Genomic DNA, 57,538 nt, shown 5'->3' on the forward strand with positions numbered 1-57,538 from the left:
GAGGTTGATAGGTTCGAGGTGGAAGTGCAGCAATGTATGGAGCTGACGAATACTAATCGGTCGAGGGCTTAACCTAATAGAGGGATCTTTGAACGAAGTTCAAAGTCTCTCAGATTTGCTTCTTACTCAAAGAAGCAACACACTTTACGTAAGTTTCGTATCTAGTTTTCAGGGTGCAAGACGCTCTGAATAAGTACAGATGTTTCCTGGCAGAAGCATCACGTTTGGTGATGATGGCGGAGGGGACCCACGCGTTCCCATCTCGAACACGACCGTTAAGCCCTCCAGCGTCGATGGTACTTGAACCGAAGGGTTCTGGGAGAGTAGAACGTTGCCAAGCACAGAACAAAGCCTTTTTGAGAGAAATCTCAGAAAGGCTTTTTTGTATTAAAAACAGGAAATGCCCTGTATCCGCTATGAACCGGAAAGGCAGGGCGACTTATTATTGCAAATAGCAAGACGTATCTTTGCCTGTTATTTTGATTAGGCCATTTTTACGATAAGGGCGGAAGCGAAACAGCATCCATAACCGCGGCATCATCATCCAAAGATGAAAGACAATTAAGCATCGGAACCAAGTGCCAGGAATCCATGGATATAGAAGAAGAAGACTGGTAAAGCCGATCCAAAACAGTTGAAGCTGCACTTTGCTAACCAGCTTAATGGAGGCGTTGCCCTCGGGCAAAATCCCGCACCAGAAAACGCCCCATTTGAAAGCCCAGCCCCGCATCGCACGGCCAACCGTGAACTGAAAGTAAATGCGAACAAGCAGGAAATGAGCGATAATAAGTACAGGATAACTGCAGACTACTGGTATCCAATCCATGTATTTTACCTGATAGAGCAGCACGAGAACAAGAAATATCATATAAATTACTATTTTATATATCGTATGATGGATTCTTTTTAGCAGGGTGTAGCTGTAAATGGTAGAGTCTTTGGATAGCGATGCATCTGGAATCGACATAATAACCTCCGAATGGCGGGAAAGCCATAATCTCAAGCTTTTATATCGGCAAATTGATTCCAAAATATGAGTGTTTAGCTAGTTTAGGAGAAATGGGCTTCGGGCATACTAAACGATAAAGGAGTTGATGATGCTGTATGGAGGAGAACCGGATAGGGATATGTATGATCTGTGAGCAGCAAAAAATCGGCGGAATTCGAATTCTTATGTCATTCATATGTGATGCATGCAGTCGTGATCTGGTCAAGACGGATGTGGAAGACCAGAAGTACACTTATTATGTGAAGCAAATGAGGAAAATATTTTATACAAGCCCGAAAAAAACATATATGAATTAAAATAAAAGCTTCGTTTGGAAGCTTTTTTGTTTTTTGGGCAGTGATATTTTACTATAGGGGTATAAAATCATGGGTTGAAGGAGTAAATACATGACGATGCCGGATAAATCGAAGGCACCCCTATTTGAAGCAATGTTAGCGCATCATCGAAGCGGAGCCGCCAGCTTTCATGTGCCCGGCCATAAGTCGGGGAATGGGGTTATGAAGGAAGCGGAGCCGTTCTTACAGTCGGTTATGTCAATCGACTATACAGAGATTACGGGATTAGATGACTTGCACCATGCGGAAGGAGCGATTTGGGAAGCCGAGCAGCTGGCGGCGGATTGTTTTGGCGCGGAGGAGACTTATTTCTTAGTAGGTGGCAGCACTGTTGGCAATTTGGCGATGATTTCGTCGGTCTGTGATCCTGATGATCTCATTCTCGTACAGAGAAACGTACATAAATCTGTAATCCACGGATTGATGCTGGCGGGGGCAAGGGCGATTTTTATATCGCCTGGTGTAGATCCGGCGAGCGGAATTGCAACGGGCGTAGTGCTCGAAGACGTAGGACAAGCGTTAAGCCAATTTCCTGAGGCGAAGGCGCTGTTTCTGACGAATCCCAACTATTATGGGATGGGGATAGATTTGCAGCCTTTTGCCGCGTTGATGCATGAGCACGGCAAGCTGCTGCTTGTTGATGAAGCGCATGGCGCCCACTTCGGCTTCCATGATGAATTGCCGCAATCCGCGTTGGCGAGCGGAGCGGATGCCGTGGTGCAGTCCACACATAAAATGTTGACGGCAATGACGATGGGGGCCATGCTGCACGTGCAGGGGCCGAGAATCGATCGGGAGGCGATCAAACAGCGCTTGGCGATGCTGCAGAGCTCAAGCCCCTCCTACCCCATCCTGGCTTCTTTGGACTTGGCGAGAAAGAGAATGCATACGGAAGGCAGAGATTGGGTCGAGCAGGGGTTGCATATCGTTAAAGCGTTTAGAACGCGGCTTAGGGGATTACAAGCGATTGGAGTTCATTCCGAGCGGTTTCCGGATGTGCAAGAAGGCGGTTATACGACTGCGGATCCGTTTAAGATTAGCGTTTATGACAAAACCGGCACGTTAACGGGTTCGATGCTTCAAGCGCAATTAGAGAGCCATGGATGTTTCGTGGAGATGGCAGATTCACGTCATGTCTTGCTTGTTTTTACACCGGCTACGAGCGTAGAAGACGCCAATCGCTTATATGGAGCGTTAACGAACATTAATTTTAACGTACAATTACAAAAGCAGGAACTTCAAGTGCCCATCTCGAATATAAGTATATTACCCCCAAATACACAAATTTCGTCGCCAATCGCCTTTAGTCAGCGGAATTTGCGCAAAATCGGGTTTCAAGAGTGTCATGTAAGTTTAGTTGCCGTCCAAGAAGCTATTGGAAGCAGGTCCGCGGAGATGGTGATTCCTTATCCGCCTGGCATTCCGTACTTGTATCCTGGCGAAATTATCACCTCTTCGGTCGCCGCAGCGCTGCAGCAGTTGGCAGAAGGAGGCATCCGCTTTCAAGGGACAGCTTTTGGACAGACACACAAGCTCAAGATCTACACATAAAAGAACACTTTAACTAGTACATCAAATAGATATACAGCAGTTGCAGGAGGATAGAGTGGACGGAATATTTATCACGTTTGAAGGGCCAGACGGCTCTGGGAAAACGACCCAATTACGGAGACTGGCGGAAACGCTGAAACAAAGTGGACATGATGTCTTGGTAACAAGAGAGCCTGGGGGAACGGCGATTAGCGACAAGGTGCGCAGCATCATTCTCGATCCGGCGCATGAAGAAATGGTTGACCAGGCGGAAGTGCTGCTGTATGCGGCTTCCAGAGCCCAGCACGTGCACGAGCTTATTTTGCCGGCACTGAAGGCAGGCAAGATCGTGCTATGCGATCGGTTTATTGACGCAAGCATAGCCTATCAAGGTTATGGATTAGGCATTGATGTGGAAACGGTTAGAGCGGTGAACCGCTTTGCCAGCTCAGGTCTACAAGCGACAAGAACGTACATCCTGGATGTACCGGTAGAGGTCAGCTTAGCGCGGCTGCATAAGCGTGCTCCTGGACAGGATGCTGCGGGTCAACAGTTGGACCGGATTGAGCAAAAGAGCGCCGAATACCACAACCGGGTCCGTGCGGGCTTTCATCAAATTGCGGCTGAACAACCGGAACGTGTGTTCGTAGTGGACGCAAACCGGAGTGAAGATGAAATTGCCGTGGACATTTTAGCGGAATGCAGCCGTTTATTAAAGGAACATCTTTCCGTCTAAGCAACAAGCCCATTATAGTTTATAATGAAGAGGAGGAATCACCCATGAAACTAGTCGTTGCCATTGTTCAAGACAAAGACAGTAATCGCCTCTCCAATGCTCTGATTAAAGAGGGTTTCCGTGCAACGAAGCTGGCAAGTACCGGCGGATTTTTGCGGGCGGGCAATACAACCTTCATGATCGGGACTGAAGACGAGCGGGTGCAAGAGGTTATGCATGTTATTCGCGCCAATTGTAAAGTCCGGGAACAACTTGTCACACCGGTTTCGCCAATGGGAGGAACGACGGACTCCTACATTCCATTCCCTGTGGAAGTTCAGGTGGGTGGAGCTGCGGTCTTTGTACTGCCGGTCGAACGATTCGAACATTACTAATATACTCGCGGCATAAGTTCAACAAGCAAGGAATATGGGGACAAGGATGGATGTAGTTTGAAAATTAACCCGGGGTGGCAGCCCATTGGAAAAAACGTCAAAGTCAACGATAATATGACTCCACCGCAGCTGGCGCCCCGGAATTTTTCGGACATCATGCAGCAGCAGGACGAGAAGGTTACGCAAGAGCAGCTGACGAGAATGATGCAGCAAATTTCGCTGCAGGGTGATCGTCTGACGCGTTCGATGACGGTGCGGGAACTGCGGCAGTATAAGCTGCTAGTGAAGCAGTTTCTTGAGGAAACCGCGCGGCGCGGTGTACATTTGAGAGATACGAAGGGCTGGGATCGTCGCGGCCGTTCGAAGCGATATAAGCTTTTGGAGGAAATCGATCAGGAACTGCTGGCTATGGCAGATGAATTGCTGGAGTCCGAGCAGGGGCGGATCGAGATTTTGCAGAGAATCGGAGAGATCCGAGGTATGCTGATTAACATGTTATTCTAGGAGTCGACCTATATGTCCTTTCAAGCAATCCCCGGACAGGCAGCAGCCAAGCGGTTGCTGCAAAACGGGCTGCGGCAGGACAAGCTGTCGCATGCTTATATTTTTAGCGGGCCTGTAGGCACAGGCCGTTCCGAGATGGCGTTGGCGCTGGCGAAGGCGATCTACTGTAAAAACGGGATCGACGATGCTTGCGGGGAATGTCTCGAATGCCGCAAAGTCGAGCATCGGAATCATCCCGATCTGCATGTAGTTGAGCCGGAGGGCGCATCCATCAAGATCGAGCAAATCCGCGAGCTGCAAAAAGAGTTTGCGTACCGGGCTACGGCATCCGGAACCAAAATTTACGTGCTGCATCGTGCAGAGAAGATGACCGTGCAAGCGGCGAACAGCCTGCTCAAATTTCTGGAGGAGCCAACGTCAAAGGTTATTGCCATTCTGATTACCGAGAATGGGAATGCGCTGCTGCCAACGATTCAATCACGCGCCCAGTGGATCAGTTTCACGCCGCTGCCGCGTGAGGAGATGGTGCTGGCGCTGCTGCAGGAAGGGCATCCGGCTGCGTTGGTTCAACCGGCGGTGCATTTGACGGCTGGGCTGCAGGCCGCGCGGGAGCTCATTGCTGCAAATTGGTTTGCAGAAATGAGAAGCGTAGTGTTACAATTAGCGAAGGAGACGCTAACACGTTTCCCTTCTTCTATGATTACCATTCAGCATAAGATTGTAAGAACAGAACTGGCGGATCACATGGCAAGCCTCTTTGACTTGTTGATTCTCTGGTTTAAAGATATGGTGCAGCTGCGCTTGGAGCGCAGGGACAAGCTTGTTTATAACGACCAGCTGGATTGGATGAGTTCCCTTGCTTTCAGCCGGGACGTTGCCGATTGGGTTCGCATGATGGAACAAGCAGTAGATCTGCAAAAACGTCTACGCTTTAACGCCAATTCACAGCTAGTTATAGAGAAAATGCTCGTGGAGATGCAGGGGGTGTAAGATGTATTCGGTAGTTGGCGTCCGCTTTAAAAAGGCGGGAAAAATATATTATTTCGATCCCATCGATTTGCCTATAGAGAAAGAAAGTGCCGTAATTGTAGAAACTGCACGCGGAGTAGAGTACGGTAAGGTCGTCGTTGGTAAGAAAAATGTCAGAGAGAACGATGTTGTGCTTCCATTGAAGAAAGTGATACGGATCGCAGATCATGCCGATGCCGATCTGGTGGAAGAGAACAAGAAAGCAGCCAAAGATGCGTTTCAGACGTGCCAGGAGAAGATCAAAGACCACAATCTTAAGATGAAGCTCGTGGACGTTGAGTATACATTTGACCGCAACAAAATCATTTTTTATTTTACCGCCGAAGGACGGGTGGATTTTCGCGAGCTTGTGAAGGATTTGGCCAGCATCTTCCGTACCCGGATTGAGTTAAGACAAATCGGCGTGCGGGATGAAGCGAAGATGCTCGGCGGAATCGGCCCGTGCGGCCGCATTCTGTGCTGCTCATCATTCTTGGGCGATTTCGAGCCGGTGTCCATCAAAATGGCGAAGGATCAGAATCTATCGCTGAATCCAACCAAGATTTCGGGATTATGCGGCCGATTGATGTGCTGCTTGAAATATGAGCACGATAACTATGAAAGTGCCAAGGATTCACTGCCGACCGTAGGCAAACAGGTGATCACTTCATACGGGAACGGAAAAGTGCTCGGTCTGAATCTGGGTGACCGCACGGCGAAAGTTCAGCTATTTGATCTCGGTAAAGTGTTGGATTTACCTTTCGATGATGTAGTAGAGCAAGAGTAGAGGCTTATAATCCGCTAAAAGCGCTGAGGCTTAAGCAGGGACGGCACTAGAGGTGAGATCGTGGAGAAACAGGACATTTTCGAACAGATGGATGGTATCGAAGAACGAATGGGCGCCACTTATGTAGAGCTCGGTGCCTTGAAGAAAAGAGTTATTGCGCTCATCGAAGAAAACAAGCGGCTAAGTATTGAGAATCAGCAGCTGCGGAAGCTCATCCGGCAAGAGGAAGCGCCTGCAGCGCAGCCGGAAGGAGAGGTCAAGGAACCGCCGCCGGCTGTCGGCGCTGGTTACGATAACTTGACACGTTTATATAATGAAGGGTTTCATATTTGCAATGTTTACTACGGCCACCTTCGAACTGAAGGAGATTGTTTGTTTTGCTTGTCTTTTTTAAATAAATAAGGATGACTTGATGACCGTAAGGGTTTATGCCTTACGGTTTTTTTCGATAAAGAGACTCGAAAGGAATGGACACACAACGCGTATGAAGCAAGTTCCCCTATTACCGACAGAACGGATTGACGATCTATTAACACATGATCTGAAAATTATTCAAAGCGAACAAGTGTTCAGCTTCTCGCTGGATGCTGTGCTGCTCGCCCGATTCTGCAGTGTTGCGCCTCGCGGACGAATGATTGACTTATGCACAGGCAATGGAGTCGTGCCTCTATTGCTCACGACAAGGACGCGCGCCGAGATTTGGGGCGTCGAAATTCAGGAAAGATTGGCGGATATGGCGGTCCGGAATGCGCTGCTGAATGGTTTGGAGGAGCGTCTCCATATGATTCAGGGAGACCTCAGAACCATTGCCCAAACGTTGGGACATGGGCAGTTTGATGCCGTGACCGTGAACCCGCCTTACTTGCCTGTACCGAACGGCGAGCAAAATGTGAATGAGCACATAGCCGCGGCGCGGCATGAGATCCATTGCACATTGGAAGATGTGATCGCGGCGAGCGCGAAACTGGTCAAGCCCGGAGGCAAGGTAGCGATGGTGCATCGCGCCACACGTTTGATCGATATCTGCTATCTGATGAGGAAGTATCGGATTGAGCCGAAACGCATTCGTTACGTGCATGCGCGGGCGCAGGAAGAAGCAATGATGGTGCTGATTGAAGGCATGAAGGATGGCAAGCCTGAAGTGCGAACGTTGGCTCCGCTCATCGTTTATGATGAGGATCAAACGTACTGCACGGAGCTGCAGGAAATTTATTACGGAGGCAGAACCTCGCTGAAATAAGCTAACGAGATAAGCGTTATGATAAGTATAGCGCGCAAGAACAAGGAGGATGGTTCGACTGAACGTACCGCATGTACAAAAAAGCTACCGGGATGACTCAGATGGCGTAGGTACGCTGTACCTCGTGGCTACGCCGATCGGCAACCTGGAAGACATGACCTTCCGTGCTATCCGTACGCTGAAGGAAGTGGACCTGATTGCCGCAGAGGATACGCGGCAAACGCGCAAGCTGCTGACGCACTTCGAAGTCGCAACGCGACTCGTCAGCTATCATGAACACAACAAGCAGGCAAGCGGACCAGAGCTCGTCCGCTTGCTGCTTGAAGGACAGAGCATCGCGCTAGTCAGCGATGCGGGTCTGCCGGCCATCTCCGACCCAGGTTATGACCTGGTGCGGATGGCCATAGAGCAGGGGGCGCCGGTCGTCCCGATTCCCGGCGCCAATGCAGCCTTGTCGGCACTGATCGCCTCCGGCCTGCCGACAGAGCGCTTCACCTTCGTAGGTTTTCTCCCCAGGGAGAAAAAGGAGCAGACGAAGGTGCTGGAAGAGCTGCAGCTGGCGCAGGGCACGCTGCTGTTCTATGAATCGCCGCACCGCGTGGACAAAACACTTGCCCGCATGGCGGAAGTTTGGGGGGCGGAGCGCCGGGTGTGCCTCGCCCGCGAGCTGACGAAGCGCTACGAGGAGTTTGCCCGCGGCACAATCGCGGAGTGCCTCGTGTATCTTGAGCAGCACCCGCCGCAGGGCGAGTACTGCTTGATCGCCGAAGGCGTATCGGCGGAGGCGGCCAAAGAGGCCGCGGCCGGCTGGTGGGAGCCGCTGACGCTGAGCGAGCATGTGGCGCATTATGAGCAGCGGGGCAGTGACAAAAAGGATGCGATGAAGCTGGTTGCGGCGGATCGCGGCTTGTCCAAGCGGGATGTATATAACGCGTTGATCGAGCGGTAATGATAGGAAGGCGGGGGGGCTTGGCATCGTGCCATTCTCCTCGGACCTCCTCATGGTCTGGGGGGGGCCTCCAGTTTCAGGTAAGAAAGGGAACAAAAGGGTCCAGACAAAAAAAGATCTCTAATCCGTGGCCGAAGCCAACAAATTAGAGATTAGAGGAGATATGAAAAAGGTTAGAATTACCATAGGGAATAGTGCTACTTCTATTATATACTATTTTTCTTATTTTGTCACAGGTGTTGGCATTTCAGTTAAACAAATATGGCAAACAATTTTTCCTTTGAAGTAAGTAACATTCTCGGCATTGCCGCAGAAGATACATGCAGGCTCATATTTTTTTAGCATGATACGCTCACCATCTACATAAATTTCCAGTGCATCCTTCTCGCCAATACCCAATGTGCGGCGAAGTTCGATTGGAATAACAACGCGTCCCAATTCGTCAACCTTTCTTACAATACCAGTAGATTTCATCATCTATAAAATCCCCTTCCAATTTTATAAAATTTTTATCAATATCGTCATCATTCGACAAAAGTTATTTGTTTTAATGATACCAACCATTCCCAAAATAGTCAACCCAATTTTCTCGATTTTATACATTTGCTAACGAAAAATTTACATTCTTGTAACAATTGTTTAATCGCTGAAAACCCTAGTGGTATAAGGTTTTGTAAGTAATATCTTACAGAGTTCGCAGCAAAAACCTAGAGGCTGAAATAGCTAATTAACAGATTGATTAAGCGTTAGAATTGGAAGTTGGTCGTCGACACGATTCGACATTGAGTGTCGAATCGAAGCGGGTTCATGTCGGAGTGGTGTCGAAATTACAGCGGAAAGGTAGTGAGAATATGAAAGAAGAGAAAGTGTTTAAAGACCCGGTCCATAAGTATATTTATGTGCAGGACAAGACAATCTGGGATTTGATTAATACCAGGGAATTTCAGCGATTGCGGCGCGTTCGGCAATTGGGTACTTCTTATTTGACGTTTCATGGCGCGGAGCACAGCCGCTTTTCCCATTCGTTAGGTGTTTACGAAATTACCCGCAAAATCATCTCCCAGTTCGAGCGCAATCATTATGAAGGATGGCCGCAAGAGGAGCGCTTGCTTTGCTTGTGCGCTGCATTGCTGCATGATTTGGGACATGGTCCATTTTCTCATTCAATTGAAAGTGCATTCGGGACGAGACATGAGGATTGGTCGTGCAAAATTGTGCTTGGCGATACGGAAGTGAACCGGGTGCTGAGCCAAGTCTCTCCTGACTTTCCGAAGAAGGTAGCCGGTGTGATTTGCAAGTCTTATCACGAAGAAATCGTGGTCAGCCTCGTCTCCAGTCAATTGGATGCGGACCGGATGGATTATTTGCTGCGGGATGCTTATTTTACAGGCGTGAATTACGGCACCTTCGATCTTGAGCGGATTTTGCGCGTGATTCGTCCCTACAAAGGGCACATCGTGGTCAAAGAGAGCGGGATGCATGCCGTCGAGGATTACTTGATGTCCAGGTACCAGATGTACTGGCAAGTGTATTTCCATCCGGTTACGCGAAGCGCCGAAATTTTGCTGCATAAAATTTTTGCCCGGGCCAAACATTTATACGAGGACAACTATAATTTCTCATTTATGGTGGACCCGATTCTCCATCTTATTCAAAACAAGTTGTCGCTGGAGGATTATCTTCTGCTCGATGAGTCCGTCATGCAGACGATGTTGACGTTCTGGTGTTCGGAGAACGATTCGATTCTTGTCGACTTGTGCAGACGCTTCCTAGACCGTAAGCTTTACAAATACAGCACCTTCGAGGAGTCCAGCAATAAAAGAGTGATTCAGCGTATGGAGCAGGCGATGCGGGAGGCTGGCTTTGACCCGATTTATTATATGGAAATTGATTTTCCGTCCGATCTTTCCTATGATGTGTATCGTCCGGGAGAAAGCGATGAGAAGCTGCCGATTTTGCTGCTCGATCATCGTGAGCATTTGACGGAGATTACCCACAAGTCCGAGATCGTCCGTTCGATTAGCGGCATCCATATGGGAGCGCATCATATTTACTACCCGGAAGAGCTGAGGGAGAGGTTAAGTACGACTGCGTACGCGGATTTATGGGCCCTGCTAGGGGAACAGGACTAATTTTTATACATAGAAGGAGAAGACCATGCTTACGGATTCACACACACATCTAAATGCGGAGCAATTCAATGAAGACAGAGAAGAAGTGATTCAAAGAGCGCTGGAAGCCGGTGTAACGCGAATCGTTAATGTCGGTTTTAATCGGGAGACGATTCCGAGCTCCATTGCGCTTGCCGAGCAGTATGACTTTATTTATTCGACAGTAGGCTGGCACCCTGTAGATGCAATTGATATGCAGCCAGGAGATTTGGAATGGATCGAGGAGCTTTGCAAGCATAAGAAAGTAGTGGCGATTGGCGAGATCGGGCTGGATTATTATTGGGATAAATCGCCTAAAGATGTCCAGCAGCGCGTCTTTCGCGATCAAATCCGCCTGGCGCGCAAGCTAGGGATGCCGATTGTCATCCATAACCGCGACGCGCATCAGGATGTTATCCAGATATTGAGAGAGGAAAAGGCCGCGGAGGTTGGCGGTATTATGCATTGTTTTTCGGGCAGTTGGGAGACGGCCAAGCTATGTCTGGATATGAATTTCCATATCTCATTCGGGGGGCCAGTGACGTTTAAGAACGCCAAACAGCCCAAAGAGGTGCTGGCCCAGGTTCCGCTGGACCGGCTTCTCATTGAGACTGATGCGCCTTATTTGACTCCGCATCCATTCCGCGGCAAACGTAATGAGACGTCTTATGTGCGCCTCGTAGCCGAGACGGCCGCGGAAATTCGCGGGATGACTTTGGAGGAAATTGCCGAAATTACGACGAATAATGCGATCTGTCTATTGGGACTCGCGTAGTACCGCAGCCTGGAATTTGCGCCGGAGCACAATGCCGCTAATGAAGGATATGAAAGCCAGCCCAGCGATAGGCACAAGCGCATAGACCGGGGTGGAGCGTATCAGCAGCGGGATCGCCAGCACGCAGGTTTGGGCAAGCAGTACGCACCAGATGATGAAGGCCAGCGCGCTGGGTTTGGCGTTCACGTTAAGCGGGTACATCTCCAGCCAGAACGTGTAGCGGTGTGCGCGCGCTAATCCTGAGATTTGGAAAACTGTAATCAGCAGGGCGGCGCCGAAGATGACGGCTCGTACCGGGTCGCTGCTTGATACGAAGATCGCGATGCCGCCAATTAGCGTTACACGAATGACAATGGAGAAAAGCTCCGTGCGCAGCAGCGTTAGTGTATACAAATACAAGTAGGAAGCGTCCTGTTTAAAAGGAATCCAACGTGTGACCCCGCTGATCCATCCTCGGCGGGTTATTCGCGTTCCCAATTGCGGCACATCCGTGAACCAATTAAAGAAAGCGTACAATCGCGCTTGCTGCTGCTTCTCTTTTTGAATCAAATAATCCCAGCCAATGAGGAATTTATCGATCGTTCTGCTCACGGCCAGCCATATGAGAATCAGGAGTATGACCGTACCGCTGGCCCACAGCAGGTTAACTTGGAACTGCAAGTAAACGGCAAGCACAGTGCCCAGTGAGCGGAAGCTGACAGATCCGCGTCTCCAGCGATTGTCGACGAAGCGGCTTTCCTGCCAACTGCCGAGCAGATTGGCGACTTTGACGAGCAGCAGCTGGACGATCATCAGCCAGACGGGCTGGGCGGTGTTGCCGGTGCAATGGTGGTATAGAGGCCAAAGCACAATCCCTGCAAGCAGTGTCCAGCAAGTCTGGAGGGTGAAGCTGTACGTGAACGCTTTGCGAAAGTAGGCGCCCATGTCATGTTCAATGCGCAGCAGAAACATTCGGTCCGCCTGCCGCAGCAAGGTGCGAACAGGACTGGCCGCAAGCGGTGGAACGAGCAGCAGAAGCGCGATCCAGATGTAGGGATAATTTGTCGGAAGACGCTGTAGGACGCTCGCATAATAATAGGAAGAAATAATGACAAGAAACAGCAGGAAACCGAGAAAATTGCTGCGGGCCGCATACTGCCAATAGCCCATGGATTCCTTGATATAACGCTGAAATCTTTGCTGCCATAAGATGGTTGTGTCGAACTGTGCCTGGTTCATGGCTGCCTCACCTGCCCGCATCCTGCACAAGGTGATAAAAAATGTCATCCAGTGACGCTTGCTGGAGTCCGGTTTGCTGACGCAATTCGCCCAAATCTCCTTGCGCAACCATGTGGCCTTTGTGCAAAACGACAAAATTGTCGCAATATTTTTCGATTGTTGACAAGATGTGCGAAGAAATGAGGAAGCTAGCGCCTTTCTGCTTCATGCTTACCATGAGTTCCAGAAGGGAACGGATCGCTAACGGGTCCAAACCAAGGAAAGGCTCGTCAATGATATATAAGGCGGGCTCGATGAGAAAAGCGTTCATGATCATCACTTTCTGCTTCATGCCCTTAGAGAGGTGGCTGGCGAAGCTGTTCAGCTTGTCTTTCATTTGAAATTCCTCCAGAAGAGAAGCGGACCTTGCCAAATATTCGTCGTTGCTCAGTCCGTAAGCCCTCGCCGTTAACTCCAAGTGCTCTTTGATCGTCAGCTCTTCATATAGCTCAGGACTTTCAGGCACATAGGCGTAAGCAGCCCGATAAGGAATCGGTTCTTCAGCCAAAGTGAGGCCGTTTACCCGGATGCTTCCCTTTTGCGGTTGGAGAAGACCGAGTATGTTTTTGATCGTTGTACTTTTACCCGCCCCATTGAGCCCGATTAGCCCGAGCATTTCGCCTCGCTGGATGGCAAAAGAGAGGTCATGGAGAACAGGTTTACCTGGTAAATAACCGCCGAAAAGAGAGTCAATTTGTAAAATCGGTACCACGTCATCGCCTCCCCATTTAGTTATATTTTGGAATTTTTTGAGAGTCGTTAGCCAATTTTATTATAAACAAATTCACATTCTAATCATAATTTTAGTGTACTTATCGCAATAATGAGAGATAATTCAAGCTTTGGAGAGAAAAACGTATAGATGGGCAATATTTGTTGGCAAAAATGTCCGTAATTCCTGAATTTCGTTCTTTTTAACGGGCATCAATCCCTTTACAGGTTAAGATTTACAGCGTAATATACTTTTCATAATAACTTAATAGCCAATTTGCCAAATTTCCATTCGCTGAGTCCCATAACAGGGAACGGGGGAACCGACTGCAAGCTGCGGATACGCAAGTAACCACAGTGATCAGATTGAGTATTAGGGGTGAATCTTGGTGCTTGCTTCAAGCAGGCATCGGGTAGGGCGACTCTCACGTCCGAATCCGTCAGCTAACCTCGTAAGCGTATAAGAGGGTAACGATTGTCGTGCTATTTGTATTTCACATGCAAACTAAGCCACGGGAAGAGTCCTTCTTTCCGCGGCTTTTTCATATTTCTGAGGAATTATACAGCCACGGGCGCAAAGGATGATGAATGAGCAAAGGGGGTGGAACAACCAGAGGAGCCGGAATCTTGCTGTGCTGCTACTGGGCAAACTCCGCTGTATAGCTGGAGTACATCAACTTAAGTTATTAAAAAAACCTTAGTCGCGTCAAACTTAATCATGCGTAACTCTCGACGGCGGGGCTTTGAAGGAGGACCGAAGAAGTGGGCAGTATCTCGATTATGGAGACCCATGTAAAACGATCATCCAGCATGTCCTTCGCATTGCGATGGAAGCATGAAAACATGCGTTTGATATTAAGCTTAGCTGTGATTTCAATCGCGATGACTTTCATGTTTTTGGTGTTGTTGTACGGTACGGCTACCAAGAGCGTATCCGTGGTTGTGAATGGACAAGAAACCGTTGTGCATACGAAGCAATGGGTCCTGCAACGCCTACTGGATGAACAAGCCATTAAAATTGGTGAACACGATCAAATCTCTGCAGCTTTGAACACACAAATCAAGGGTGGAGAAAAAATAGTTATCGATCATGCATCGCCGATTCAACTGACTGCTGATGGAAAGACCACAACTGTTTACACAACTGCAAGAACGGTCGAAAGTGCATTGCAAGATTTAAATATTGCACTTGGGGAGAGTGACCGTGTCACTCCCGAACCGACAGCGTCTCTACAATCAGGCGACGAGATCAAAGTCGTCCGCGTGACCAAAGAGACCGAAGAAATTAAGGAACCGATCGCGTATGCTACGGAGAAGAAATCCGACGCGTCGATTCTCAAAGGCAAGGAACAGATTGTTCAAGAAGGTAAAGAAGGCGTTAAGCTGAAGAAGAAAGAAAAGACTTACGAAGACGGCGTGCTCGTCTCGGAAGCAGTTGTGGGCGAAGAAGTACAAAGTGCAAGTGTAAATAAAGTCGTTGCCGTTGGCACGAAGAACCCGGTCGTCGCACTTTCGGCATCATCTCCGAGTGTGGAGGAGATTTCCAAGAATGGTGTGAAGTTCGGATATAAACAAATCCTGAATAATGTGAAGCTGACCGCTTATTCGGCGGGGGCGGAATCTACAGGAAAAGCAGAAGGCGCTCCTGGGTTTGGTAAGACATACACAGGAACGACGGTCACAGAAGGCAGAACGATCGCCGTAGATCCTAAGGTCATCCCGCTGGGTTGGTGGGTCTATATCGACGGCATCGGCTTCCGGCGCGCTGAAGATATCGGCAGCGGTGTGAAGGGCCAGATGATTGACGTTTACTACGAAGATCAGGGATATGCGAATAGATTTGGTACGAAGCAAGGCTATACGGTCTACGTTGTTGGGCCGAAGAAGCCGACGGAAAACTAACGAGTAAATGACCGACGGATCGGGTAGAATGAAGCTATCAGGTGTGCCGGCCGCAGTGAAAGAAGAGGAACCCCCTCTTCTTTTTCTGCGTTTGGGTAAGCAATTGCGCGTGCTGGCCGTTGAACGGGCAAAGGTTGACAGGGATTAGAGAAAGGGACAGGATATGTTATGATAAAAGAAGTTATCGTCGTCGAAGGCAAAGACGACACAACCGCCATTCGCCGAGCCGTCGAGGCGGATACGATCGAAACCGGCGGATCGGCGATCGGACAGGCGGTACTGAAACGGATCGCGCTTGCGCAGCAGCGCAGAGGCGTTATTATTTTTACGGATCCGGACCACGCCGGGGAGCGGATTCGCAAGATTGTCGCGGCGAAGGTGCCAGGCTGCAAGCATGCCTTCATTACGCAGGAGCAGGCTGCGTATAAGGGCGATATCGGCGTCGAGAATGCGTCGCCGGAGACAATCCGGCAGGCGCTGGCAAGCCTGCGCACGGAATACGACGGCGCGGTCTCGATGCTGACGATGGAAGATTTGATCGCCGCAGGGCTCATTGTGCACCCGGAGGCGGCCTCCCGCCGGCTTCAAGTGGGCAACGCGCTTGGTATCGGGTATTGCAATGGCAAGCAGTTCTTCAAGCGCTGTGCGATGTTTCAAATAACTCGTGAAGAGTTCGAGGCGGCCATCGAGGGGCTTGACCTGCCTACGGCGACCGAACTTTGATTGAAATTTAGGATAAAGAGGATAATGGATATGACGATTTCGAACCGCATCACACCGGAAGACGTGGCGACGCCGAGCAAGACGAAGGAAATCTTGAAACGGCATGACCTTGTGCTGAAAAAAAGCCTGGGTCAGAACTTCCTGATTGACCATAATATTTTGAATAAGATCGTGTCCGCTGCTGAGCTCGGACCGGACAAAGGCGCGCTGGAGATCGGCCCCGGCATCGGGGCGCTCACCCAGCAGCTGGCCAAGCTGGCCGGACGCGTCCTGGCCATCGAGATCGACCAGCGTCTGCTGCCCATTCTGGGCGAGACGCTGGAGCCTTACCCGCATGCATCCGTGGTCCATGGCGATGTGTTAAAACAAGATCTCCCGGCCTTGTTCCGGCAGCACTTCGCAGGCGTAGATGGCGTCAGCGTTGTCGCCAATCTGCCGTACTATATCACGACGCCGATTATCATGAAGCTTCTCGAGGAGAAGCTGCCGCTCGACAATATCGTCGTGATGATTCAAAAAGAGGTGGCCGACCGCATGGCGGCTCGTCCCGGGACTAAAGATTACGGCAGCCTGAGCATCGCCGTACAATTCCACTGCGAGGCCGAGCTTGTCACCATCGTGCCCCGCACCGTCTTTGTGCCGCAGCCGAACGTCGATTCCGCCGTCATCCGGCTGCGGGTACGCAAAGCACCGCCGGTCGATGTGGCGGATGAGGCCTTCTTCTTCGAAGTCGTCCAGGCATCCTTCGTACAGCGGCGCAAAACGATCTACAATAACCTTGCGGCGCGGTTCTTCTCCAAGGAAACCAAGAGCGAGCTGGAAGCGATCCTGCTCGCCTGCGGGATCGAACCTCAGCGTAGAGGCGAGACGCTGAGCATGGAAGAATACGCACGCTTGTCTGCCGCCCTTCAGGCGCACGGCTGCAAATAACCCGCACCAAATGCCCAGTCCCGCCATAGGATATGCCTAGGAGGGGATGTGCGATGAGGCAAGGAGACTTTGTAACCCGTAAATCCTACGGCGGTGACGTCATCTTCAGAATCGAGCGGATCGAGCAGGTTAAAGCCGTGCTGCGCGGTGTGGATTACCGGCTCCTCGCGGACGCGCCTTTGACGGATTTGACGTCAGCCGGACGTGCCGGCGAGCTGGATTACCCGCGGTCGGAACAGCCGCAGTTTCGCGAGTCGCTGCGGCGATTGGCTGTATCTCAGGCAAGTATGCAGGAGAAGAATGAAATCTCCCTTTCTCATAAACAGAAAGTAGGTCCCAGCTATTTTGAAGTGCCTGGCAAAGTGCTTCATTTGGATGGAGATCCGACTTATTTGCGTAAAAGCATGCAGCTTTACGGAGAATTACGTGTGCCGGCCGAGGGCTATTATATTCTTGAATCGCAGATGCCGGAAGCGCTGTATCGACTGCTTCCGCAAGTGAAGCCGGACATCGTTGTCATCACCGGCCATGACGGCATCTTAAAGCACCGCAAGCGAGGGGAGCTTCAAAGCTTAAGCAGCTACAAAAATTCGCAGCATTTTGTCAATGCGGTGCAGATCGCCAGGCAGTATGACCGCAATCGGGATTCCCTGATTATCGTAGCAGGGGCCTGTCAGTCGCATTATGAGGCTTTGCTGCGAGCCGGGGCCAATTATGCGAGTTCGCCTGCGCGCGTCTTGATCCATGCCCTGGATCCGCTGTGCATTGCAGCAAAGCTAAGCTATACGTCTGTGAAGGAAACGATCTCGATGCTCGATATCGTCGATCTCACTGTGACGGGATTAGATGGACTGGGCGGCGTGGAGACACGCGGAAGTTACCGCATGGGGGTACCGGGAATTCAGCACGTGGACAGCTATGAATGAGCATTTATGATGTTATGACACCTACAGAGAGCGTTCGATGGGATCGAGATCGAACGCCCTCTGTAGGTGTTTTTGTTGTTCAAGGAAAGAAAGTGAAAGGCGTGAATAATTTGTGAGGTTCGGTGACAACCTGTAAGATGGGCAACCAAAAAAAATAGGCATTTTTTTCGTTGACAAGATAATTGTCATACTGATATAATATTTGACCCAATTTGACAAATGAGCCAAGATCGGTTACAATTAACAAGGAAAGAGGTGGTAGTTGACAATGGCAAAAAATGCGCTGTTGGAGATCAAACGCAGTTTGGAGCCCCACGTCGGGCAGAAGATCATGTTGAGAGCAAATGGTGGCCGTCGAAAGACCATCGAGCGTTCCGGTGTTTTAGAAGAAACCTACCCTTCTGTATTTATTGTGAAATTGGATCAAGAGGCACACGCCTTCAAACGAGTATCCTATAGCTACGCCGACATCCTTACCGAATCCGTTGAAGTTACCGTTTGTAATGACGACGGGCAAGTGCGAATCACTTACATTCAACACTAGCGTAAAGCGTATTAATATGAGCAGGCCCGATGGGCCTGCTTTTGCTTTGTATGGTATGGAAACATCGGCGCGGCGGCATACTAAGCCCACATCGGCAGATGAAGATGAGGAGGCGAAACAATGGGTCGCAGAAGAAGCGTCATGTCGGAAAGTTTTAAATATGAGCTGGCCAAGGATTTGGGTTTCTATGACGTGGTCCAGCGTGAGGGCTGGGAGGGCATTCGCACGAAGGATGCGGGCAACATGGTCAAGAGAGCGATTCAGATCGCTGAGGAGCACCTAGCTAAGCAGCAGATGGCACAGACGCCTGTAAGTTACACGCAGCCAGGCACTCAGCAAGGCGGCTACGGCCAAAGCCACAACCAAGGGGGGTATACACCGTCCCCGCCGATGACAAACGTGACAAGCGGTTCGCAAGCTGTTTCCCCGTCGGGAGCGTACAATGTCAATGCGTCATTTCCCTATCAAAATCAACCGCCTGCTCCGGGGATGAACGTGGTGCCGGCGAGTTATGAGCAAACATCTCAGAACGGGTCGCGCCCTTCTTACAGCTAAAGCGGAAGCTTTAGCTTTTCTTTTGCGCTTTTGTTATAATATTTTAACGGCAAAACGAGCAAAAGAAGGTGAAACAATGAAGATTTTCGAAAAAGCACCAGCCAAAATCAATTTATCACTGGATGTTCTACATAAAAGAGAAGACGGTTACCATGAAGTAGAGATGGTAATGACAATGGTCGACCTGGCTGACCGCATTGAAATGCAGGAGCTGCCGCGCGATACGATCATCATTTCCAGCCAAGCGGGCTACATCCCGCTAGATGAGAAGAACCTGGCCTTTCAGGCAGCCCGTTTGATCAAGGATCGGTATGATGTGAAGCAGGGCGTCTATATCCATCTGGATAAGAAGATTCCGGTTGCTGCAGGCTTGGCAGGAGGCAGCAGTGACGCAGCAGCGACGCTGCGCGGGTTGAACCGCCTCTGGCAGTTGAACATCCCGATGAAGGAGCTGCAGGAGCTTGGCGCTGAGCTGGGCTCGGACGTGCCCTTCTGTGTGACAGGGGGGACGGCTGTGGCGCGAGGACGTGGAGAGAAGCTGGAGCCGATCGCATCGCCGCCGCAGTGCTGGGTTGTGTTGGCTAAGCCTCCGATCAATGTATCGACATCGGAAATTTACGGGAAGCTGAATGCCCGGGGCATCAAGCATCATCCGTCTACAGCGAATGTGCTGGAGGCGATCCGCGAGAAACAATTCGACCAGCTCTGTGACGAGCTTGGCAATGTTCTTGAGGAAGTGACGCTGGACTTGTACCCCGAGGTTCGCCACTTGAAGGAATGCATGCAGAAGCTCGGCGCCGACGGCGTGTTGATGTCGGGCAGCGGTCCGACCGTGTTTGGGCTTGTTTCCAAAGAGGCGAAGGTCCCGCGTATCTATAATGGACTTCGGGGTTTTTGCAAAGACGTTTACGCGGTGCGCATGCTAACGTAAAAGCTGCTTGGTCAAAAGAGCCCCTGGAGGGCTCTTTTTTTCATGTGAAACTTGGCATGTCAAATTTATGTGAAGTTTGTGTGAGCATAATTTTCATGTGAAGCTTGAAAAAATACGTATAAAAATGGTATATTTTCATTATATTATTCGGATTTAGGGGGTTAGTGCGATGAAAAAGTTGAAAAGGAGCGCTAGGCTGGTGGAAATGACGCAGTATTTGTTGTTTCGCCCCCATTCGTTAATTCCTTTAACGACTTTTGCCGAACGTTACAGCTCTGCTAAATCCTCGATTAGTGAAGATTTGGCCATCATCAAAGAAGTGTTCGAAGAGGAAGGCGTAGGCGAACTGCATACTTTAGCGGGAGCAGCGGGCGGTGTCAAGTTTACACCGAAGATGCCGAAAGAAGCATCGCTTCAGTTTATTCAGAATCTATGCTCACAGCTGGAGCAGCCTGAACGAATTTTGCCAGGCGGCTACTTGTATATGTCCGATATCATGGGGCAGCCTCATTATTTAAATGAAATCGGTAAAACGTTCGCAAGTGCGTTTGCCGGTCAAGATATTGATGTGATTATGACGGTGGAAACGAAAGGGATTCCACTCGCTTATGCGACGGCTACTTACATGAATCTGCCGGTCGTTGTCGTCCGCAGGGATACGAAGGTGACGGAAGGCTCAGCGGTTAGTATTAACTATGTGTCGGGTTCCAACAAGCGGATCCAGACGATGTCGCTGGCTAGACGTGCCCTGAAGGAAGAATCCAAAGTTTTGATTATTGACGATTTCATGCATGTAGGTGGTACAATTCATGGTATGATGGACTTGCTCGCGGAGTTTAAAGCCACTGTTCAAGGCGTAGGTGTGTTTATGGAATCCTGTGAAGTGGAAGAACATCTGATTGAACAATATGTATCGCTGGCTAGACTGCATGGCGTTGATTCGAAGACGAAACAAATTACCGTGCAGCCGGGCAACTATTTTGACAATTAGAAAGGGGATGCGTAAACGATGGAATTCATTTCAACTCAGGCGGCTCCTGCTGCGATTGGTCCCTATTCGCAAGCGGTGAAGCTGGGCAACCTGCTGTTCACTTCCGGGCAAATCCCGCTCGGTCCTGACGGCGTGCTTGTGCAAGGCGGTATTAAGGAGCAGGCGCATCAAGTGTTCGCTAATCTGAAGGGTGTCCTGGAGGCTGCGGGCACTGACTTTGGTCATGTAGTGAAGGCGACCGTATTTTTGAAAGATATGAATCAATTTGCCGAGCTGAACGAGATTTATGCTTCGTATTTTGGTGATCATAAACCGGCCAGATCCACGGTCGAAGTGGCTCGATTGCCTCGCGATGTTTTTGTCGAAATCGAACTAATCGCCGAGATACCTGTCGAAATTTAACAGATTCATAAAGAAAGTTTAAATTTATAGAAATTTTCAAAAAAATAAGAAGGAATTTGCCCTAAAATGTGGAATTATACACCCAAGTCTCAGCGATGGAAAAAGGTGGTGAACACAGAGTGCAAATTACAGATGTTAGACTTCGTCGAGTGAATTCCGAGGGGAGAATGAAGGCGATTGCTTCCATTACCATCGACAACGAGTTTGTTGTTCATGACATTCGCGTCATCGACGGCAACAACGGTATGTTCGTGGCAATGCCAAGCAAGCGGACTCCAGATGGTGAGTTCCGCGATATCGCTCATCCTATTTCTTCGACAACTCGCGAGAAGATTCAAGCTGCAGTATTGGCGGAATATGATCGTGCTGCTGCGGAAGAAGAAGTCATTGAAGAAGGCGCATAATCCTGTTTACCTTTTTTTAAGAAGAGAGCCCTTTGGGCTCTCTTTTCTTTTTACAGGAATTGAGCTATAGTGGGTGAAGCGAACTTCATTTTTTATACATGAGGATTAAAAAAAACAGGGAGTTGGATGTTTAGTGAAACTCATGGCGGTTGTGCTTGCGGCAGGCCAAGGAAAACGTATGAAATCAAAGCTGTACAAGGTGCTCCATCCCGTTGTAGGCAAACCGATGGTAGGTCACGTTGTGGATACATTGAACCATATAAATACAACTAGAACATTAGTCGTCGTTGGGTACGGAGCAGAAGCGGTTCAAGCTTATCTGGGAGACCGCGTGGAATATGCACTGCAAGCTGAGCAGCTCGGTACGGGACATGCTGTTCTGCAAGCCAAGGATGCGCTTGGCAGCGAGGAAGGCATGACCATCGTCATCTGCGGCGATACGCCGCTGATTTCGGAAGAAACGCTGCGCAGCATGATTCAGCTGCATCAGGAGTCGGGCGCGTCGGCGACGATTCTCACAGCGAAGCTGGATAATCCGTTCGGTTACGGCCGCATTATTCGCGGTGTTGACGGACGTGTGGCCCGCATTGTCGAACAGAAGGACTGCACGGCGGAAGAAGCGGCTGTCAAAGAGATGAATACGGGCACGTATATCTTCGACAACAAGACGCTTTTTGAAGCACTGGGGTCGGTGACGAACAATAACAATCAAAATGAATATTACCTGACAGATGTGATTGGCATTCTGACGGCTCAAGGCAAAGTTGTGCAAGGGTATTGCATGGCGGACAGCGCGGAGTCGATCGGCGTCAATGACCGCGTAGGTCTTGCCGAAGCGGAACGTTTGTTCAAGGAGCGCATTAACCGCAGCCATATGATGAATGGCGTGACCATTATAGATCCTGTGAACACGTACATTGAGCCTGAAGTCAAGATTGGAGCCGATACGGTACTGCTGCCGGGAACCATTCTCCGCGGGCGCACGGTCATCGGCGAAAACTGCACCATTGGGCCGCAAACGGAAATTATCGATTCGATCATTCAAGATGACGTAAGCATTAAGCAGTCTGTGCTGCAGGATGCATTTGTAGACAGCGATACGAGCGTAGGGCCTTTTGCATATTTAAGACCAGGTGCTAAGTTGGGCAAACATGTGAAAGTCGGGGATTTTGTAGAGATCAAAAATGCTACGATTGGCGACAGCAGCAAAGTTTCTCACTTGAGCTATGTGGGCGACGCGAAGGTCGGTGCGAATGTCAACATTGGCTGTGGCGCGATTACGGTCAACTACGATGGATTTAATAAGAATTTGACGGAGATCGGCGACGATGCCTTTATCGGCAGCAACGTGAATCTCATTGCGCCTGTGCGGATCGGGAATGGGGCTTACGTTGTAGCCGGCTCCACGATTACGCATGAGGTCGAGGACGGCGATTTGGCGATTGCCCGGGAGCGGCAGTCCAACAAGCCGGGTTATGCGGAGAAAATCAAAGCACGCATGAAGGCGAAGAAGGCTAATCAGAGCTAGGTCGTTTCAGCCGCTTGTTTAAGACGCGAAGAAACAGAGGGTGCCCTTATCGTGAAGGGTATCCTCTGTTTGTCTTTTAATAGCCGGGGCGCGAAATAAAGACATGCATGGCGCGATTATAGAACGTATTATTGATTTTAATAAAATGAGGGGAGTAGACTTCAATGAAGCCTATATCCTTATGCAGGTTTTGGTAGTATACTTGGACGGGAATGTTGGCCTCTATATGATCTTGGAAATGAGGGTCTGATGACAAGGTTTGTCCATTCTGATACATATGTACGAGTTCACCTGCGATTATGAATTTGATGTATACATAATGGTAGACAATAGACACAAGGGCTTAGTTCCACAGAACTTGATATTATTTTAATAAAATAAAAAATAGATAAAGATCAGAGTCATGATGGGAAGGATGAACATACAATGAAATGTTTCATTGGGTTAGGCAATCCAGGCAAGCAGTACGAGATGAACCGTCATAATATCGGCTTTATGGCAATTGACCGTTTTGCCGCCAAATGGGGGATTACCACATTTCAAAATAAATGCAAGGGGCTTCTGGGCGAAGGGGTAGTTGGCGGCACCAAGGTCTATCTGCTCAAGCCCATGACTTATATGAATTTGTCGGGCGAATCGATGCGGGCTTTTTTGGATTTCTATAAAGCAAATCTGGAAGATATCACAATTATTTACGATGATATGGATACGACATATGGTCAGATTCGGCTGCGTTATCAGGGCAGCGCTGGCGGCCATAACGGAATTAAGTCGATCATTCAGCATGCGGGCACACAGAGTTTTAACCGGATCCGCATGGGGATCAATCGCCCGGCACCCGGCTATAATATCGCTGACTATGTGCTGTCCAATTTCTCCAAAGAAGAAATGAAATCGATGGAGTCGCTGCTGGACTTAACTTGTGACGCCATGGAGTTCAGTCTCAAAGAATCTTTCGAGAAGACGATGGCCAAATTTAATAAATAATGTCCCGCAATGCTGCAATACGGCGTATATTGTTGTCTTCATCAGGAGATCCTAAAATGATGCCTGTTCATTGGCTAATTTCCCCCGCGGGTGGCCATACTAGCAGGTGATAGGAAATTTCAAGGAGGCATACATATATGATCAAGTATATTTGCAGGCATTGTCATACCTTTGTCGGGGAGATTAATCAGACGGCGATCACGGAGCAGCAGTTAGGCTTCCATTTCTTGACCCCTGATGAGCGGAGAGATATAATATCGTATAATACGAATGGGGACGTTACGGTCAGAGTTGTATGCGATTATTGCCGGGAAGCGCTTGAAGCCAATCCGGAATTGTCGCTGCTGGCAAGTCCGCTGCAGTAAGTTTTTGATGATCTAGATTCAATAGCCTAGGCAAGTATGCCGAGGCTTCTTTTTGTGAGAGGAGTGTACTTGTTTGCAAGCTTTAATTCAAGCTTTTTCTGCGGATGCCGACTTTCAAACGATTGTTTCCGGTATTCGATCCGAGATGAAAGAGCAGCTCATTGCCGGGTTAACCGGCTCCTCTCGACAAGTGATGATTGCGAGTCTTGTGCGGGAGCTCTCGCGGCCGCTATTCATCGTCACGCACAACATGTTTGCAGCTCAGAAAATCTCAGAGGATCTGCTAGAGTGTTTATCCGAGGATGAGGTGCTTTTATATCCGGCTCAGGAGCTTTTGGCTACGGAGGAGGCTGCTGCGAGCCCTGAAATGCTGGCACAGCGAATCGATGTGCTGACCAAGCTTGCGGGCGGATATCGCGGAGTCGTCATTGCGCCTTATGCGGGCTTACGCCGGTTGCTGCCGGTGAAGCAAGTGTTCGAGGAATCGCGGATTACGATTCAAGTCGGGGACACGGTTCAGCTGGAAGACCTGCTGCTTCAATTGACACACCTCGGCTATGAGCGTGTGGAGCGGGTCGATGCCAAGGGTGAGATGAGTGTGCGCGGCGGTATTCTGGACTTGTATCCACTAACGAGCGAGCATGCGATACGGATTGAATTTTTTGACGTCGAGGTCGACTCTATTCGAACATTCGATGCAGGTGACCAGCGGTCAATTGATAAATTACAGGCGATTACGATTCCGCCATGCCGAGAGATTCAAGCGGATCGAAAGCGATTACAATCAGCTGCCCAGCACGCTTATGAGCTGCTGCAAGCCCAATTGGAGAAAATGACGGACCGGGCCGCCAAGGATAAACTGCTGGAAGGCATCGGCCACGATATTGAACTGCTTCGAGAAGGACAGACATTCCCCGGTATTTATAAATATATCTCGCTTTTGTATACGGAAAGACAGACCCTCTTGGACTATATGCCTAAAGACGCGGTGCTGATTCTCGACGAACCGGCACGGATGCTGGAGACTGCGAAACAGCTTGAGCGTGATGAGGCGGAGTGGATGATGCACGCAATCCAAGAGGGGAAGAGCTTGCCGGCTTTTGTGCTGTCCAAATCTTACGAAACTTTGCTGCATCGCAGGCCATTCCCGACGCTGTACTTGTCGCTGTTCCTTCGTCAGGTGCCAGGCGTGCAGCCGCAAAATATCGTCAACTTTGTATGCCGCGTCATGCAAAACTTCCACGGCCAGATGAATCTGCTCAAAGCGGAGATGGAGCGCTGGAAAAAGAACGGCAGCAAGGTGGTTCTGCTGGCGGGCGGAGAGGAACGCTCCGATCGCGTGAAGCGGGTGCTCCAGGATTATCAGATCGAGCTTCCCGAGATTGTCGATGGCAACTTGCAGGCGGGCTTCGAAATGCCTTCGATTCATCTGGTGGTCATAACCGAAGGCGAGATGTTTACGCAAAAGCAGCGGAAGGCCCGTAAAGTCGAGAAAAAGCTGGAAAACGCTGAGCGGATCAAAAGCTACCAGGAGCTTAAGGTCGGTGACTACGTGGTTCACGTCAACCACGGCATCGGTAAATACGTCGGCATCGGCACGCTGGAAGTAGGCGGCATTCACAAGGATTATCTGCACATCATGTACGCCGGCGGCGACAAGCTGTCGGTGCCAATCGATCAGATTGATCTGATTCAAAAATATGTCGGCGCCGAGGAAAAAGAGCCGAAAGTGTACAAACTCGGCGGGGCCGACTGGGCGCGCGCGAAGAGTAAAGCTCGGGCATCGGTGAAGGACATTGCCGATGAGCTGATTAAGCTTTATGCGGAACGCCAAGCAACGCCAGGCTACGGATTTAGTAAAGACAGCTCGTATCAGAACGAGTTCGAAGCGATGTTTCCTTATGATGAGACGAGAGACCAGCTTCGTGCTATCGAAGAGATCAAGAACGATATGGAGAAGTCGCGTCCGATGGATCGCCTGCTGTGCGGCGACGTGGGGTACGGGAAGACGGAGGTCGCTGTGCGCGCTGCGTTTAAGGCGGCGATTGACGGTAAGCAGGTAGCGGTTCTCGTGCCGACGACCATTCTGGCTCAGCAGCATTATGAAACGTTCCGCGAGCGCTTCTCGGGCTATCCGTTTAACGTGCAGGTGCTCAGCCGTTTCCGCTCCAAAAAAGAGCAGACGGAAGTGATGAAGGGCGTCAAGAAAGGGACTGTTGACGTGGTGATCGGCACGCACCGCCTGCTCTCGCAGGATGTGCAGTTCAAAGATCTGGGGCTGCTGATCGTGGATGAGGAGCAGCGTTTCGGCGTCTCCCATAAGGAGAAGATCAAGCGGCTGAAGACGAATGTGGACGTGCTGACCTTGACGGCGACGCCGATTCCGCGGACGCTGCATATGTCCATGCTCGGTGTGCGGGATTTGTCCGTCATCGAGACGCCGCCGGAAAACCGCTTCCCTGTTCAGACTTACGTAGTGGAATACAGTCCGTCGCTGGTCCGGGAAGCCATTGAACGGGAGCTCGCCCGGGAAGGACAGGTTTATTACTTATACAATCGCGTTCAGGGAATCACGCAAATGGCTGACCAGATTTCGATGATGATTCCGGACGCCCGTGTGACTGTCGCGCATGGCCAAATGGGCGAGCAGGAATTGGAGAAGACCATTCTCGACTTCCTAGACGGCGAGTACGACGTTCTGGTCAGTACGAGCATCATCGAGACCGGCGTCGATATTCCGAACGTGAATACTTTGATCGTCCATGATGCGGATAAAATGGGGCTTTCCCAGCTGTATCAGCTGCGGGGGCGTGTCGGCCGTTCGAACCGGATTGCGTACGCGTATTTTACGTATCAGCGTGATAAAGTGCTGACGGAAGTAGCGGAGAAACGGCTGCAAGCGATTAAGGAGTTTACAGAACTAGGCTCAGGCTTTAAAATTGCCATGAGGGATTTGTCTATTCGAGGCGCAGGCAATCTGCTTGGTGCTGAACAGCATGGCTTCATCGCTTCCGTCGGATTTGATTTGTATTCGCAAATGCTGGCGGAGGAGATTGCCAAGCTGAAACAGGAGATGGAGGGCGAAGCGGCTTTACCGGAGCCGGAATGGAACACCGCCATCGATATTCAGTTGGATGCCTATCTGCCATCTGATTACATCTACGACAGTATGCAAAAAATTGAGATTTACAAGAAAGTGGCAGCCATTCGCACGCTGGAAGAAGCGGCGGATCTGCATGACGAACTCGTCGACCGGTTCGGGGATCTGCCTCAATCGGTGTTCAACCTGCTTGCGGTGGCTCGTCTGAAAGCATACGGATCCGAATACCGGATCGAGACGATCAGCCAAAAAGGGGATGACTACCAGATCAAGGTGCACCCGGATCAAAATGACAAACTTGACGGGCAGAAGTTGTTCTCTCTGTCAAACCGCTTTGAAGGCCGCATCAAGCTTGTAGCGGGGCCGCAAATACACATCCTTGTCCGCTGCAAGGGGCTCAAGCCTGAAGCCTCCATTGAATTGGTGGAGAAATTCTTGGCGCAATACAAGGAGGTTCTGAAACCGAAGGGAGAATTACAAGATGTCGCCAAAACGTACTAACAGTCAATCAAGATTTTCGAAGAAATGGATTTTATCAATGGTGGCGCTGGTTCTTGCGTTTTCCGTACTCAGTGCATGCGGGAAGAAGACAGAGGGAGGCGCCGCTGCGAGCGCATCGCCTGCTGCATCCGCTGCAGCTACCGGCAATCCAACGGATGTCATTGCGACTTACAAAGACGGGGGCAAAATTACACGCACCGAATTCGACGCATTTGTCAACGTGAACAAAATGTTCTCCCCGCAGTTGGCGCAATTTATGTCCGATCCTTCGTTCCAACAAGACATGTTGAAACAGCTCGTGACATTCCGCGTGCTGTCCGCGAAAGCTGACGATAAAGTCAAAGCGGATGCCGATAAGCAAGTAACGGATCAAATGAAAGCCATTACGGACTACTTCGGCAAGCAAGAAGGCGGCATGGACAAACAGCTGAAAGATAATAACATTCAGCTTCAAGACATCGAATCCCTGATGAAGATGAGTTTCTACACGATGGGCAGCATGGAAAGCAAGATTACTGACCAGCAGGTCCAAGATTCCTATAACAAGCAAGCGGCTGATCATGCGTTTGACATTGCGACAGTTAGCCATATTCTGATTTCCTTGAAAGATGCAGCAACGCAAAAAGACCTTCGTACCAAAGACGAAGCATTGGCTAGAGCCAAAGAAGTGAAGCAAAAGCTGGATAACGGCGGCGACTTCGCGGCGCTGGCGAAAGAGTATTCCGATGACCCGGGCTCAAAGGACAATGGCGGTACGTATAAAGATGCGGACATCAACCAATGGGTGCCTGAGTTTAAAGCTGCGGCTAGCACGCTGCCTTTGAACAAAATCAGCGATCCAGTTGAGTCTGAGTTCGGCTACCATGTGATGAAGGTGGAAGCGAGAAGCACGAAGCCGTTGGATGATACGTTGAAAACGCAAATCAAATCGCAATTGGCTGAGCAATCGCTGACTGAATTCGCGGAGAAAGAATATCCGAACTTGATTGAAACGAACAATTTGCCGAAACCGCAAGCTTCTCCGGCAGCTAGTCCTGCAGCAAGCCCTGCGGCTAGTCCGGCGGCAAGCCCAGCAGCAAGCCCTGCTGCGAAGTAGTATTTATTTACCAGGATGTCCCATTGGGGGCATCCTGTTTTTATTTGTTATTTTTGGACAAGATAACGTCAGCAGCAGCTACATAAAAAAATGTTCCTCGGTGAAGCGTCTGCATAGAAGGATGGGAATTGAAGAATACTATGGATAGAATTCGAGTTCCCTCCAAACATCCGTTAACCAAGATTTGATGCTCCTGTCGTATCTAATTCTTCAGAGGAAAGTGAGGCATCTAGAGGTATGAAAGCAACTGGAATTGTCCGGCGGATAGATGATTTAGGGAGAGTTGTGATTCCGAAGGAAATACGACGCACCCTTCGTATTCGTGAAGGGGATCCATTGGAGATTTTCGTGGATCGTGATGGTGAAGTGATTCTTAAAAAATACTCGCCAATTGGCGAGCTGGGGGATTTCGCCAAGGAATATGCGGAGTCGCTATTCGAAAGCACCGGCCATGTGGCCATGATTTCCGACCGTGATACAGTCATAGCCATGGCTGGCGGCTCGAAAAAAGATTATTTGGAAAAGGCCATCGGCGCCGTTGTGGAAGCCTGTATGGATAATCGCAAAGCTGTGCTGGAAAGCGGCAGCGGGCAGTATGAAATCATTAAAGATGTAAGTGAAACGTATACTTCGTATGTAGCGGCGCCGATCGTAGCCGGGGGAGATCCAATTGGCTCTGTCATTCTGGTCAGCAAAGATGAGAATGTCAAAATGGGTCAAATGGAAATGAAGATGGTTGAAACAGCGGCTGGTTTTCTGGCCAAGCAGATGGAACAATAAAATAAAATTGAAAGCACAAGCTTCCTTACCGAGATGGCGACCCCTCTGTAAGCGAAGCTTTTTTTTGTGGCGGCCTGTAGATTCCGATATAATACGGGTAGAAGGAGAGTGGGATTATGGAGGATGCCCACCAGGCAAAGCCCCAGATGCATGCGCTCAAACCAAGCAGCAAGGTGTTAAGGGGCGCAGCCGTGCTGGGAGCGGCCGCAGTGCTCTCTAAACTGTTGGGAACGCTGCAAAAGATACCGCTGCAAAATGTCGCCGGGGACGCCGCCTTTGGTTTATATAACGCTGTATACCCGTTGTATATTCTTATTTTGTTTGCAGCGACAGCGGGATTTCCCGTTGCGGTTTCCAAATTCGTCGCTGAACGCATCGCACAAGGGGATTATCGGGGAGCGAAGCGGATTGTTCATGTCTCGTCGGTGGTATTGATGGCGACGGGAATTATTCTTTTCTTATGCCTATATCTTGGTGCAGACAGGATCGCGGCTTGGATCGGGATTGCGCAGACTGCGCGGGCAATCAAGAGTGTCTCGTTTGCCTTGCTGGTATCGCCGGTGCTGGCGGTGCTGCGGGGGTACTTTCAAGGCTGTCAGGATATGATGCCGACAGCGGTGTCACAAGTGATCGAACAATTGATTCGTGTGATCACCATGGTTTCATTGCTGCTGTATTTGACAACGCTGGCTTATGATGAAGCGTGGATCGCCGCCGGTGCGACTTTCGGTTCCGTGACAGGTGCTGGAGCGGGGCTCCTCGTTATGTTCATTTACTGGGGCAAAGATAAGCGCAAGCAGAAGAATGCCGATAGGGGAAGCGAAGATGGAGTAAACGATTTGTCGAATTGGCAATGGGCCAGACGCATAACGGCTTACGCGATTCCCGTTTGCCTTGGGGCGATTGTGGTTCCACTGCTCACACTGGTGGATACGTTCACGATGCCGAGGCTGCTGGAAGCTGCGGCCGGCGGCGAGGCCGAGGCGATGCGACAGTTCGGCTTGTATAATCGCGGCCTGCCGCTCGTGCAATTAGTCGTCATGATCGCTTCGTCCATGTCGGCGGTGCTCGTGCCGGCCATCGCCGAGGCGAAGCTGCAAGGTCAGGCACAGCTGATTCGGACTAGAGCGGAAATGGCCGTCAGGCTCACTTGGTTTGTCGGGCTTGGCGCCTCGTGCGGACTTGCATTTGCCGCAGTGCCGATCAACGTAATGCTCTATAAGGACGCGGAGGCCAGCTGGACGATGGCGATTCTGGCCTTTACCGCGCTGTTCAGCACTCTGAATGCGGTGTCCGCCAGCGTACTGCAGGGCGCCGGCGCCATACATACGCCGGCCCGGGCCCTGCTCGTTGCCATCGCGCTCAAAGCGCTCGGCAACGTCTGGCTCATGCCCCGCTGGGGCATCGACGGCGCCGCGGTTAGCGCGGTTGTCGCCTATGCCGCTGCCGCGGGGCTCAACCTGGTGCAGCTCGCCCGCTGCACTGGGGCGCGCTTCACGCTGCGGCGTTACGCCATCAGTCCCGCGCTGGGCGCGGGGCTGATGGGCGCTGTGCTCGCAGCGCTGCAGCTCTTGGCTCGGCCTGCTCTGGCGGCCGGCCACGTGCCTGGGCGATTGGGCGATAGCGCCATCGCCTGTATCAGCGTAGCCGCGGGTGCGGCCGTCTACGGGCTGGCGCTGCTGCGCAGCGGCGGCATCGGCCGGGAGGAGCTGCGGCTGCTGCCGGAGCTGGACCGGAAACTGGCCCCGGTCCTGGCGAAGCTGCTGCCGGCGGCTGAGAAGAAGCATGCCGGCAGTAACCGGGACGCGCGCTAGCCCGGGGAGCGGGATTCCCCTTTTTTTCACAAATTTCTATACGCCCTGGAGGTGTCACTTATATGTCCACACAAAGTATTACTGTCGTCGGCTTGGGAACCGGTGACGTCGATCAATTGACGCTTGGAGTCTGGAAGAAACTTCAAGCGGCGGCTAGTGAGCAGGCGGTCCTTTTCTTGCGGACGAATGATCATCCGGTGGTTCGGATGCTGGATGACGAGCATATCCCGTATCAGACTTTTGATGCCAACTATGTCGCGCATCAGTCCTTCGAACAAGTGTACGAGTCCATTGCCGATGAGCTGCTGCGCCAAGCGAAAGAGAAGCAGACGGAGATCATCTATGCAGTGCCAGGTCATCCGATGGTGGCGGAGTATACGGTGCAGCTGCTCAAACAGCGCTGTCCGGAAGCGGGAATCCCGCTTACGCTGCTCGGTGGAGAAAGCTTCCTGGATCAAGCTTTTCTGCGATTTGGCTTTGACCCGATCGATGGCTTCCAATTGCTGGACGCTACCAGCCTGAACCGCTATACGCTCAATCCGCAGCTGCAAACGGTTATCGGCCAAGTTTACGATACATACACCGCCTCGGATTTGAAAATAACGCTGATGGAAGCCTACCCGGATGACTACCCTGTTGTCGTCGGGCATGCCCTTGGTGTCGCAGGCGCTGAGCAAATTGTCGAAGTGCCGCTCTATGAACTGGACCATATTAAGGGCTATGGCAACTTATCGTTGGTCTGGGTGCCCAAAAGTGTGGAAGATAAGGTCCATTACCGCTCCTTTGGCCGCTTGCACGAAATTGTCAGTATTCTCCGCAGCCCAGAGGGGTGTCCGTGGGATCGCGAGCAGACGCATGCCAGCCTGCGTAAAAACCTCATTGAGGAAGCTTACGAAGTGCTGGAGACGATTGATGAGGACGATCCAGACCACATGTGCGAAGAGCTTGGCGACCTTCTGCTCCAAGTCATGCTGCATGCACAAATGGAGGAAGAAATCGGCACGTTTACGGTCTATGACGTGGTTGCCACGCTCAATGAGAAGCTGATCCGCCGCCATCCGCACGTGTTCGGCGAGCATAAAGCCGGTGATGCGGACGAAGCGCTGGTTAACTGGAACGCGATCAAAGCGGAGGAAAAACGCAGTAAAGGCATTGATGTCGAGAAGCAATCGGTGCTGGATGGCGTACCGCGTGATTTGCCCGGGTTAATGAAGGCATGGAAGCTGCAGAAAAAAGCGGCGACAGTCGGCTTCGATTGGAGTGAAGTGCGCGAAGTGTTGAATAAAGTCGAAGAAGAGCTCGGCGAGCTGCGCGAGGCCATGGACAGCGGACAAGCGGATGCTGCGGCAGCCAAGCAGGAAGAGCTCGGAGACTTGCTTTTCTCTATCGTGAATCTAGCAAGATTCCTGAAGATAGACCCGGAAGAAGCGCTTGCGCAGACGAATCGCAAATTTATTCAGAGATTTTTATATATCGAAGAGCAGCTACGTTTAAGAGGGCTTTCTTTTGAGCAAACTGATTTATCAGAGATGGAAAAGTACTGGCAAGATGCAAAAAAAATGCAAAAGTAGTGCTTACACAGCAGGATTTTGCCGAAAAAGGAAGAATAATAAGTTGGGTGTCAGGTTGAATATGGAAATGTAACCGTCATGGTACATAGAAGACTAGATCTTCAAACATTTTTAGGAGGTAAAGAAAACTCATGAACAAAACAGATTTGATCAACAACATCGCTGAAAAAAGCGGATTGACTAAGAAAGACGTAGAAGCTGTACTTAACGGATTCCTTGGTGAAGTTACTGATGCGCTTTCTTCCGGAGATAAAGTACAACTTATCGGTTTCGGTACTTTTGAAACTCGTACGCGTTCCGGTCGTACAGGCCGCAACCCGCAAACAGGAAACCCTATCGTGATTGCTGAATCCAAGGTTCCTGCTTTCAAAGCTGGCAACAAACTTAAAGACGCTGTAAAATAATGCGTCTTGATAAGTTCCTCAAAGTATCACGTCTGATCAAGCGCCGCACCGTAGCCAAAGACGTCTCCGATCAAGGGCGTGTCTGGATTAATGGCAGGGATGCGAAAGCCAGCACAACTGTCAAGGTTGGCGACGAATTGGCTATTCAATTCGGACAGAAGAAGGTGACGGTTCGCGTGGAAGCTCTTGCAGAGTCGACCCGTAAGGAAGATGCTGCGCAGATGTACACGCTGCTGAAGGAAGAGGCCTATCAACCGGAATAGCATTGAAGCTATAGCTCGGATCCCAAGCATAAGGGATTCGGGCTTTTTTACTTTCGGTTCTAAAAGCGGACATCCCCCCATATCGTAGTGATAGATGAAGGAGGGGTACAGGCCATGGTTGATCCCGTGAGAAACAATGTCAAGCGGCAGGAAATCAAAATGCTGAATCGCAAGCTTCTGGAGATATCCGGGGTTTTGAATGTAGAGAGCTTTGACAGTGAAGAATTCCTTTTGGAAACTGAGATGGGCTTTCTGATGATTAAAGGGCAAAATTTGCACATTAAAAACTTGAGCTTGGAGCAAGGGTTAGTCGCCATTGAGGGATTGGTTAGTGAACTGGCTTATGTAGACGGAAACTCCCCGGAGAAGTCCAAGGGATTCCTTGGTAAGTTGTTCAAGTGACCTTACACGTACAATTTCAGACTATCTTCATGATGGTGCTGAGCGGGATCGCCATGGGCGCGATGTTCGACGTTTTCCGTGTTTTGTCAGGAAAGCTGCGGCTGCCTCGGTGGACGGTTTCGATTGTCGATATTTTGTATTGGATTGTGGCGACAATCCTCGTGTTCAGACTGCTCATATACAGCAATGAAGGGCAACTCCGCGTCTTTGTTTTTTTAGGAATCGGGATCGGCATCTGTTTTTACTTTGCACTGCTCAGCGTATGGGTCATTCGTCTGACGCTGCTCGTGATTCGCATTATCATTATGATATACCGCATCTTGCGCAGAACGGTTGAGCTGCTGATCATTAAGCCTATCATTGGCTTATATCGTTTGACTGTGATAATTTTAGGTTTTTTGGTAGCCGTAGCTATATTCCTGTATAAAATTGTGCTACAATTGCTGTATCCTGTGTGGAGATTACTCCTCTGGATGACGAAGCCTTTGCATAAATATTTCGTGGTTCCTGCATGGCTGCGCAAGCTGTCCGGGAAGATCGTCGCCATTTATCGCTGGCTATTCTCAAAGTAGGAGGGCAATCTCATTCATGCAAGCTCAAGCAGCGGCAACATCCAATAACACCATTAAAGGCTCTAAACGTAGACTTCGCTTTTGGTTGATCTTAGTTTTATGTTTTTTGAGCTGGGCAGGTGTCAGTATTTGGGGGCAGTTTCCTAAGCTGCATGAAAAAAGAAATGCCGTCACCGAATTACAGCAGCAGCTGGCTGAAGCTACCAAAGCGAATGAGCAGACGAAGAAGGAGCTCGCGCGTCTTCACGACGACGAGTACTTGGAGCAAATCATTCGCAGGGACTTTCACTATATGAAAAACGGAGAGACGCCATTAAGCGTTTCGAAGTAGCAATAAAAGAAGGTTTTAGAATCGGGCGATTGCCTTGTTGACCGCGGTTTCGGCATCGGTTATAATCGGCGTAGCCAGTGTTTTCAACATTTTAAGGGAGGAACATTTTACTTTATGGCAATTGAAGTGGGCACCAAGTTAGAGGGAAGAGTGACGGGGATTACTCACTTTGGAGCATTCGTCGAGCTTGCTGAAGGGGTTACCGGTCTTGTTCACATCTCAGAGATAGCGGACAATTATGTAAAGGACGTTAATGACCATTTGAAACTGGACGACAAAGTTACAGTCAAAGTGATTAACGTGGACAAGGATGGCAAGATCGGACTGTCTATTAAGCAAACGATCGATAAGCCAGTTGAGGAAAGACCAGCTCGCCCTGAAAGACAAGGTGGAGGCGGCTATCAAGGACGCCCAAGCGGCGATCGTCCAGGATTCCAAGGACGCCCAGGCGGCGGTGAAAGACAAGGTGGCGGCGGCTTCAATCGCGGCGGCGGTGGCGGCGGACGCGGCGGCTTTAACAAGCAGCAAGGCGGAGCTAGACCATTCTCGTTCGAAGATAAAATGTCTCGCTTCCTCAAGGACAGCGAAGAGCGGATTTCGTCTCTTAAGAAGAACACCGAGTCTAAGCGCGGTGGCCGAGGCGGAAGAAGAGATTAATATAGGCAAACTGAACCACATCGTAGAGACGATGTGGTTTTTTTGTGCGTAAAATAGCTACGCCTTGTATCAATCGACATCAATTTACGGGAATCCCCCGCCATTCGGACGCGAAAGTTCGGGGCATTCAGACTTTTCCGTTCCGCCTCAGGCGCGCTTAAGCTAGGCGGAGCAAGGGCTGGAAGCGATTGACAAAGATTCCGCGGCTTGTCGGAAATTTCTTTGAATCTACCAACTGATTCTGACAAACTTTCTGATAGATTCTCAATATACTAGAGAAACCAAATAACGACGAATGGATGGTGTTCTAGATATGCAAAGAAGAAGCGTTGTTACGGCGATCGGCGGACAGTGGACAGGATTTTGGCAGAAAGCGAAATCAGGTGCGGGACGGGCGGCGGTTGAAAATCGGTTGATACAAGGGTTCGTGGCTAAGAAATGGGCGCTGCTGCTCATTGTCATGGGCTTCCTTCTTGGACGAGCGATGATCCTGGAGCAGCTGTCTCCGTTTGCGCTCGCCTTTTTTGCAGTCATTTACTTCACCCGTAAAGACCTGTTGCATTGGGTCGGGGTTTCCATATTTGCCGGCAGCTTGCTTTCGCTGCATGCGCACTCCGGCTATCTCGTCACGGAAATGATCGTGTTCCTGCTCATTCAGCGGGCTTGCGAAAAGTTTGAACGAACGGATATATCGCTCGCTCCGCTGCAAGTGTTTGGCGCTACATTCCTCGTTCAGCTGTTCTCGGCGTTGGTCGTCTCTAATCTGACCTGGTATTCCGTCATGATGATCGGCGTAGAGGCGCTGCTCTCTCTAGTACTCACCATGATCTTCATTCAAGCGATTCCGGTGTTCACGATGAATAGAAAAAGCTATCACCTTAAGCACGAGGAGATTATCTGTCTGATCATCCTGCTTGCCTCGGTCATGACCGGTACAGTCAGCTGGTCGTTAGGTCCGGTAACCATGGAACACGTGCTGTCACGCTACCTGATCCTGCTCTTCGCTCTGGTGGGAGGCGCCCCATTCGGCGCTTCGGTCGGGGTGATCACAGGCTTAATTCTAAGTCTGGCGAACAGCAACGCCATCTATCAAATGAGCTTGCTTGCGTTCTCCGGCATGCTGGCAGGCCTGCTGAAAGAGGGCAATCGGCTAGCTGTCGCTTTCGGGATGCTGCTAGGTTCTTCGATTCTCTCGTTCTATATCGGATCGGGTGCGGATATTATGAACTCAACTTGGGAGTCGCTCGCCGCCGTGGCGCTGTTTTTGCTCACACCGCGCAGCCTGATCCAGACTATTGCCAAGTATGTGCCTGGCACGCAGGAGAACCTGAAGTCGCAGCAGGATTACGCGAAGCGTGTTCGGGATATTACGGCAGGCCGCGTGGAACAATTCTCCGAGGTGTTCCGCCAGCTCTCGCGCAGCTTCAAGCAGCTGTCCACAGAGAACGCGGAAGCGCGCAAAGAGGAGGACGTGGGGCATTTCATGAATGCTGTTTCACAGAAAACGTGTGATGCCTGCTGGAAAAAAAATCAGTGCTGGGATCAGAAGTTTTACCAAACGTATACGTTTATGACGGATATGATGACCAGTATTGAGACGAAGGAAAATATGGCGAAGAAGGACATTCCGCAGGAATGGAAGAAGGTGTGTGCCCGCACGGATCAAGTGCTCGAGGTGATGAAGCATCAATATGGGCTCTATAAGAATGACTTGCACTGGAAAAAACAAATAATGGACAGCCGCCAATTGGTAGCGGATCAACTATCCGGCGTATCGCAGGTAATGGAGGACCTGGCGAAAGAGATCAAACGGGAAGGACAGGAGCTTTACTTCCAGGAGGAACAGATTCGCAGCGCCTTGGAATCCCTAGGCTTGTCCATTCATGCTATAGATATCATTTCACTGGATGAAGGGAACGTGGAAATCGAAATTATCCATCAATATACGAAAGGATTTGATGAATGCCGTAAAATTATCGCTCCGCTGCTGAGCGAAATTCTTGGTGAGAACGTCGCCGTGACGAGCGAGGAGATGCATGATCGCGGCGAGGGCTATAGCACGGTCGTCTTCGGCTCCGCCAAGGAATTCGTGGTGGAGACTGGGGTGGCCGGCGCTGCCAAAGGCGGCGATCTGCTATCGGGCGACAGCTTCTCGACGGTGGAGCTGGGCAATGGCAAATTTGCCGTGGCGCTCAGCGACGGCATGGGCAATGGCGAGCGCGCGCGGGCTGAAAGCTCGACGGCACTGACCATCCTGCAGCAGCTACTGCAGTCGGGCATGGACGAGAAGCTGGCGATCAAATCGCTCAATTCGGTGCTCATGCTGCGCTCTTCTGACGAAATGTACGCGACAGTCGATATGGCGTTAATCGATATGTACAACGCCAATACGACTTTTATGAAAATTGGCTCGACGCCAAGCTTCATTAAGCGGGGAAGTGAGGTTATACCAATTTCTGCCAATAATTTGCCGGTAGGCATTTTGCAGGATATAGATGTTGATCTGGTGTCCATTCCGCTGCAAGCTGGGGATATTCTTGTCATGATGACGGACGGTATTTACGATGCCCCCGGTCATGCTGTGAACAAGGAAATGTGGATGAAGCGGATGATCCAGGAGATTGAGACGACGCTGCCGCAGGAGTTCGCCGACTGCTTGCTGGAGCGCATATTCCGTTATCATCACGGTGAAATTCAGGATGATATGACGGTTATGGTTGCGCGCGTGGAGAAGCGTCAGCCGGAATGGGCGACATTCCGCTGGCCGGGTATTACCCGTATGGAGCGTCCGAAGACGGTTAGCTAAGCGCGCAAAGAGCTGCGGCAGCGAAAGGGCTGCTGCGGCTTTTTTGGATGGCAGCAGCGAAGGGGTGTTCACTGGTCGGGAGTTCTCAGCGCAGCAAGCGCTGTAGTTGGCATTTACCTGCTTAGAGCCTACCCGTACCGGCTTATTTTAGTGCAGTCCGATTTTGCCGAATTGGAGCCCGGCTTTTCGCGACGAATTTGCGAATTTAGCATCTGCAAGTGGGCAAAACTGGACTACAGCTGATTTTGTGGCTAGACAATCAGCGTTAATTGGGCAAAGCCTGGCTACAGACACAGTCTCAACCAAGCTCACCCTCTATATGATTAGACTCTCTTGCAGATGGGAATACTAGGAAAGTAGCTGCTAGATAGCTAATCTTTTCTATGTCCCAGGGAGGCTTGTCAGATGATGAAACAAATATTATTGATTACGGATGGTTGCTCTAATGTTGGCGTGAGCCCGGTTATTGCGGCTGCGCAAGCGCAGACGGAGGGCGTTACGGTGAATGTCATCGGCGTTGTCGACCAGGGGGAGCTTGGTATGCTAGGCTCAGAGGAGATTCGCGAGATTGCTGCAGCCGGTGGCGGAATGAGCCGGATTGTCAACTCCGGTCAGCTGTCGCAAACGGTGCAAATGATGACGCGCAAAACCGTCACCACGACGATTCAGCATGCCGTTGGCAAAGAACTGCAAAGCATCCTGGGTCATTCCCAGCTGGAGCAGCTGCCGCCGCAGCAACGCGCCGATGTCGTGCAAGTTATTGATAAAATGAGCGAAACCTCCTCGTTGAGAGTCGCTCTTCTCATAGATGCAAGCGCCAGTATGAAGCCGAAGATGGTTGCGGTTCGCGAGGCGATTCATGATCTGCTGCTCAGTCTTCGGGCACGCACAGGCCAGAGCGAATTGGCTGTGTTCCATTTTCCATCTACGAAGGATCGGGATGCACATCTGGAAATGGATCTCAATTGGACAAATGAGCTTGCAAATCTCGACAGGATGTTCTATAAAATAAACATGAAGGGGACGACGCCTACGGGACCGGCTTTGCTGGCGACCTTACAGTTCGTGACAGGGAAGCCCTTTGCAGAATCGACGGAAGATGGGATGCTGAGTGACTACGTGGTATGAGGACGCATTTCGTCCGGGATCAGAAATCCGAGGAAAATGGAACGGTCGCGTGTATGTGGTCGAACGTTTATTAGGTGCTGGTTCTAACGGAGTTGTCGCGCTCGTACGTCGAGGCACATCCAGATTCGCCCTTAAAGCAGGACGGGAGACGGTTGACCATCAATCGGAGATCAATTCACTCCATGCACTCTCGCTTACCGCAACGACGTTCAAACATTTTTTAGTCGAAGTTGACGATATGATTGTGCAGGATCGGGAAGTTCCGTTTTTTGTCATGCGTTACATAGAGGGAGTAAGGGTATCTGATTATATACATAAACACGGTCAAGATTGGATTTATGTGATCGGCTCCAACTTACTCAAGAAACTGACGGAGCTGCATCGCTGTGGCTATGTATTTGGAGATTTGAAGATCGAGAATATGATTGTTTCCAAATACGGTCATGTAGATCTTATTGATTTTGGCGGCATGACGTCGAAAGGCAGAGCGATTAAGCAGTTGACAGAGGTTTATGATCGGGGCTTTTGGAAGGCTGGGGAGCGGGTTGCCGAGGAAAGTTACGACTTGTTCTCGTTTGCAATCTTAATGATGAAGGTGTTGGACGTAAGAGATCGCTTCCAAAACATCCAGCATTCCCTCCCGCAAAATCGGGAGGTTGAGCAGCTCTACCCGATTTTGCGGGATAGCCGGGCAGCGGCACGCATCGCGCCGTTTCTGCAACGGGCCTTAAATGGGCACTGGCAATCTTCGGAGGAGGCCTACCAATATTGGAAGCGACTTGTTGCAGACCAGAAGCTGACTCCTTCCCCGCTCAATTTCCCATGGCTGAAAATCTGCTTCGCCGCTTCGCTGCTGCTGTTTTGTGCAACCGTCTACATTTATTGGTAGGAAATGGATGATCACTAACGTGAGGGAAAGGACGCAATGATGGAAACAAACCTTGTTGCCAGCGTGGAACAAAGGATACTTGAACAACAAATGATCGAACCGGGAGATGGGGTCGTTGTCGCAGTATCAGGGGGACCTGACTCTGTCGCGCTGCTTCATGTCCTTTTTACGCTTTCAGGGCGCCATGGATGGAACTTGCATGTTGCCCACTTGAACCATCGCTTTCGCGGCGCCGAATCGGATGCGGAAGCGGCCTATGTCGCTGAGCTTGCCGCTCGGTGGGGGTTGCCTTGCCACATTGGTGATATTGACGTTCCGGCTTATATTGAGGAAACGTCGATGAATTCGCAAGTGGCGGCGCGCGAGAAGCGCTACGACTTTCTGTTTCAAGTCGCGGCTGAGCAGGGAGCTAAGCGCATCGCGTTTGCGCATCATGCGGACGATCAAGCGGAAACTGTCCTCATGCGCTTGCTTCGAGGAACGGGGCCTTCTGGGCTCGTTGGCATGCCGGAGCGAAGAAGAGAAAAAAAAGTGGAACTGATTCGTCCTTTTTTACGTATATACAAATCAGAACTTGTGCAATATTGCGCCCATCACGGGATCCGCTACTGCCAAGACAGCAGCAATGAATCGCGCAAATACTTCCGCAACCAGATCCGGCACGATGTGCTGCCCATGCTTAAGCAATATAACGAGCAGCTTCCGGAGTCGCTGAACAGGCTGACGGAGCTCATGCGGGCTGAAGACGATTTCATGGATAAGGAAGCCGAACAGGCGTTTCGGCGAATGGTCCGTAAGCAGTCGAATTGTTACAGCTTGGTGAGGCCGGACTTTAAGGAACTCCACGTTGCTTTACAAAGGCGTTTGATTAAACTAATATTAAACTGTCTTTGTATGGGCTTGGACCGGCTGGATTTTGCCGTCATTGAGTCGATGCGCGAACTGATTCTGGATCATCAAATTTCCAATCAGGTCTTTCAGGCGAATGAACAGCTTTATATAGTGAGAGAATATGAAACTGTTCGTTTTCAATCTGCAGCACCTGCGACCACTCCTTATCAGTATCAGATTGATCTGAGTGCTAACAGATTGTATCTGCCCGAAATGAACGCCGATATGGAGTATCATGTCCAGTCCGTTCTGCTGGAGACCGCTGCGCAAACGGCATCAGCGATGGATGTTTATCTCGACTTGGATCGCTTGCAAGCGCCGCTATTCGTAAGAAGCCGCAGCGCTGGAGATCGATTGGAACCACATGGTTTAAACGGGTCCAAAAAGGTAAAAGATATGTTCATTGATGCCAAAATGCCATTCAGCCGCCGTGAGACGATTCCCATCTTGACGGATGCATCCGGGCAAATTCTCTGGATTGCCGGCTTTCGAAGGTCCAGGCATGCATTGGTTGGGCCGGACACACAACGCGTGCTTCACATGAAATTGGTGCTGAAGTAGTGCTGTAAATTTCGTTCGTATAGAATGTAAATTTATCAGGTTTCATAATATAAAATAGGGGGTTCATCCTTGTACAGCGACATTCAAGAAGTGCTTTTTAGTGAAGAACAGATTCAGAACAAGATCAAGGAATTAGGGGATCAGCTATCGACTGAATACGAAGGGAAAAATCCGCTTGTGATCTGCGTGCTTAAAGGCGCCTTCATCTTTATGGCTGACCTTGTGAAGCAGATCAAAGTGCCCTTGGAAATCGACTTCATGGCGGTTTCAAGTTATGGCGCATCCACGAAATCATCCGGCGTTGTGAAAATTATTAAAGATCTCGACGTTCCGGTGGAAGGGCGCCACATTCTCATCGTGGAAGACATTATCGATAGCGGCCTGACATTGACCTATCTAATAGATGTATTAGAGCGACGCAATGCCAAATCGATTTCGGTCGTTGCTCTATTTAACAAGCCTGCTCGCAGAACGGTAGAGCTGGAGCCTGATTACACAGGTTACGAGCTGCCTGACGAGTTCGTTGTTGGTTACGGTCTGGATTATGCGGAGAAATATCGGAACCTACCATTTATCGGCATATTGAAACCGGAAGTCTATTCAAGCTAATTCATATCCCTACGGCTTGTCCGAGCAGTCATGTTGTGATGCTTTACCGGGATATGGTAAAATAATTAAAGTGTGCCGTTCGAGAGGAGGTTGGGGATGAATCGAATTATCCGGAATACCGGTTTTTATTTACTCATTTTTTTGGTTACGGTTGGTATCGTTCATTTTATAAGTACCCAAAACGAACAAAAGGAGCTAATTACTTACGATAAGTTCCGCCAGGCGGTCATTAACAAAAACGTAGAATCCGTAACCTTGAAGTTTGATGGATATACGTATTTGATTAAAGGTAAGTATATTAATCCTCCAAGTGGTGCTGATAAGAAGAGCTTTGAAACGCACGCTCCATTCGAGCCTTTGGTCGTTCAATTAATTGAAGCCAACGGAGTTCCAACTGAAGCGTACGAAACGATGGAGAGAGACAGCGTATGGATTAGCTTTCTTACATCGATTATTCCGTTTGTGATCATTTTCATCCTGTTCTTCTTTTTGTTAAATCAAGCTCAGGGTGGCGGCGGCAAGGTAATGAACTTCGGCAAGAGCCGTGCCCGCTTATATAATGAAGAGAAAAAACGTGTGACATTCGAAGATGTTGCGGGTGCCGACGAAGAGAAGCAAGAGCTTGTGGAGGTTGTTGAGTTCCTCAAAGACCCTCGCAAATTCGCTGCGGTCGGCGCGAGAATTCCCAAAGGGGTTCTCCTTAACGGTCCTCCAGGGACAGGTAAGACGCTGCTCGCAAGAGCTGTAGCCGGTGAGGCTGGCGTACCGTTCTTCAGCATCTCCGGTTCTGACTTCGTAGAGATGTTCGTCGGTGTCGGTGCATCCCGTGTGCGTGACCTGTTCGAGAATGCGAAGAAGAATTCGCCTTGTATTATCTTTATCGACGAGATCGATGCAGTGGGTCGTCAACGCGGCGCCGGTTTAGGCGGCGGTCACGACGAGCGTGAACAAACGCTCAACCAATTGCTCGTAGAGATGGACGGATTCGGAGCCAATGAAGGCATTATCATCGTTGCCGCGACGAACCGCCCGGATATTCTAGATCCTGCGCTGCTGCGTCCGGGACGTTTTGACCGCCAAATCACGGTGGACCGTCCGGATGTGAAAGGTCGGGAAGCGGTACTGAAAGTACACGCGCGCAATAAGCCACTGGCGAAAGATGTGAAGCTGGACGCGTTGTCCCGTTATACGACAGGCTTCACAGGCGCTGACCTGGAGAACTTGTTGAACGAAGCGGCACTCATTGCAGCCCGCCGCAACCGTAAAGATATCTCGATGTCCGAGATCGAAGAAGCCTTCGACCGCGTCATCGTTGGTACGCAGAAGAAGAACCGGATTGTTACAGATCGTGAGAAACGCATTGTCGCTTACCACGAAGCCGGTCACGCGATTATCGGTTACTATGCCGAGAACGCGGATATGGTTCATAAGGTAACGATTGTACCTCGCGGACGCGCAGGCGGTTATGTCATGATGCTGCCGAAGGAAAGCACGGATCCATTGGTGCAAACGAAGAAAGAATTGCTGGATAAAGTTACAGGCCTTCTGGGCGGCCGCGTATCTGAAGAGCTATACATTGGCGAAATCGGTACGGGCGCTTACGATGACTTCCGTAAGTCCACTGGCATTATCCGCCGGATGATTATGGAATACGGGATGAGCGATAAGCTCGGCCCTATGCAGTTCGGTAATGTCCAAGGGCAAGTCTTCTTGGGCCGCGATATCGGGCATGAGCAGAACTACAGTGATGCCATTGCTTACGAGATCGACCAAGAGATGCAAAGCATGATCCGCGGCTGCTACGAGCGTGCCCGTGAAATCTTGACGCTGCATGCGGATAAGGTTCACTTGGTAGCGAAGACGCTGTTGGAGAAAGAAACATTGGATAAAGATCAAATTATCGATTTGTTGGAAAAAGGCAAATTGAATGCCGGCGCCGATGACGAAGATGTCAAAGTGACCATTCAAGGCCAAAGCCAAGCCAGTGAAAGCAATAAACTGGAATTCGATAAAGAGAAAGAGAAGGATCCTAACGAGGGTCCGGATCAATCCGAAGAGTAACATGCAAGGTAAGGTAGATAATCCGGTGTACACGTTTGGTGTACCCGGATTTTCTTGCTTTTTCCGCGGATTTACGCATTGACAGGGGATGCGGGAATGTGTAAATTAGTTGTAAATCTTTAATTTTATACTCTTTAAAGTTCATGCAATAGTTAGGATAGACATTACGAAGAATACACGTTCCATACAGGGGGAGGAACTTCACATGGAAGCGCTGGCGCTAGAAAGAAAAGCGGAGCAGAACCGGGAGCTCAAAGAGCGATTGCTGCAATTAAAGAAAGAACGCAATGCCATTATTCTTGCTCATTACTATCAAAGAGACGAAGTTCAAGAAGTAGCTGATTTTCGCGGAGACTCTTTTTTGCTAGCGCAAAAAGCAGCTCAAACGGACGCAGATGTTATCGTTTTCTGCGGTGTGCATTTTATGGGAGAGAGCGCCAAGATCTTGGCTCCCAATAAGAAGGTTATTATACCGGACGAACGCGCAGGCTGCCCGATGGCCGATATGGTCAATGTGGATGGTTTGCGTGCCTTGAAGCGCCAGCATCCGAATGCCAAAGTTGTCGCTTATATCAATACGTCGGCTGAAGTGAAGTCCGAAACGGACATATGTTGTACCTCTGCGAATGCGATCAATGTCATCAATTCCGTCGATTCAGATGAGATCATCTGGGTACCGGATAAAAATTTGGGCGACTATGTATCAAAATTCACAAGCAAAAAGATGATTATTTGGGAAGGCTATTGCAACACGCATGATATGCTGACCGTCAAAGATGTCGAGGAAATGCGTGCTCAGTATCCGAACGCGCAATTCGTGGTTCATCCGGAATGCCGTCCTGAAGTTGTGAAGATGGGGGATTTTGTGGGCAGTACCACTGCTATCATCAAATACTGCAAAGAGTCTGACTGCAAGGAGTTTATTGTCGGTACAGAGGATGGTACAGGATATCAGCTTCGTATGGACAGTCCGGATAAACAGTTCCATTTTGCTACCAAATATTTAGTTTGCCCGAACATGAAAGTGAACAACCTCAAAAAAATTGTGAAAGCTTTAGAAACTATGCAGCCAGAAATTTATGTTCCGGAAGACGTAGCAGAGAAAGCGAGATTGTCCTTAGAGCGCATGCTACAAGTGAAGTAGCATGCGCTGCTTCCTTGTATAGGTTTGGGGAGCCCTGCCACATGAATGAACTTCCCTGGAGGTACCTCCGGGGTTGTTTCGTTCGTTGCGGGGAAAATTGTAGGGGACGGGTGAAGCGGCATGATTCCTAGATATCTTGTAGACGTAGATTTAGACGATATTCCTCACATACATACAGATGTAATTGTCATTGGCGCTGGGATTGCAGGATTATTTACAGCACTTCGTGCAAGTGAAACCAAACGGGTTTTAATGATCACCAAGAAGTCGTTGCTGGACAGCAATACCCGTTATGCGCAAGGGGGAATTGCGGCGGTAATCTCCGATGAAGATTCGCCGGAGTATCATATGCAAGATACGCTCATCGCCGGCGCAGGTCTCTGCTCGCCTGAGGCTGTGGATGTGCTAGTCCATGAAGGGCCTGACGGTGTACAGGACCTGATTCGCATGGGCACCCAATTCGACCTGGAGAACGGAGAATTTGCGCTCACGAAAGAAGGCGCTCACAGCCAGCGCCGCATTTTGCATGCCCATGGCGATGCCACCGGCGCCGAGATTGTACGTGCTTTATCGGAGCGGACGAAGCAGGATCCGAACATCGAGATCTGGGACGATCATTTTGTGATCGACCTGATTACGCAGGACGGCGTCTGCTACGGAGCTCTCGTGCAGAAGCCGGACGGCCAGCGGGTCTTCGTCCGCGGTAACGCGACGATTCTTTGCTCCGGCGGAGCAGGACAACTGTTCCGTTACACGACGAACCCGGACATCGCGACAGGCGACGGCATCGCGATTGCTTATCGCGCAGGTGCGCAGATCCAGGATGTGGAATTCGTTCAATTCCACCCGACAGCGCTATGCTATCCGGGCGCACCGCGCTTCTTGATCTCCGAGGCAGTCCGCGGTGAAGGCGCTTATTTGCGCAACATCAAAGGGGAGCGCTTCATGGACAAGTATCACCCGCAGCTGGAGCTAGCTCCACGGGATGTCGTGGCTCGTGCTATTGTAGATGAAATGGAATTGAACAAATCGACATTTGTCTATTTGGACATCACGCATGAATCAGAAGAACTCATTAAGCATCGTTTTCCGACGATCTATGAATATTGCTTGAACTACGGTCTGGATATGGCGACCGACTGGATCCCTGTTGCGCCAGCCGCCCATTATATGATGGGCGGCGTGAAGACGGACTTGCATGGGGAGACCGTCGTAAAGCGCCTTTTTGCTTGCGGTGAAGTTTCCTCCACAGGTGTACACGGGGCGAACCGGCTAGCCAGCAACTCGCTCTCCGAAGCGATCGTATTCGGCAGGCGTATTATCGAGCGAATTCAAGCGCTGTCCCCGCTATCAGGCAACCCAACATTGCAAGCCGTGTCGCCACGTCTGGAGAACCCAAAGCAAGCTGTCGTGGAACGCAAACTGAAGCTGCAGAAAGTTATGCTTCGCTATGCGGGTCTGAAACGTTCGGCCAAAGGTTTGCAGAAAGGGTATGAAGAGTTAACGCGGCAGCTGTCGATTTATGATACGCATATGACGAAACGCGAAGACTACGAATTCGCGAATTTATTGACCTGCTCATTGCTTACTACAACGGCAGCGCTGGCGCGTGAAGAAAGCCGCGGCGGGCATTATCGGGAGGATTTCCCAGAACGGGATGACCTGCAGTGGAAGAAGCATATTGTCTTTAAGCACGGGGAAGATAGGGTAGAGGAGTGGATTTAATATGCTGGATTTGAATATGGAACTTATTCGCAAAAATATTCGTTTATGGTTAGAAGAAGATATCGGCACCGGTGATGTAACGACCTTGACTACGATCCCTTTGGAACAAGCATCCAAGGGGATTATCCACGTCAAAGAAGACGGGATTGTATGCGGGCTGCCTATCGCTCGGGCGGTGTTTAACGTCGTAGATCCTTCGCTCCGTTTTGAACCTCAAGTACAGGAAGGCACGTCTGTTAAGAAAGGGATCGTTCTCGCCGTCGTGGAAGGGAACACCAGAAGCATCCTGCTTGGCGAACGGTTAAGCCTGAATTTGATGCAGCGCATGTCGGGCATCGCGACGCGGACGCGCCAGTTTATCGAAGCGCTCGAAGGCTTGCCGACGCGATTGGTTGATACGAGAAAAACGACGCCTGGCCACAGGCTGCTGGAGAAATATGCTGTACGCGTAGGCGGAGGCCATAATCACCGTTTCGGCCTTTATGATGCTGTCATGATCAAGGACAACCATATCAAAGGCGCGGGCGGCATCACGCAAGCGATCCAAGCAGCTCGGCTGCAAATTCCCCATACGATGAAGATTGAGGTGGAGGTCGAGAGTTTCGAACAATTGCATGAAGCTCTGCAAGCGGGAGCGGATATCATCATGCTGGATAACATGGCGCCGGAACAAATGAAAGAGGCGGTTGCAATAATTAAAAACAAAGCGCCGCATATTGTAGTAGAGGGCTCTGGTTCCGTGACCGTTCAAACGATCAAAAAGATTGCTGAAACAGGAGTCGACGTGATTTCGGTCGGTCGTCTGACGTACTCTGTGACGGCGCTCGATATTAGTTTGGATTTGAACGAACGGAAGGGGACTGCTTTATGATTCTTGTTGTAGACGTAGGTAACACGAATATTGTACTCGGCCTTTACCAGGAGCGCACGCTGCTCCATCACTGGCGCATCAGCACGAATCGTTCGGCGACAGTGGATGAGTACGGCATGCTGCTGCATAGCTTGTTCCAGCATTCGGGGATTACCTTTGCCCAGGTGGAGGGCGTTATTATTTCTTCCGTGGTGCCTCCGCTTATGAATGTTATGGAAAACCTTTGCTTACACTATCTGAAAAGGACGCCATTCGTCGTCGGCCCAGGGATCAAAACAGGGCTGAATGTGCGCGTTGATAACCCGAAAGAGGTTGGTGCAGATCGAATTGTTAATGCCGTTGCGGCGCTGGAGCTTTACGGAGCGCCATGCATCATTGTCGATTTCGGAACAGCAACGACATATGACTACATCGACCCGTCACAGCAGCTGGTAGGCTGCGCGATCGCTCCGGGTATCGGTATTTCCACAGAGGCGTTGTATCAGAAGGCGGCGAAGCTTCCGCGAATTGAACTGGTGAAACCGAAAAGCGTTGTCGGCCGCAATACGGTTGCTGCCATGCAAGCCGGTATTATTTTTGGCTATGTCGGTCAAGTGGACGGTATCGTAGAGCGGGTGAAAGAGGAGTTTAATACGAACCCTACGGTTATTGCGACAGGTGGATTGGCAGAGCTCATCTCCAGTGAGTCTCGCACGATTCAAATTGTAAATCCGCTGCTTACGCTGCAGGGCTTACAAATGATTTACGAGAAAAATGCATAAGCAAAGAGCAAGAAAGGAACAGTCATGAGTGATTATTTAATAAGGGGCACAGCGCTTGGAGGGAAAGTCCGTGCGTTCGCAGTTCAAACGACGGCTATAACAGAAGAGCTGAGTCAGAGGCATCAATCGACGCCGACGGCGACTGCAGCTTTAGGGAGAACCGCCGCTGCCGGTCTTCTTATGGGCGCAATGCTGAAGGGCGAAGAGCATCTTATCATTCAGGTAAAAGGGAATGGACCGATCGGTCAGATCGTTGTCGACGCCAATGCCAAGGGAGAAGTGCGCGGTTATGTGGATAACCCGCAAGTAGACCCGCCGCTGAAAGCGAACGGTAAATTAGATGTGTCTGGAGCCGTAGGGACAGATGGATTTTTATACATAACGAAAGATTTAGGTTTAAAAGAGCCTTATAGAGGCAGTGTGCCGATCGTATCCGGGGAGTTGGCGGAAGATTTTACGTTCTATTTTGCCAAGTCGGAACAAACGCCTTCAGCCGTAGCACTAGGTGTATTGGTTGATCGCGATCATTCCATTCGCGCTGCAGGCGGATTCGTCATTCAATTGCTGCCAGGTCTATCCAACGAAGAGATCGCCGAAATCGAAGATATGCTTGCTCGCATTCCCTCTTTTACGACCATGCTCGATAGCGGATTGAACTTGGAGGGGATTTTACAGACCGTGCTTCCTTCGGTACAAATCCTCGACCGGATGGAAGTCAAATTCCGCTGCAAATGCAATCGGGAACGGGTTGAACAAACCTTGCTTTCTGTTGGCAAGGATGAGCTTCAAGAGATTTTGGACGACGAGGGCTTTGCTGAGGTTGTTTGCCATTTCTGCAATGAGGCTTACCGGTTTAATGAAGAAGATCTGAAGCGGATGATCGCTCAGTTACAACCTGGGAAAGTAGAACAATAGGAAGCAAAAGAGGGAATCAGGATGCGGAACGAAAAGCGACTGTGGGGAGTCATCGGCTTGATGGCCGTATGTATTCTTGTGCTAGCTTCCTTGTTGATCGCCCGTTCCACGAACCAGCCGGAATCCACGCAATCGCCTGTGCCGCAGCAGCGGGGGGAAACAGATAAAGAGCGGATAGTTGCCAAAGTAGGAAATCGGGAAATTACGATTCAAGAGCTTCAAACGGCGCTGGAACGCCAATATGGAACAGAGCTGCTTAATCAATTGCTGGATCGTGAAGCGCTGCAGTTAGAAGGTAGTGAGACGGGGACGACCATCGGAGATGCGGAGATCGATCGTGAATTGAAGCGGATGCAGCAAGGATACGAAAGTGAAGATCGGTTCTATGCATCCATGAAAGATCAATTAGGGATGTCGAAGGAACAAATTAGAGAAGATGTGCACAATAAGCTGCTGTTAGAGAAGTTGGCCACGAGCAAAATCGTCATCACAGATGCGATGGTTAATGATTATATCAAGACGCATCCCGACGAATTCAAGCAGGAGACCGAGTACAACATTCAGCAAATCATTGTCTCTACGAAAGAGCAGGCGAATAAAGTGCTTGCGGAGCTGGCTAAGGGTGAAGATTTCGCCATCCTGGCCAGAGATCGTTCGCTTGATGATGCTACGAACAATAGCGGCGGCGATTTGGGCTGGATTGAAGGCAACGATCCCTTCGTCGAAGCACCGATTCTCGAAGCGGCGAAGCAACTCAAGATCGGAGATGTCAGCAAGCCGGTTCAAGTGCAGCAGGGTTTCGCGATTGTGAAGCTGAAGAGCCGTCGAGATAAAGAGAACCCCGATCAAGCCTATATCCGCGACAATGTAAGAAAAGAGCTTGCCCTGCAAGAAGCGCCGCCATTAAAAGAGTTTGTGGCGGGCCTAAGGGCCAAGTGGGGCGTTAAGATCATGGACCCACAATTCCAATAGCCTGTTTCCAAAATTTAATTGACAACCTTTAGGCGCAATTGATAAGATAAAAGTATTAATACCGACTAAACAGCTCGGAAATAATTAATTTCTCAATCCGGAGGGGAAATCGCATGGCAAAGTTAGTGCAAAGCGTTACGGAATTGATTGGGGATACACCGCTCGTTCGCTTGAACCGCGTTGTTCCTGAGGGCAGTGCTGAAGTATACGTGAAACTTGAGTATCAGAACCCGGGCGCAAGCGTGAAAGACCGTATTGCCATCTCCATGGTCGAAGTTGCAGAGCAAGAAGGCAAGCTGAAGCCGGGCGACACGATTGTTGAGCCTACTAGCGGTAACACTGGAATCGGATTAGCCATGGTTGCTGCAGCGAAGGGTTACAAAGCCATCCTCGTTATGCCAGAGACGATGAGTATGGAGCGACGCAACTTGCTTCGCGCATATGGCGCTGAGCTTGTGCTGACACCTGGTGCGGAAGGTATGAAAGGCGCGATTCGCCGTGCAGAAGAACTGCAAGCGGAGAATCCAAGCTACTTCATCCCGCAGCAATTCAATAACCAAGCGAATGTGAAAATTCACCGTGAAACGACAGGCCCTGAGATCGTCGAAGCGATTAAAGGCCATGATGGCAAGCTGGATGCGTTCGTCGCCGGTATCGGTACAGGCGGAACGATTACAGGCGCAGGCGGCGTTCTGAAAGAAAGCTTCCCAGACATCAAGGTTTATGCGGTAGAGCCTGCGGCATCCCCGGTTCTTTCCGGCGGCAAGCCAGGTCCACATAAAATTCAAGGTATCGGTGCGGGCTTTGTGCCTAGCATTCTGAATACGAACATCTACGACGAGATCGTTCAAGTTGAGAATGATGATGCGTTCGAAACTTCCCGCCGTGTGGCCAAAGAAGAGGGTATCCTCGGCGGTATCTCTTCAGGCGCAGCAATTTTTGCAGCATTGAAAGTGGCAAAAGAATTAGGCCCTGGCAAGCGTGTCGTAGCGGTCATCCCAAGTAATGGCGAACGCTACCTCAGTACGCCGCTGTATCAATTCGAAGATTAGTTTGTACGAGGTGAGCCTCCAACGTAAAGGTTGGGGGCTTTTTTTCTATAGGCACATAGAGTATACTTGTGACAATATCGTGAAGGCGGACTAGGACATCTCGGAGAGGGGGCCAGCCCGCTTTCCTTACACTTAAACGGCCTATCAGGGGGAGCGTAATGATTTTAACAACGATGGAGCAGTGGCGCAGGTGGGTATCCACTTCTACGATGCTGCCCTATGTCATCAAGATTGGGCTCGCAGATGATCGAGTGGCTTCATGGGAGGGCGCTTGGAAACAGGCTGCTGCCGATTCTTTTGTTTTGGAGAGTGGTAAGGGAGGCCGTTATACATGTTTTGGACTCCGGCCGACTTCAACGATCAGCGGAAAAGGCAATAATGCGGAGATTACTATAAACGCTACACCTATAGATAATATGCATGGGCTTACAAGTTCCTATCAATCTAGCGTGACGCGCGTGCAGGGGGCTCCGCTTGACGTGGTGAAGCAATGGATGGCTCCCTATGTGAGCCCCAAAGTGGAGGGAGCGCCTAAGTTTCTGGGAGGCTGCGTCGGTTATTGGAGTTACGACGTGATTCGCACGATTGAAAAGCTTCCGGAACAGACGTTCGATGATCTCGCGATCCCGGATTACAGCTTTGCGATGTATGACCAAGTATGGACTTTGGATCACGTAGACAAAAGTCTTTTCGTTGCCGTGCACATGCCGATTCTCGGCATACAGGCTGGAGATGACGGAGGCTTACAGCGATTGTATGATCAAGCGCATGAACGTGCCGAAGATATGCTAAGCCGTTGGCATGCGATTCGTGCCGGCAACTGGTCGTCTGATGCACCGCAGACCGAAGGGATGACACGCGAGCAGATGCATATCGATGTCGAGCGGATCGAAGGCGTGCAGCCGGCCTTTCGCAAAGACGATTTCATGAATGCCGTTGAGCGCATTCAGGCTTATATCTCGCAAGGCGACGTGTTCCAAGTCAACTTGTCCGTCAGGCAGAGCCGCAAGCTCAGCACGTCGCCAGAGGCGATTTACGAGGCGCTGCGCGTCGTCAACCCGTCGCCGTACATGGGCCTGCTCCGGTTTGCCGGCTTCGCCCTCGTCTCGGGCTCGCCCGAGCTGCTCGTGCAGCTCGAAGACGGCGTGCTGCGCACACGGCCGATCGCGGGCACCCGCCCGCGCGGCAAGGACGAGCAGGATGACCTGCGCCTGGCTGGCGAGCTCGTCGATAACGACAAAGAGCGCGCCGAGCATGTCATGCTGGTCGACCTCGAGCGCAACGACCTCGGACGCATCGCGAAGTTCGGCTCCGTCCGGGTCAAGGATTTCATGGTCATCGAATACTATTCCCACGTGATGCATATCGTTTCCGAAGTCGTCGGCGAGCTGGCGGAGGGCAAGGATGCCTACGATGTCATAGCGGCAACCTTTCCGGGCGGCACCATTACAGGCGCGCCGAAGATCCGCACGATGGAAATTATCGAGGAGCTTGAGCCGGTGCGCCGTGGACCGTATACAGGATCTATGGGATGGATTGACTATAACGGCAATATGGAATTTAATATTATTATACGCACGCTGGTAGCCGTGGACGGCATGGGGCATATTCAGGCAGGAGCAGGAATTGTTATAGATTCCGTGCCTGAGAGAGAGTATGTCGAGTCGTTGAACAAGGCCAAAGCGATGTGGAAAGCGATAGAATACAGTGAGCGGAGCATGAGCCGAGCTTAAGCCCGGAGGGGCTGACGAAAGGGGAGCTGAGCATGATTTTAGTGATCGACAATTATGATTCATTTACGTACAATCTCGTCCAGTACTTAGGGGAGATTGGCGAAGAGGTGACCGTCCGCCGGAATGATGAGATTGATTTGGCGGGGGTTGAAGCGTTGGCGCCGGACCATATTTTGATCTCACCAGGACCTTGTACACCTAATGAAGCAGGCATCAGTCTAGCAATAATTGATCATTTTAAAGGCAAGATTCCGATCTTCGGTGTTTGTCTCGGTCATCAGTCCATCGGGCAAGCGTTCGGCGGTGAAGTGATTCGTGCGGAGCGTTTGATGCACGGGAAGACGTCACCGATATATCACGACGGCCAAACGTTGTTTGAAGGGCTACCATCGCCGTTTACAGCAACGCGTTATCATTCGCTGATCGTGAAGGCAGAGACGCTTCCGGATTGTTTGGAAGTGAGCGCCCATACGGCTGAAGGCGAAATTATGGCGCTGCGGCATAAGGAATATCCGATTGAGGGCGTTCAGTTTCATCCGGAATCGATTATTACCGATCATGGCCATCAAATTTTACGCAATTTCCTTCGCCGTACAGCTAAAGCAGGAGTATAACCCATGTGGATAAGTATGAATGGTCAACTATATAAAGAAGAACAAGCTGTGGTCTCGGTTTACGACCATGGCTTTCTTTACGGGCTCGGTCTGTTTGAGACGTTCCGGACCTATGCGGGGCAACCTTTTCTTCTGCAGGAACATCTCCTCCGCTTAACAGACGGGTGTAAAGAGCTTGGAATCGCCTACGAGCCGAGTCTCGAACATATATCAGAGCACATCAGTAAGCTGCTGGCGGCAAATGAGCTGCAGGACGCATACATCCGCTTATCCGTATCGGCCGGTGTCGATATCCTTGGCTTACCTGGCGGCCTCTATGAGCAGCCGAATGAAATCATTTATATCAAGCCCCTCCCGCCGAGGGATGAAGCTGTCTATTTGCAGGGCAAAGCGCTGCAGCTGCTGAAGCTGCCCCGGAATACGCCAGAAGGTTTGTACCGCTTTAAGTCGTTTCATTATATGAATAATATTTTGGCCAAAAGAGAGCTTCAGAACTATCAATGGTCCGCCGGCGCCGAAGGCCTCATGCTCACCGAAGACGGCTATCTGGCGGAAGGGATTGTCAGCAACCTCTTTTTCGTCAAAGATCATGTCATTTGCACACCATCACTGGATACAGGTATACTACCAGGCATTACCAGATTACATGTGCTGCGGCTTGCTGACGCAAACAGCCTTGCTGTACAAGACGGCCTTTATCGTTGGGAGGATCTCGTGCATGCGGATGAGATTTTTATCGTGAATTCCATACAGGAAATCGTACCGGTTACATGCTTATACATACCAGACGGGCAAAAGTATTTAATCAGCCATGGGTCCATAGGACCAATTACCCGTAGTCTGATCGAACTCTATAAGATAACCTAACAACATGGGAAGTGAAGTTTGTGGAAATGTTGGTTTGCAAAGATCACCAGCTGCCTATCGGTGAGCGTACGCTCATCATGGGCATTTTGAACGTAACGCCGGACTCTTTCTCCGATGGTGGCCAATATGTGTCTATAGAGACAGCCATACAGCGTGCCCGCCAAATGGTCGCCGAAGGCGCCGATATTATTGATATTGGCGGAGAGTCAACGCGCCCTGGTTTTGCCAAAGTTTCGGAGGAAGAAGAGCTCCGTCGGGTCATTCCGGTCATCGCAGCGCTTCGCGAGGCGGTCCACGTGCCGATATCGATTGATACGTATAAAGCTGAGGTGGCCAAGCAGGCGCTGGAAGCGGGCGCACATATCATCAACGACGTCTGGGGCGGTTTAGCGGATCCGCGCATGGCTGCGGTGGCTGCGCAGTACGATTGCCCATTCATTATCACGCATAATCGCGTTGACATGAACTACAACGATTATATCCCGGATGTTCTTGCCGACTTGCAGGCGTGCGCCGATCAGGCGCTTCAAGCTGGTGTGCGTAGGGCGAACATTATTCTCGATCCCGGGATTGGCTTCGCCAAAACGCATGAACAGAACTTGCAGCTCATGAACCGGCTGCGTTTGATCGCCGATCTCGGCTATCCAGTACTGCTGGGCACCTCCCGCAAAAGTATGATCGGCCATACGCTGCAGCTGCCCCCCGAGGATCGCCTCGAAGGCACGGCGGCGACAGTCGCGCTTGGCATCGCGCAAGGCTGCGGCATCGTCCGCGTTCACGATGTACAAGCCATGAAGCGGGTCGCCGTCATGACCGACGCCATCGTACGCGCATAAACTTACTATTGGAGGCCACGCATATGGATAAAATCAAGCTATCGCGCATGCAATTTTTCGGTAATCACGGCGTGTTTGCGGAAGAGAACAAACTAGGGCAGCGCTTTTACGTGGATGTTGAGTTAGCGGTTCCGCTGGATAAACCGGGACTTTCCGACCATATCGACGATACGATCAATTATGCGCATGTCTTTTTTAAAGTGAAAGAGATTGTGGAAGGGCGAACGTATAAATTAATCGAAGCGCTCGCCGAAAACATTGCATCTGAGCTGCTAGGTACTTATACTAGTATCCATGAAGTGACGGTTCGCGTCATTAAGCCGCATCCGCCGTTTCCTGTAGTTTTTGATGGCGTTACCGTAGAGATCAACCGAAAGCGGGCTAATTAAATGACAGCCGAAGCACAACTAGCCGTACAAGCGTTCGTGGCGCTTGGTTCGAATATAGATGATCGTGAACACTATTTACTGCAAGCAATTGCGGAGTTGAATGCACATGCGGGCATTCGCGTGATCGCGCAGTCAGGGATTTATGAAACTGAACCTGTCGGTTACGTGGAGCAGGCCGCATTTCTCAATATGGTGATTGAAATCTCCACGACTTTACTGGCAGATGAGTTATTAACCGCCATGCTTTCCATTGAGAATCGTTTAGGCAGAACGCGCGATTTGCGCTGGGGACCGAGAACGATTGATCTGGATTTGCTGATCTATGGCGAACAGAGGCTTTCGACTCCCGACTTAATCATCCCGCATCCGCGGATGTACGAGCGGGCTTTTGTTTTAGTTCCTCTTGCAGAGGTTCTCTACCGCCGGCAGGATGCTGCATTTGAATTCATCTCCGCCCAATTGGAGAAACTGGAAGGAAAGGAAGGCGTCATCTTATGGAAAAAAGCTCAGTAGCTCAGCGCATTCGCGCATTTCGCAAATTGAAAGGTTACACCCAGAACGAACTGGCTGAAATGCTTGGCGTTTCCATAGCCATTCTGGGCGCAATTGAACGCGGTACGCGTAAACCGGATACTAAAATTATTAATAAAATATCGCAAGTGCTGAACAT

59 protein-coding genes, 1 rRNA gene, 1 pseudogene and 1 riboswitch (1 of these 62 cut by a window edge) are annotated in these 57,538 nt (G+C 50.4%); of the genes and pseudogenes, 57 read left to right on the top strand and 4 right to left on the bottom strand.

What is annotated here, in order from left to right:
* Positions 1 to 223 precede the first annotated feature (223 nt).
* Positions 224 to 340 (top strand): 5S ribosomal RNA (gene rrf / locus O9139_RS14810).
* A gap of 102 nt (positions 341 to 442) precedes the next feature.
* Here the strand turns inward: rrf and O9139_RS14815 are convergent.
* On the bottom strand, positions 443 to 967 hold the full coding sequence (locus O9139_RS14815; protein ID WP_270880248.1) for a hypothetical protein: 525 nt from the start codon (positions 965 to 967) through the stop codon (positions 443 to 445).
* 164 nt (positions 968 to 1,131) lie between these two features.
* Between O9139_RS14815 and O9139_RS14820 the strand changes: the two genes are divergently transcribed.
* The 10 genes from O9139_RS14820 (at position 1,132) to rsmI (ending at position 8,472) form a co-directional block, all read left to right on the top strand.
* A complete protein-coding gene (locus O9139_RS14820) occupies positions 1,132 to 1,305 on the top strand; it encodes a sigma factor G inhibitor Gin (RefSeq protein ID WP_270880305.1) in 174 nt (57 codons plus the stop codon).
* Between the two features lie 90 nt (positions 1,306 to 1,395).
* Positions 1,396 to 2,895, top strand: coding sequence for an aminotransferase class I/II-fold pyridoxal phosphate-dependent enzyme (locus O9139_RS14825; protein ID WP_270880249.1), 1,500 nt, complete (start codon positions 1,396 to 1,398; stop codon positions 2,893 to 2,895).
* Between the two features lie 55 nt (positions 2,896 to 2,950).
* Complete coding sequence (gene tmk, locus O9139_RS14830) at positions 2,951 to 3,610, top strand: dTMP kinase (protein WP_270880250.1); 660 nt, start codon at positions 2,951 to 2,953, stop codon at positions 3,608 to 3,610.
* A gap of 44 nt (positions 3,611 to 3,654) precedes the next feature.
* Entirely contained in the window at positions 3,655 to 3,984 is a 330-nt protein-coding gene (locus O9139_RS14835; RefSeq protein ID WP_270880251.1) for a cyclic-di-AMP receptor, read from the top strand.
* Between the two features lie 57 nt (positions 3,985 to 4,041).
* Positions 4,042 to 4,488 (top strand): YaaR family protein, encoded by a 447-nt coding sequence (locus O9139_RS14840; RefSeq protein WP_270880252.1) that lies wholly within the window; start codon positions 4,042 to 4,044, stop codon positions 4,486 to 4,488.
* A 12-nt stretch (positions 4,489 to 4,500) separates the two neighbouring features.
* On the top strand, positions 4,501 to 5,478 hold the full coding sequence (gene holB, locus O9139_RS14845) for a DNA polymerase III subunit delta' (RefSeq protein WP_270880253.1): 978 nt from the start codon (positions 4,501 to 4,503) through the stop codon (positions 5,476 to 5,478).
* Position 5,479: 1 nt separating this feature from the next.
* A complete protein-coding gene (locus tag O9139_RS14850; protein WP_270880254.1) occupies positions 5,480 to 6,283 on the top strand; it encodes a PSP1 domain-containing protein in 804 nt (267 codons plus the stop codon).
* A gap of 60 nt (positions 6,284 to 6,343) precedes the next feature.
* Positions 6,344 to 6,685: a DNA replication initiation control protein YabA gene (gene yabA, locus O9139_RS14855; protein ID WP_270880255.1), complete on the top strand. Its 342-nt coding sequence runs from the start codon at positions 6,344 to 6,346 to the stop codon at positions 6,683 to 6,685.
* A gap of 82 nt (positions 6,686 to 6,767) precedes the next feature.
* Positions 6,768 to 7,523: a tRNA1(Val) (adenine(37)-N6)-methyltransferase gene (locus O9139_RS14860; protein WP_270880256.1), complete on the top strand. Its 756-nt coding sequence runs from the start codon at positions 6,768 to 6,770 to the stop codon at positions 7,521 to 7,523.
* A 49-nt stretch (positions 7,524 to 7,572) separates the two neighbouring features.
* Positions 7,573 to 8,472 carry a 16S rRNA (cytidine(1402)-2'-O)-methyltransferase gene (gene rsmI / locus O9139_RS14865; protein ID WP_270880257.1) on the top strand — a complete coding sequence of 300 codons (900 nt, stop codon included), beginning with the start codon at positions 7,573 to 7,575 and terminating at the stop codon, positions 8,470 to 8,472.
* 222 nt (positions 8,473 to 8,694) lie between these two features.
* Here the strand turns inward: rsmI and O9139_RS14870 are convergent, their stop codons facing one another.
* A complete protein-coding gene (locus O9139_RS14870; protein WP_270880258.1) occupies positions 8,695 to 8,949 on the bottom strand; it encodes an AbrB/MazE/SpoVT family DNA-binding domain-containing protein in 255 nt (84 codons plus the stop codon).
* A gap of 374 nt (positions 8,950 to 9,323) precedes the next feature.
* Here O9139_RS14870 and O9139_RS14875 point away from each other — a divergent pair, with 374 nt between their 5' ends.
* On the top strand, positions 9,324 to 10,604 hold the full coding sequence (locus tag O9139_RS14875) for an HD domain-containing protein (protein WP_270880259.1): 1,281 nt from the start codon (positions 9,324 to 9,326) through the stop codon (positions 10,602 to 10,604).
* Between the two features lie 25 nt (positions 10,605 to 10,629).
* Complete coding sequence (locus O9139_RS14880) at positions 10,630 to 11,397, top strand: TatD family hydrolase (protein WP_270880260.1); 768 nt, start codon at positions 10,630 to 10,632, stop codon at positions 11,395 to 11,397.
* On the opposite strand, the gene O9139_RS14885 is transcribed toward O9139_RS14880, so the two are convergent.
* Positions 11,380 to 12,615 (bottom strand): ABC transporter permease, encoded by a 1,236-nt coding sequence (locus tag O9139_RS14885; RefSeq protein ID WP_270880261.1) that lies wholly within the window; start codon positions 12,613 to 12,615, stop codon positions 11,380 to 11,382. The two genes, O9139_RS14880 and O9139_RS14885, sit on opposite strands and share 18 nt — an antisense overlap.
* Before the next feature lie 7 nt (positions 12,616 to 12,622).
* Positions 12,623 to 13,366: an ABC transporter ATP-binding protein gene (locus tag O9139_RS14890; RefSeq protein WP_270880262.1), complete on the bottom strand. Its 744-nt coding sequence runs from the start codon at positions 13,364 to 13,366 to the stop codon at positions 12,623 to 12,625.
* A 282-nt stretch (positions 13,367 to 13,648) separates the two neighbouring features.
* A riboswitch (cyclic di-AMP (ydaO/yuaA leader) is annotated at positions 13,649 to 13,839 on the top strand.
* Between the two features lie 288 nt (positions 13,840 to 14,127).
* On the opposite strand from O9139_RS14890, the gene O9139_RS14895 reads away from it, so the two are divergent.
* The 44 genes and pseudogenes from O9139_RS14895 to O9139_RS15110 form a co-directional block, all read left to right on the top strand.
* A complete protein-coding gene (locus tag O9139_RS14895) occupies positions 14,128 to 15,267 on the top strand; it encodes a ubiquitin-like domain-containing protein (protein WP_377526888.1) in 1,140 nt (379 codons plus the stop codon).
* 168 nt (positions 15,268 to 15,435) lie between these two features.
* Entirely contained in the window at positions 15,436 to 15,990 is a 555-nt protein-coding gene (rnmV, locus tag O9139_RS14900; protein ID WP_270880263.1) for a ribonuclease M5, read from the top strand.
* Positions 15,991 to 16,020: 30 nt separating this feature from the next.
* Positions 16,021 to 16,920 (top strand): 16S rRNA (adenine(1518)-N(6)/adenine(1519)-N(6))-dimethyltransferase RsmA, encoded by a 900-nt coding sequence (gene rsmA / locus O9139_RS14905; RefSeq protein WP_270880264.1) that lies wholly within the window; start codon positions 16,021 to 16,023, stop codon positions 16,918 to 16,920.
* Positions 16,921 to 16,973: 53 nt separating this feature from the next.
* A complete protein-coding gene (yabG, locus tag O9139_RS14910) occupies positions 16,974 to 17,846 on the top strand; it encodes a sporulation peptidase YabG (protein ID WP_270880265.1) in 873 nt (290 codons plus the stop codon).
* A 268-nt stretch (positions 17,847 to 18,114) separates the two neighbouring features.
* A complete protein-coding gene (gene veg / locus O9139_RS14915) occupies positions 18,115 to 18,390 on the top strand; it encodes a biofilm formation stimulator Veg (protein WP_163953657.1) in 276 nt (91 codons plus the stop codon).
* 120 nt (positions 18,391 to 18,510) lie between these two features.
* Positions 18,511 to 18,684: pseudogene (locus O9139_RS14920) on the top strand (small, acid-soluble spore protein, alpha/beta type); the annotation flags it as partial.
* Between the two features lie 337 nt (positions 18,685 to 19,021).
* Entirely contained in the window at positions 19,022 to 19,876 is an 855-nt protein-coding gene (gene ispE / locus O9139_RS14925) for a 4-(cytidine 5'-diphospho)-2-C-methyl-D-erythritol kinase (RefSeq protein ID WP_270880266.1), read from the top strand.
* A gap of 169 nt (positions 19,877 to 20,045) precedes the next feature.
* Complete coding sequence (gene purR, locus O9139_RS14930; RefSeq protein ID WP_270880267.1) at positions 20,046 to 20,867, top strand: pur operon repressor; 822 nt, start codon at positions 20,046 to 20,048, stop codon at positions 20,865 to 20,867.
* A gap of 18 nt (positions 20,868 to 20,885) precedes the next feature.
* On the top strand, positions 20,886 to 21,269 hold the full coding sequence (locus O9139_RS14935; protein WP_270880268.1) for a RidA family protein: 384 nt from the start codon (positions 20,886 to 20,888) through the stop codon (positions 21,267 to 21,269).
* A 119-nt stretch (positions 21,270 to 21,388) separates the two neighbouring features.
* The gene (gene spoVG, locus O9139_RS14940; RefSeq protein ID WP_036655543.1) at positions 21,389 to 21,673 is read left to right on the top strand and encodes a septation regulator SpoVG; all 285 of its coding nucleotides are present in this window, start codon (positions 21,389 to 21,391) and stop codon (positions 21,671 to 21,673) included.
* 133 nt (positions 21,674 to 21,806) lie between these two features.
* A complete protein-coding gene (gene glmU, locus O9139_RS14945; protein WP_270880269.1) occupies positions 21,807 to 23,201 on the top strand; it encodes a bifunctional UDP-N-acetylglucosamine diphosphorylase/glucosamine-1-phosphate N-acetyltransferase GlmU in 1,395 nt (464 codons plus the stop codon).
* A gap of 426 nt (positions 23,202 to 23,627) precedes the next feature.
* The gene (gene pth, locus O9139_RS14950) at positions 23,628 to 24,188 is read left to right on the top strand and encodes an aminoacyl-tRNA hydrolase (RefSeq protein ID WP_270880270.1); all 561 of its coding nucleotides are present in this window, start codon (positions 23,628 to 23,630) and stop codon (positions 24,186 to 24,188) included.
* 137 nt (positions 24,189 to 24,325) lie between these two features.
* The gene (locus O9139_RS14955) at positions 24,326 to 24,553 is read left to right on the top strand and encodes an anti-sigma-F factor Fin family protein (protein WP_270880271.1); all 228 of its coding nucleotides are present in this window, start codon (positions 24,326 to 24,328) and stop codon (positions 24,551 to 24,553) included.
* A 73-nt stretch (positions 24,554 to 24,626) separates the two neighbouring features.
* Positions 24,627 to 28,154, top strand: coding sequence for a transcription-repair coupling factor (mfd, locus tag O9139_RS14960; protein WP_270880272.1), 3,528 nt, complete (start codon positions 24,627 to 24,629; stop codon positions 28,152 to 28,154).
* Complete coding sequence (locus O9139_RS14965) at positions 28,135 to 29,250, top strand: peptidylprolyl isomerase (RefSeq protein ID WP_270880273.1); 1,116 nt, start codon at positions 28,135 to 28,137, stop codon at positions 29,248 to 29,250. The genes mfd and O9139_RS14965 overlap by 20 nt, the downstream gene beginning before the upstream one ends.
* A 237-nt stretch (positions 29,251 to 29,487) precedes the next feature.
* Complete coding sequence (gene spoVT / locus O9139_RS14970; RefSeq protein ID WP_270880274.1) at positions 29,488 to 30,030, top strand: stage V sporulation protein T; 543 nt, start codon at positions 29,488 to 29,490, stop codon at positions 30,028 to 30,030.
* Between the two features lie 116 nt (positions 30,031 to 30,146).
* The gene (locus O9139_RS14975; protein WP_270880275.1) at positions 30,147 to 31,844 is read left to right on the top strand and encodes a putative polysaccharide biosynthesis protein; all 1,698 of its coding nucleotides are present in this window, start codon (positions 30,147 to 30,149) and stop codon (positions 31,842 to 31,844) included.
* A gap of 62 nt (positions 31,845 to 31,906) precedes the next feature.
* Entirely contained in the window at positions 31,907 to 33,415 is a 1,509-nt protein-coding gene (yabN, locus tag O9139_RS14980) for a bifunctional methyltransferase/pyrophosphohydrolase YabN (RefSeq protein ID WP_270880276.1), read from the top strand.
* Positions 33,416 to 33,546: 131 nt separating this feature from the next.
* A complete protein-coding gene (locus O9139_RS14985) occupies positions 33,547 to 33,819 on the top strand; it encodes an HU family DNA-binding protein (protein ID WP_270880277.1) in 273 nt (90 codons plus the stop codon).
* Complete coding sequence (locus O9139_RS14990) at positions 33,819 to 34,082, top strand: RNA-binding S4 domain-containing protein (protein WP_270880278.1); 264 nt, start codon at positions 33,819 to 33,821, stop codon at positions 34,080 to 34,082. The genes O9139_RS14985 and O9139_RS14990 overlap by 1 nt, the downstream gene beginning before the upstream one ends.
* 114 nt (positions 34,083 to 34,196) lie before the next feature.
* A complete protein-coding gene (gene yabP / locus O9139_RS14995) occupies positions 34,197 to 34,484 on the top strand; it encodes a sporulation protein YabP (protein WP_270880279.1) in 288 nt (95 codons plus the stop codon).
* Positions 34,481 to 35,056 carry a spore cortex biosynthesis protein YabQ gene (gene yabQ / locus O9139_RS15000; protein WP_270880280.1) on the top strand — a complete coding sequence of 192 codons (576 nt, stop codon included), beginning with the start codon at positions 34,481 to 34,483 and terminating at the stop codon, positions 35,054 to 35,056. Before yabP ends, yabQ begins: the two co-directional genes overlap by 4 nt.
* 16 nt (positions 35,057 to 35,072) lie before the next feature.
* Positions 35,073 to 35,387: an FtsB family cell division protein gene (locus tag O9139_RS15005; RefSeq protein ID WP_270880281.1), complete on the top strand. Its 315-nt coding sequence runs from the start codon at positions 35,073 to 35,075 to the stop codon at positions 35,385 to 35,387.
* 114 nt (positions 35,388 to 35,501) lie between these two features.
* Entirely contained in the window at positions 35,502 to 36,044 is a 543-nt protein-coding gene (locus O9139_RS15010; protein WP_270880282.1) for a S1 domain-containing RNA-binding protein, read from the top strand.
* 313 nt (positions 36,045 to 36,357) lie between these two features.
* The gene (gene spoIIE, locus O9139_RS15015) at positions 36,358 to 38,850 is read left to right on the top strand and encodes a stage II sporulation protein E (protein ID WP_270880283.1); all 2,493 of its coding nucleotides are present in this window, start codon (positions 36,358 to 36,360) and stop codon (positions 38,848 to 38,850) included.
* A 408-nt stretch (positions 38,851 to 39,258) separates the two neighbouring features.
* Positions 39,259 to 39,978 carry a vWA domain-containing protein gene (locus O9139_RS15020; protein WP_270880307.1) on the top strand — a complete coding sequence of 240 codons (720 nt, stop codon included), beginning with the start codon at positions 39,259 to 39,261 and terminating at the stop codon, positions 39,976 to 39,978.
* Positions 39,962 to 40,867: a protein kinase domain-containing protein gene (locus O9139_RS15025; protein WP_270880284.1), complete on the top strand. Its 906-nt coding sequence runs from the start codon at positions 39,962 to 39,964 to the stop codon at positions 40,865 to 40,867. Before O9139_RS15020 ends, O9139_RS15025 begins: the two co-directional genes overlap by 17 nt.
* A 36-nt stretch (positions 40,868 to 40,903) precedes the next feature.
* Entirely contained in the window at positions 40,904 to 42,319 is a 1,416-nt protein-coding gene (gene tilS / locus O9139_RS15030) for a tRNA lysidine(34) synthetase TilS (protein ID WP_270880285.1), read from the top strand.
* A 69-nt stretch (positions 42,320 to 42,388) separates the two neighbouring features.
* Positions 42,389 to 42,928 carry a hypoxanthine phosphoribosyltransferase gene (gene hpt, locus O9139_RS15035; protein WP_270880286.1) on the top strand — a complete coding sequence of 180 codons (540 nt, stop codon included), beginning with the start codon at positions 42,389 to 42,391 and terminating at the stop codon, positions 42,926 to 42,928.
* Between the two features lie 96 nt (positions 42,929 to 43,024).
* Positions 43,025 to 44,989, top strand: a complete 1,965-nt coding sequence (gene ftsH / locus O9139_RS15040) for an ATP-dependent zinc metalloprotease FtsH (protein ID WP_270880287.1) — start codon at positions 43,025 to 43,027, stop codon at positions 44,987 to 44,989.
* A gap of 205 nt (positions 44,990 to 45,194) precedes the next feature.
* Positions 45,195 to 46,133: a quinolinate synthase NadA gene (gene nadA, locus O9139_RS15045; RefSeq protein ID WP_270880288.1), complete on the top strand. Its 939-nt coding sequence runs from the start codon at positions 45,195 to 45,197 to the stop codon at positions 46,131 to 46,133.
* 120 nt (positions 46,134 to 46,253) lie between these two features.
* Positions 46,254 to 47,858 carry an L-aspartate oxidase gene (gene nadB, locus O9139_RS15050; RefSeq protein ID WP_270880289.1) on the top strand — a complete coding sequence of 535 codons (1,605 nt, stop codon included), beginning with the start codon at positions 46,254 to 46,256 and terminating at the stop codon, positions 47,856 to 47,858.
* Position 47,859: 1 nt separating this feature from the next.
* Complete coding sequence (nadC, locus tag O9139_RS15055) at positions 47,860 to 48,729, top strand: carboxylating nicotinate-nucleotide diphosphorylase (RefSeq protein ID WP_270880290.1); 870 nt, start codon at positions 47,860 to 47,862, stop codon at positions 48,727 to 48,729.
* Positions 48,726 to 49,490: a type III pantothenate kinase gene (locus O9139_RS15060; RefSeq protein ID WP_270880291.1), complete on the top strand. Its 765-nt coding sequence runs from the start codon at positions 48,726 to 48,728 to the stop codon at positions 49,488 to 49,490. The genes nadC and O9139_RS15060 overlap by 4 nt, the downstream gene beginning before the upstream one ends.
* A gap of 24 nt (positions 49,491 to 49,514) precedes the next feature.
* On the top strand, positions 49,515 to 50,405 hold the full coding sequence (gene hslO / locus O9139_RS15065) for an Hsp33 family molecular chaperone HslO (protein WP_270880292.1): 891 nt from the start codon (positions 49,515 to 49,517) through the stop codon (positions 50,403 to 50,405).
* A 21-nt stretch (positions 50,406 to 50,426) separates the two neighbouring features.
* Positions 50,427 to 51,377 (top strand): peptidylprolyl isomerase, encoded by a 951-nt coding sequence (locus O9139_RS15070; protein ID WP_270880293.1) that lies wholly within the window; start codon positions 50,427 to 50,429, stop codon positions 51,375 to 51,377.
* A 113-nt stretch (positions 51,378 to 51,490) separates the two neighbouring features.
* Positions 51,491 to 52,429, top strand: coding sequence for a cysteine synthase A (gene cysK / locus O9139_RS15075; protein ID WP_270880294.1), 939 nt, complete (start codon positions 51,491 to 51,493; stop codon positions 52,427 to 52,429).
* A gap of 158 nt (positions 52,430 to 52,587) precedes the next feature.
* Complete coding sequence (locus O9139_RS15080; protein WP_270880295.1) at positions 52,588 to 54,162, top strand: anthranilate synthase component I family protein; 1,575 nt, start codon at positions 52,588 to 52,590, stop codon at positions 54,160 to 54,162.
* A 32-nt stretch (positions 54,163 to 54,194) separates the two neighbouring features.
* Positions 54,195 to 54,776, top strand: coding sequence for an aminodeoxychorismate/anthranilate synthase component II (gene pabA, locus O9139_RS15085; RefSeq protein WP_270880296.1), 582 nt, complete (start codon positions 54,195 to 54,197; stop codon positions 54,774 to 54,776).
* A 3-nt stretch (positions 54,777 to 54,779) separates the two neighbouring features.
* A complete protein-coding gene (gene pabC, locus O9139_RS15090; protein WP_270880297.1) occupies positions 54,780 to 55,643 on the top strand; it encodes an aminodeoxychorismate lyase in 864 nt (287 codons plus the stop codon).
* 11 nt (positions 55,644 to 55,654) lie between these two features.
* The gene (gene folP, locus O9139_RS15095; RefSeq protein ID WP_270880298.1) at positions 55,655 to 56,479 is read left to right on the top strand and encodes a dihydropteroate synthase; all 825 of its coding nucleotides are present in this window, start codon (positions 55,655 to 55,657) and stop codon (positions 56,477 to 56,479) included.
* A gap of 23 nt (positions 56,480 to 56,502) precedes the next feature.
* Complete coding sequence (gene folB, locus O9139_RS15100; RefSeq protein ID WP_270880299.1) at positions 56,503 to 56,868, top strand: dihydroneopterin aldolase; 366 nt, start codon at positions 56,503 to 56,505, stop codon at positions 56,866 to 56,868.
* Entirely contained in the window at positions 56,869 to 57,381 is a 513-nt protein-coding gene (gene folK, locus O9139_RS15105) for a 2-amino-4-hydroxy-6-hydroxymethyldihydropteridine diphosphokinase (protein ID WP_270880300.1), read from the top strand.
* On the top strand, positions 57,363 to 57,538 hold the 5' portion of the coding sequence (locus O9139_RS15110) for a helix-turn-helix domain-containing protein (RefSeq protein WP_270880301.1). Its footprint extends 37 nt past the window's final position; the window shows 176 of its 213 coding nt (coding positions 1-176); its start codon is at positions 57,363 to 57,365; its stop codon lies off the right edge, out of view. The genes folK and O9139_RS15110 overlap by 19 nt, the downstream gene beginning before the upstream one ends.

The sequence above is a fragment of the Paenibacillus aestuarii genome, assembly GCF_027789125.1.
In the GTDB taxonomy this organism is placed as follows: Bacteria; Bacillota; Bacilli; order Paenibacillales; family NBRC-103111; genus Paenibacillus_E; species Paenibacillus_E aestuarii.

What these genes read in the sequence shown, in the direction of transcription:
- O9139_RS15080 (WP_270880295.1), top strand. Translation starts at nt 52,588, where the DNA reads ATGATTTTAACAACGATGGAGCAGTGGCGCAGGTGGGTATCCACTTCT.
- O9139_RS14885 (WP_270880261.1), bottom strand. Translation starts at nt 12,615, where the DNA reads ATGAACCAGGCACAGTTCGACACAACCATCTTATGGCAGCAAAGATTT.
- nadA (WP_270880288.1), top strand. Translation starts at nt 45,195, where the DNA reads ATGGAAGCGCTGGCGCTAGAAAGAAAAGCGGAGCAGAACCGGGAGCTC.
- O9139_RS15005 (WP_270880281.1), top strand. Translation starts at nt 35,073, where the DNA reads ATGCAAGCTCAAGCAGCGGCAACATCCAATAACACCATTAAAGGCTCT.
- O9139_RS15060 (WP_270880291.1), top strand. Translation starts at nt 48,726, where the DNA reads ATGATTCTTGTTGTAGACGTAGGTAACACGAATATTGTACTCGGCCTT.
- O9139_RS14875 (WP_270880259.1), top strand. Translation starts at nt 9,324, where the DNA reads ATGAAAGAAGAGAAAGTGTTTAAAGACCCGGTCCATAAGTATATTTAT.
- spoIIE (WP_270880283.1), top strand. Translation starts at nt 36,358, where the DNA reads ATGCAAAGAAGAAGCGTTGTTACGGCGATCGGCGGACAGTGGACAGGA.
- rsmA (WP_270880264.1), top strand. Translation starts at nt 16,021, where the DNA reads ATGACGATTTCGAACCGCATCACACCGGAAGACGTGGCGACGCCGAGC.
- yabG (WP_270880265.1), top strand. Translation starts at nt 16,974, where the DNA reads ATGAGGCAAGGAGACTTTGTAACCCGTAAATCCTACGGCGGTGACGTC.
- O9139_RS14965 (WP_270880273.1), top strand. Translation starts at nt 28,135, where the DNA reads ATGTCGCCAAAACGTACTAACAGTCAATCAAGATTTTCGAAGAAATGG.
- O9139_RS15020 (WP_270880307.1), top strand. Translation starts at nt 39,259, where the DNA reads ATGAAACAAATATTATTGATTACGGATGGTTGCTCTAATGTTGGCGTG.
- O9139_RS14935 (WP_270880268.1), top strand. Translation starts at nt 20,886, where the DNA reads ATGGAATTCATTTCAACTCAGGCGGCTCCTGCTGCGATTGGTCCCTAT.
- veg (WP_163953657.1), top strand. Translation starts at nt 18,115, where the DNA reads ATGGCAAAAAATGCGCTGTTGGAGATCAAACGCAGTTTGGAGCCCCAC.
- ftsH (WP_270880287.1), top strand. Translation starts at nt 43,025, where the DNA reads ATGAATCGAATTATCCGGAATACCGGTTTTTATTTACTCATTTTTTTG.
- holB (WP_270880253.1), top strand. Translation starts at nt 4,501, where the DNA reads ATGTCCTTTCAAGCAATCCCCGGACAGGCAGCAGCCAAGCGGTTGCTG.
- O9139_RS15010 (WP_270880282.1), top strand. Translation starts at nt 35,502, where the DNA reads ATGGCAATTGAAGTGGGCACCAAGTTAGAGGGAAGAGTGACGGGGATT.
- pth (WP_270880270.1), top strand. Translation starts at nt 23,628, where the DNA reads ATGAAATGTTTCATTGGGTTAGGCAATCCAGGCAAGCAGTACGAGATG.
- nadC (WP_270880290.1), top strand. Translation starts at nt 47,860, where the DNA reads ATGCTGGATTTGAATATGGAACTTATTCGCAAAAATATTCGTTTATGG.
- spoVT (WP_270880274.1), top strand. Translation starts at nt 29,488, where the DNA reads ATGAAAGCAACTGGAATTGTCCGGCGGATAGATGATTTAGGGAGAGTT.
- O9139_RS14990 (WP_270880278.1), top strand. Translation starts at nt 33,819, where the DNA reads ATGCGTCTTGATAAGTTCCTCAAAGTATCACGTCTGATCAAGCGCCGC.
- yabN (WP_270880276.1), top strand. Translation starts at nt 31,907, where the DNA reads ATGTCCACACAAAGTATTACTGTCGTCGGCTTGGGAACCGGTGACGTC.
- O9139_RS14850 (WP_270880254.1), top strand. Translation starts at nt 5,480, where the DNA reads ATGTATTCGGTAGTTGGCGTCCGCTTTAAAAAGGCGGGAAAAATATAT.
- O9139_RS14985 (WP_270880277.1), top strand. Translation starts at nt 33,547, where the DNA reads ATGAACAAAACAGATTTGATCAACAACATCGCTGAAAAAAGCGGATTG.
- nadB (WP_270880289.1), top strand. Translation starts at nt 46,254, where the DNA reads ATGATTCCTAGATATCTTGTAGACGTAGATTTAGACGATATTCCTCAC.
- O9139_RS14860 (WP_270880256.1), top strand. Translation starts at nt 6,768, where the DNA reads ATGAAGCAAGTTCCCCTATTACCGACAGAACGGATTGACGATCTATTA.
- pabC (WP_270880297.1), top strand. Translation starts at nt 54,780, where the DNA reads ATGTGGATAAGTATGAATGGTCAACTATATAAAGAAGAACAAGCTGTG.
- O9139_RS14975 (WP_270880275.1), top strand. Translation starts at nt 30,147, where the DNA reads ATGGAGGATGCCCACCAGGCAAAGCCCCAGATGCATGCGCTCAAACCA.
- tilS (WP_270880285.1), top strand. Translation starts at nt 40,904, where the DNA reads ATGATGGAAACAAACCTTGTTGCCAGCGTGGAACAAAGGATACTTGAA.
- rnmV (WP_270880263.1), top strand. Translation starts at nt 15,436, where the DNA reads ATGATAAAAGAAGTTATCGTCGTCGAAGGCAAAGACGACACAACCGCC.
- O9139_RS15070 (WP_270880293.1), top strand. Translation starts at nt 50,427, where the DNA reads ATGCGGAACGAAAAGCGACTGTGGGGAGTCATCGGCTTGATGGCCGTA.
- O9139_RS14815 (WP_270880248.1), bottom strand. Translation starts at nt 967, where the DNA reads ATGTCGATTCCAGATGCATCGCTATCCAAAGACTCTACCATTTACAGC.
- purR (WP_270880267.1), top strand. Translation starts at nt 20,046, where the DNA reads ATGAAAAAGTTGAAAAGGAGCGCTAGGCTGGTGGAAATGACGCAGTAT.
- folB (WP_270880299.1), top strand. Translation starts at nt 56,503, where the DNA reads ATGGATAAAATCAAGCTATCGCGCATGCAATTTTTCGGTAATCACGGC.
- O9139_RS14870 (WP_270880258.1), bottom strand. Translation starts at nt 8,949, where the DNA reads ATGATGAAATCTACTGGTATTGTAAGAAAGGTTGACGAATTGGGACGC.
- hslO (WP_270880292.1), top strand. Translation starts at nt 49,515, where the DNA reads ATGAGTGATTATTTAATAAGGGGCACAGCGCTTGGAGGGAAAGTCCGT.
- O9139_RS14880 (WP_270880260.1), top strand. Translation starts at nt 10,630, where the DNA reads ATGCTTACGGATTCACACACACATCTAAATGCGGAGCAATTCAATGAA.
- O9139_RS14825 (WP_270880249.1), top strand. Translation starts at nt 1,396, where the DNA reads ATGACGATGCCGGATAAATCGAAGGCACCCCTATTTGAAGCAATGTTA.
- O9139_RS14955 (WP_270880271.1), top strand. Translation starts at nt 24,326, where the DNA reads ATGATCAAGTATATTTGCAGGCATTGTCATACCTTTGTCGGGGAGATT.
- O9139_RS14820 (WP_270880305.1), top strand. Translation starts at nt 1,132, where the DNA reads ATGATCTGTGAGCAGCAAAAAATCGGCGGAATTCGAATTCTTATGTCA.
- folK (WP_270880300.1), top strand. Translation starts at nt 56,869, where the DNA reads ATGACAGCCGAAGCACAACTAGCCGTACAAGCGTTCGTGGCGCTTGGT.
- cysK (WP_270880294.1), top strand. Translation starts at nt 51,491, where the DNA reads ATGGCAAAGTTAGTGCAAAGCGTTACGGAATTGATTGGGGATACACCG.
- ispE (WP_270880266.1), top strand. Translation starts at nt 19,022, where the DNA reads ATGAAGATTTTCGAAAAAGCACCAGCCAAAATCAATTTATCACTGGAT.
- rsmI (WP_270880257.1), top strand. Translation starts at nt 7,573, where the DNA reads ATGGTTCGACTGAACGTACCGCATGTACAAAAAAGCTACCGGGATGAC.
- pabA (WP_270880296.1), top strand. Translation starts at nt 54,195, where the DNA reads ATGATTTTAGTGATCGACAATTATGATTCATTTACGTACAATCTCGTC.
- yabP (WP_270880279.1), top strand. Translation starts at nt 34,197, where the DNA reads ATGGTTGATCCCGTGAGAAACAATGTCAAGCGGCAGGAAATCAAAATG.
- O9139_RS14835 (WP_270880251.1), top strand. Translation starts at nt 3,655, where the DNA reads ATGAAACTAGTCGTTGCCATTGTTCAAGACAAAGACAGTAATCGCCTC.